At 72.3% G+C, this 56308-nt stretch carries 53 protein-coding genes and 2 rRNA genes (1 of these 55 cut by a window edge); 17 read left to right on the top strand and 38 right to left on the bottom strand.

What is annotated here, in order from left to right; all coding sequences use genetic code 11:
- Positions 1-453, top strand: partial view of an NAD-dependent DNA ligase LigA gene (gene ligA, locus DV20_RS28045; protein ID WP_043785510.1) — the 3' portion only. It extends 1653 nt beyond the left edge of the window; the window shows 453 of its 2106 coding nt (coding positions 1654-2106); the start codon falls outside the window, past its left edge; the stop codon is at positions 451-453.
- A gap of 80 nt (positions 454-533) precedes the next feature.
- On the opposite strand, the gene DV20_RS45635 is transcribed toward ligA, so the two are convergent.
- Positions 534-956: a neocarzinostatin apoprotein domain-containing protein gene (locus DV20_RS45635; protein ID WP_051736152.1), complete on the bottom strand. Its 423-nt coding sequence runs from the start codon at positions 954-956 to the stop codon at positions 534-536.
- 198 nt (positions 957-1154) lie between these two features.
- On the opposite strand from DV20_RS45635, the gene DV20_RS28035 reads away from it, so the two are divergent.
- On the top strand, positions 1155-2510 hold the full coding sequence (locus DV20_RS28035; RefSeq protein ID WP_043785507.1) for a cation:proton antiporter: 1356 nt from the start codon (positions 1155-1157) through the stop codon (positions 2508-2510).
- Between the two features lie 69 nt (positions 2511-2579).
- On the opposite strand, the gene DV20_RS28030 is transcribed toward DV20_RS28035, so the two are convergent.
- From DV20_RS28030 to DV20_RS28005, 6 genes are all read right to left on the bottom strand, one after another.
- Positions 2580-3119: a carboxymuconolactone decarboxylase family protein gene (locus DV20_RS28030; protein ID WP_043785506.1), complete on the bottom strand. Its 540-nt coding sequence runs from the start codon at positions 3117-3119 to the stop codon at positions 2580-2582.
- Complete coding sequence (locus DV20_RS45110; RefSeq protein WP_043785559.1) at positions 3091-3552, bottom strand: DUF6187 family protein; 462 nt, start codon at positions 3550-3552, stop codon at positions 3091-3093. Before DV20_RS45110 ends, DV20_RS28030 begins: the two co-directional genes overlap by 29 nt.
- Positions 3545-4885 carry an FAD/NAD(P)-binding protein gene (locus DV20_RS28020; protein WP_043785503.1) on the bottom strand — a complete coding sequence of 447 codons (1341 nt, stop codon included), beginning with the start codon at positions 4883-4885 and terminating at the stop codon, positions 3545-3547. The genes DV20_RS45110 and DV20_RS28020 overlap by 8 nt, the downstream gene beginning before the upstream one ends.
- A 31-nt stretch (positions 4886-4916) precedes the next feature.
- Complete coding sequence (locus DV20_RS28015) at positions 4917-5402, bottom strand: DUF6423 family protein (protein ID WP_043785556.1); 486 nt, start codon at positions 5400-5402, stop codon at positions 4917-4919.
- A gap of 254 nt (positions 5403-5656) precedes the next feature.
- On the bottom strand, positions 5657-5983 hold the full coding sequence (locus DV20_RS28010) for a DUF6235 family protein (RefSeq protein ID WP_043785501.1): 327 nt from the start codon (positions 5981-5983) through the stop codon (positions 5657-5659).
- A gap of 172 nt (positions 5984-6155) precedes the next feature.
- Positions 6156-6335 (bottom strand): hypothetical protein, encoded by a 180-nt coding sequence (locus DV20_RS28005; protein ID WP_043785499.1) that lies wholly within the window; start codon positions 6333-6335, stop codon positions 6156-6158.
- A gap of 187 nt (positions 6336-6522) precedes the next feature.
- Here DV20_RS28005 and DV20_RS45630 point away from each other — a divergent pair, with 187 nt between their 5' ends.
- Positions 6523-6690 carry a hypothetical protein gene (locus DV20_RS45630; protein WP_160169761.1) on the top strand — a complete coding sequence of 56 codons (168 nt, stop codon included), beginning with the start codon at positions 6523-6525 and terminating at the stop codon, positions 6688-6690.
- Between the two features lie 110 nt (positions 6691-6800).
- Here the strand turns inward: DV20_RS45630 and DV20_RS28000 are convergent, their stop codons facing one another.
- From DV20_RS28000 to DV20_RS27920, 17 genes are all read right to left on the bottom strand, one after another.
- Entirely contained in the window at positions 6801-7019 is a 219-nt protein-coding gene (locus tag DV20_RS28000) for an acyl-CoA carboxylase epsilon subunit (RefSeq protein WP_043785497.1), read from the bottom strand.
- 34 nt (positions 7020-7053) lie between these two features.
- Positions 7054-8595, bottom strand: a complete 1542-nt coding sequence (locus DV20_RS27995) for an acyl-CoA carboxylase subunit beta (RefSeq protein ID WP_407638357.1) — start codon at positions 8593-8595, stop codon at positions 7054-7056.
- 158 nt (positions 8596-8753) lie between these two features.
- Positions 8754-8990 carry a DUF6222 family protein gene (locus tag DV20_RS27990; RefSeq protein WP_043785491.1) on the bottom strand — a complete coding sequence of 79 codons (237 nt, stop codon included), beginning with the start codon at positions 8988-8990 and terminating at the stop codon, positions 8754-8756.
- Positions 8987-10084 (bottom strand): SDR family NAD(P)-dependent oxidoreductase, encoded by a 1098-nt coding sequence (locus DV20_RS27985; protein WP_051736151.1) that lies wholly within the window; start codon positions 10082-10084, stop codon positions 8987-8989. Before DV20_RS27985 ends, DV20_RS27990 begins: the two co-directional genes overlap by 4 nt.
- Before the next feature lie 23 nt (positions 10085-10107).
- Positions 10108-10680 (bottom strand): flavin reductase family protein, encoded by a 573-nt coding sequence (locus DV20_RS27980; RefSeq protein ID WP_043785489.1) that lies wholly within the window; start codon positions 10678-10680, stop codon positions 10108-10110.
- A gap of 1 nt (position 10681) precedes the next feature.
- Positions 10682-11131: an acyl-CoA thioesterase gene (locus tag DV20_RS27975; protein ID WP_043785486.1), complete on the bottom strand. Its 450-nt coding sequence runs from the start codon at positions 11129-11131 to the stop codon at positions 10682-10684.
- Between the two features lie 3 nt (positions 11132-11134).
- Entirely contained in the window at positions 11135-16960 is a 5826-nt protein-coding gene (locus tag DV20_RS27970; RefSeq protein ID WP_084093711.1) for a type I polyketide synthase, read from the bottom strand.
- A 254-nt stretch (positions 16961-17214) separates the two neighbouring features.
- Complete coding sequence (locus tag DV20_RS27965; protein ID WP_043785483.1) at positions 17215-18009, bottom strand: TIGR03084 family metal-binding protein; 795 nt, start codon at positions 18007-18009, stop codon at positions 17215-17217.
- Between the two features lie 201 nt (positions 18010-18210).
- Entirely contained in the window at positions 18211-19284 is a 1074-nt protein-coding gene (locus DV20_RS27960) for a carboxymuconolactone decarboxylase family protein (protein ID WP_084093710.1), read from the bottom strand.
- Between the two features lie 153 nt (positions 19285-19437).
- The gene (locus DV20_RS27955; protein WP_043785480.1) at positions 19438-21090 is read right to left on the bottom strand and encodes a GMC family oxidoreductase N-terminal domain-containing protein; all 1653 of its coding nucleotides are present in this window, start codon (positions 21088-21090) and stop codon (positions 19438-19440) included.
- Entirely contained in the window at positions 21087-21656 is a 570-nt protein-coding gene (locus tag DV20_RS27950; protein ID WP_043785477.1) for a DUF5987 family protein, read from the bottom strand. The genes DV20_RS27955 and DV20_RS27950 overlap by 4 nt, the downstream gene beginning before the upstream one ends.
- Positions 21657-21697: 41 nt before the next feature.
- A complete protein-coding gene (locus DV20_RS27945) occupies positions 21698-23080 on the bottom strand; it encodes a cytochrome P450 (RefSeq protein WP_043785475.1) in 1383 nt (460 codons plus the stop codon).
- Positions 23077-24081, bottom strand: coding sequence for an enediyne biosynthesis protein (locus DV20_RS27940; RefSeq protein ID WP_043785474.1), 1005 nt, complete (start codon positions 24079-24081; stop codon positions 23077-23079). Before DV20_RS27940 ends, DV20_RS27945 begins: the two co-directional genes overlap by 4 nt.
- A gap of 1 nt (position 24082) precedes the next feature.
- Entirely contained in the window at positions 24083-26056 is a 1974-nt protein-coding gene (locus DV20_RS27935; RefSeq protein ID WP_043785472.1) for a CRTAC1 family protein, read from the bottom strand.
- A complete protein-coding gene (locus DV20_RS27930) occupies positions 26053-27063 on the bottom strand; it encodes a DUF1702 family protein (protein WP_084093709.1) in 1011 nt (336 codons plus the stop codon). The genes DV20_RS27935 and DV20_RS27930 overlap by 4 nt, the downstream gene beginning before the upstream one ends.
- Positions 27064-27186: 123 nt before the next feature.
- A complete protein-coding gene (locus DV20_RS27925) occupies positions 27187-28182 on the bottom strand; it encodes a DUF1702 family protein (protein WP_043785469.1) in 996 nt (331 codons plus the stop codon).
- Between the two features lie 26 nt (positions 28183-28208).
- The gene (locus DV20_RS27920; protein ID WP_084093708.1) at positions 28209-29123 is read right to left on the bottom strand and encodes a helix-turn-helix domain-containing protein; all 915 of its coding nucleotides are present in this window, start codon (positions 29121-29123) and stop codon (positions 28209-28211) included.
- Positions 29124-29697: 574 nt separating this feature from the next.
- Here DV20_RS27920 and DV20_RS27915 point away from each other — a divergent pair.
- Both DV20_RS27915 and DV20_RS27910 read left to right on the top strand, forming a co-directional pair.
- Positions 29698-30462: an AfsR/SARP family transcriptional regulator gene (locus DV20_RS27915; RefSeq protein ID WP_235190986.1), complete on the top strand. Its 765-nt coding sequence runs from the start codon at positions 29698-29700 to the stop codon at positions 30460-30462.
- A gap of 31 nt (positions 30463-30493) precedes the next feature.
- On the top strand, positions 30494-31189 hold the full coding sequence (locus DV20_RS27910; protein WP_043785464.1) for a winged helix-turn-helix transcriptional regulator: 696 nt from the start codon (positions 30494-30496) through the stop codon (positions 31187-31189).
- Positions 31190-31300: 111 nt separating this feature from the next.
- On the opposite strand, the gene DV20_RS27905 is transcribed toward DV20_RS27910, so the two are convergent.
- Complete coding sequence (locus DV20_RS27905) at positions 31301-32542, bottom strand: RNA polymerase sigma factor (protein WP_043785462.1); 1242 nt, start codon at positions 32540-32542, stop codon at positions 31301-31303.
- A complete protein-coding gene (locus tag DV20_RS27900) occupies positions 32539-32925 on the bottom strand; it encodes a YciI family protein (RefSeq protein WP_043785459.1) in 387 nt (128 codons plus the stop codon). Before DV20_RS27900 ends, DV20_RS27905 begins: the two co-directional genes overlap by 4 nt.
- 134 nt (positions 32926-33059) lie before the next feature.
- Here DV20_RS27900 and DV20_RS27895 point away from each other — a divergent pair, with 134 nt between their 5' ends.
- On the top strand, positions 33060-33761 hold the full coding sequence (locus tag DV20_RS27895) for a maleylpyruvate isomerase family mycothiol-dependent enzyme (RefSeq protein ID WP_051736150.1): 702 nt from the start codon (positions 33060-33062) through the stop codon (positions 33759-33761).
- Positions 33762-33764: 3 nt separating this feature from the next.
- On the opposite strand, the gene DV20_RS27890 is transcribed toward DV20_RS27895, so the two are convergent.
- Positions 33765-34385 (bottom strand): L-threonylcarbamoyladenylate synthase, encoded by a 621-nt coding sequence (locus tag DV20_RS27890; protein WP_043785457.1) that lies wholly within the window; start codon positions 34383-34385, stop codon positions 33765-33767.
- 141 nt (positions 34386-34526) lie between these two features.
- Here DV20_RS27890 and DV20_RS27885 point away from each other — a divergent pair, with 141 nt between their 5' ends.
- Together DV20_RS27885 and DV20_RS27880 are read left to right on the top strand one after the other, a co-directional pair.
- Positions 34527-35027, top strand: coding sequence for a DUF899 family protein (locus tag DV20_RS27885; RefSeq protein WP_043785455.1), 501 nt, complete (start codon positions 34527-34529; stop codon positions 35025-35027).
- 167 nt (positions 35028-35194) lie between these two features.
- Entirely contained in the window at positions 35195-37540 is a 2346-nt protein-coding gene (locus DV20_RS27880; RefSeq protein ID WP_043785453.1) for a sensor histidine kinase, read from the top strand.
- A 165-nt stretch (positions 37541-37705) separates the two neighbouring features.
- On the opposite strand, the gene DV20_RS27875 is transcribed toward DV20_RS27880, so the two are convergent.
- Both DV20_RS27875 and DV20_RS27870 read right to left on the bottom strand, forming a co-directional pair.
- Positions 37706-38311: a response regulator transcription factor gene (locus tag DV20_RS27875; protein WP_043785449.1), complete on the bottom strand. Its 606-nt coding sequence runs from the start codon at positions 38309-38311 to the stop codon at positions 37706-37708.
- Positions 38312-38625: 314 nt separating this feature from the next.
- Positions 38626-38856: a hypothetical protein gene (locus DV20_RS27870; protein ID WP_235190985.1), complete on the bottom strand. Its 231-nt coding sequence runs from the start codon at positions 38854-38856 to the stop codon at positions 38626-38628.
- A gap of 414 nt (positions 38857-39270) precedes the next feature.
- Here DV20_RS27870 and DV20_RS27865 point away from each other — a divergent pair, with 414 nt between their 5' ends.
- The gene (locus tag DV20_RS27865; protein WP_043785448.1) at positions 39271-40020 is read left to right on the top strand and encodes a helix-turn-helix domain-containing protein; all 750 of its coding nucleotides are present in this window, start codon (positions 39271-39273) and stop codon (positions 40018-40020) included.
- Between the two features lie 246 nt (positions 40021-40266).
- Complete coding sequence (locus DV20_RS27860) at positions 40267-40872, top strand: response regulator transcription factor (RefSeq protein WP_043785534.1); 606 nt, start codon at positions 40267-40269, stop codon at positions 40870-40872.
- On the opposite strand, the gene DV20_RS27855 is transcribed toward DV20_RS27860, so the two are convergent.
- The 3 genes from DV20_RS27855 to DV20_RS27845 all read right to left on the bottom strand — a co-directional run bounded on the left by DV20_RS27855 (position 40814) and on the right by DV20_RS27845 (position 46027).
- Positions 40814-42046, bottom strand: a complete 1233-nt coding sequence (locus DV20_RS27855; RefSeq protein ID WP_160169760.1) for a sensor histidine kinase — start codon at positions 42044-42046, stop codon at positions 40814-40816. The genes DV20_RS27860 and DV20_RS27855 overlap by 59 nt on opposite strands.
- A 195-nt stretch (positions 42047-42241) precedes the next feature.
- Positions 42242-43681 (bottom strand): SagB/ThcOx family dehydrogenase, encoded by a 1440-nt coding sequence (locus DV20_RS27850; RefSeq protein WP_043785445.1) that lies wholly within the window; start codon positions 43679-43681, stop codon positions 42242-42244.
- 51 nt (positions 43682-43732) lie between these two features.
- On the bottom strand, positions 43733-46027 hold the full coding sequence (locus tag DV20_RS27845) for a TOMM precursor leader peptide-binding protein (RefSeq protein WP_051736148.1): 2295 nt from the start codon (positions 46025-46027) through the stop codon (positions 43733-43735).
- A gap of 252 nt (positions 46028-46279) precedes the next feature.
- On the opposite strand from DV20_RS27845, the gene DV20_RS27840 reads away from it, so the two are divergent.
- From DV20_RS27840 to DV20_RS27830, 3 genes are all read left to right on the top strand, one after another.
- Positions 46280-46969, top strand: coding sequence for a winged helix-turn-helix transcriptional regulator (locus DV20_RS27840; protein WP_043785442.1), 690 nt, complete (start codon positions 46280-46282; stop codon positions 46967-46969).
- A 176-nt stretch (positions 46970-47145) separates the two neighbouring features.
- The gene (locus DV20_RS27835) at positions 47146-47718 is read left to right on the top strand and encodes a hypothetical protein (protein WP_043785439.1); all 573 of its coding nucleotides are present in this window, start codon (positions 47146-47148) and stop codon (positions 47716-47718) included.
- Positions 47715-49043, top strand: a complete 1329-nt coding sequence (locus tag DV20_RS27830; RefSeq protein ID WP_043785437.1) for a copper resistance CopC/CopD family protein — start codon at positions 47715-47717, stop codon at positions 49041-49043. The genes DV20_RS27835 and DV20_RS27830 overlap by 4 nt, the downstream gene beginning before the upstream one ends.
- A gap of 16 nt (positions 49044-49059) precedes the next feature.
- Here DV20_RS27830 and DV20_RS27825 read toward each other — a convergent pair whose 3' ends face one another.
- The gene (locus tag DV20_RS27825) at positions 49060-49713 is read right to left on the bottom strand and encodes a maleylpyruvate isomerase family mycothiol-dependent enzyme (protein ID WP_043785436.1); all 654 of its coding nucleotides are present in this window, start codon (positions 49711-49713) and stop codon (positions 49060-49062) included.
- A gap of 129 nt (positions 49714-49842) precedes the next feature.
- On the opposite strand from DV20_RS27825, the gene DV20_RS45625 reads away from it, so the two are divergent.
- From DV20_RS45625 to DV20_RS27815, 3 genes are all read left to right on the top strand, one after another.
- Positions 49843-50010, top strand: coding sequence for a hypothetical protein (locus DV20_RS45625; protein ID WP_160169759.1), 168 nt, complete (start codon positions 49843-49845; stop codon positions 50008-50010).
- Positions 50011-50130: 120 nt separating this feature from the next.
- Positions 50131-51294: a coiled-coil domain-containing protein gene (locus DV20_RS27820; protein WP_043785434.1), complete on the top strand. Its 1164-nt coding sequence runs from the start codon at positions 50131-50133 to the stop codon at positions 51292-51294.
- A 23-nt stretch (positions 51295-51317) separates the two neighbouring features.
- Complete coding sequence (locus DV20_RS27815) at positions 51318-51992, top strand: CPBP family intramembrane glutamic endopeptidase (RefSeq protein WP_235190984.1); 675 nt, start codon at positions 51318-51320, stop codon at positions 51990-51992.
- Position 51993: 1 nt separating this feature from the next.
- Here DV20_RS27815 and DV20_RS27810 read toward each other — a convergent pair whose 3' ends face one another.
- The 3 genes from DV20_RS27810 to DV20_RS27800 are packed head-to-tail and all read right to left on the bottom strand — an operon-like array spanning position 51994 to position 54608.
- Complete coding sequence (locus DV20_RS27810; RefSeq protein ID WP_043785431.1) at positions 51994-52275, bottom strand: metal-sensitive transcriptional regulator; 282 nt, start codon at positions 52273-52275, stop codon at positions 51994-51996.
- 57 nt (positions 52276-52332) lie between these two features.
- The gene (locus DV20_RS27805) at positions 52333-54405 is read right to left on the bottom strand and encodes a heavy metal translocating P-type ATPase (protein WP_043785430.1); all 2073 of its coding nucleotides are present in this window, start codon (positions 54403-54405) and stop codon (positions 52333-52335) included.
- Positions 54402-54608 (bottom strand): heavy-metal-associated domain-containing protein, encoded by a 207-nt coding sequence (locus tag DV20_RS27800; RefSeq protein ID WP_043785428.1) that lies wholly within the window; start codon positions 54606-54608, stop codon positions 54402-54404. The genes DV20_RS27805 and DV20_RS27800 overlap by 4 nt, the downstream gene beginning before the upstream one ends.
- Positions 54609-54685: 77 nt before the next feature.
- Here DV20_RS27800 and cobF point away from each other — a divergent pair, with 77 nt between their 5' ends.
- Complete coding sequence (cobF, locus tag DV20_RS27795) at positions 54686-55447, top strand: precorrin-6A synthase (deacetylating) (protein WP_043785427.1); 762 nt, start codon at positions 54686-54688, stop codon at positions 55445-55447.
- Between the two features lie 334 nt (positions 55448-55781).
- On the opposite strand, the gene rrf is transcribed toward cobF, so the two are convergent.
- Both rrf and DV20_RS27785 read right to left on the bottom strand, forming a co-directional pair.
- Positions 55782-55898: ribosomal RNA gene (gene rrf / locus DV20_RS27790) — 5S ribosomal RNA — on the bottom strand.
- 56 nt (positions 55899-55954) lie between these two features.
- Positions 55955-56308 (bottom strand): 23S ribosomal RNA (locus DV20_RS27785); the annotation flags it as partial.

Below are 56308 nucleotides of genomic sequence, written 5' to 3'. Positions count from 1 at the left end.
CAGCTGCAGGAGGTCGAAGGCGTCGGCCTGGAGCGGGCGGTCACCATCGCCGGCGAACTGGCCGAACTCGCCCCGGTCATCGAGAAGCTCGTGGCCCGCGGCGTGACCATGACCGAGCCGGACTTCGCGGCCCCGGCCGCCGAGGCCGCGCCCGCCGGGCTCCCGCTCCGCAAGGCCGACGGCGCCCCGATGCGAGTGGTGGTGACCGGCGCGGTGCCCGGGCTGAAGAACCGCGACGAAGGCAACCTGGCCGTCGAGCGGCTCGGCGGCACTCCGTCGAGTTCGGTGTCGGCCAAGACGGACCTGGTGGTCGTCGGCGACGGCTCGGGCAGCAAGGCCGGCAAGGCCGAAGCGCTGGGCGTCCGGATCCTGCCCGCGGAGCGGTTCGCCGACCTCCTCGCCGCCCACGACTCCGGCGACGCCGGGCGGGCCGCGGAAATCCTCGCTTCCTGACCACCGGAAAGGCCGCCACCGGAATTCCCGGCGGCGGCCCTTCCGATGGCGGGCTTTTCGATGGCGGGCTTTCCGATAGCTCAGCGGAAATGGATGTCGACGCGGTCGAGAGCCGTGACGGAAGCGTCGTAGGCGCCGAGGGTGCATTGCACCGCCGCGCAGTCGACCGTCACGTCGACGCCGTCGCCGATGTTTCCGACGTAGGTCTTCTGGGCCACGATCGTCGTGTAGGCGACGCCGTTGGAGTCGCTGTGGACTTCGACGACCGTCGCCGGGTTGCCGGCGCAGCCGGTCGGCACCCAGCCGCATTCGCCGACCCAGAACGTGCCGTTCGGCGGCAGCCCGACGACCACCGCCGCCACGGTCGCGTTGGCGGACAAGGCGAACGTCGGCGCCGCGAAGAGGTGGACCGGCGACGCGGCGGAGGCGGCGGGCGCGGCCACGGCCGTCAGCCCCGCGGCCGCCGCCGCCACGGCCGCGATGCGGCGGATTCTGGTACGCATGGCAAAACTCCTGTCATTCGACAGCGATGAGGAAACAGGAAAAGTCGGACCCCTGCCCGGATTGTACGGCGGAGCCCGAGTCGGCCCGGTGTTTCCGGAAGAACGCAGTTGCGTTTCGTGAGTTCCGCACGAATCGAGACGCTCGCCGCGCACGGCCACCGAAAGAATCGACCGGAACACTCCCGTGGAGGTCGAGCCATGCATCTTGCCGCGCCGGTGGCGCCGATCGCGCCCCATCCCCTGTTGCTTTTCCTGCTGGGCCTGCTGGTCCTGCTGACCCTGGCCAAGCTGCTCGGCCGCCTCGGCGAGCGCTTCGGGCTGCCGTCGGTCGTCGGTGAGCTCGTCACCGGCCTGCTGCTCGGCCCGTCCCTGCTGGGCCACCTCGCGCCGGGCATCTCGAACTGGCTGCTGCCCGCGCAGCCCGCCGAGCAGATCCACCTGATCGACGCGGTCGGCCAGTTCGCCGTGCTGCTGCTGGTCGGCATCACCGGCACGCACCTGGACACGCGCATCCTGCGCCGCCAGGGCCGGGTCGCCGCCACCGTCAGCCTGTTCGGCCTCCTGCTGCCCTTGGCACTGGGCATCGCGCTCGGGTTCGTGCTGCCGGGCTCCCTGCTCGGCGGGAAGACCGACCGGTGGGTGTTCGCGCTGTTCATCGGCGTCGCCATGTGCGTCACGGCGATCCCCGTCATCGCCAAGACCCTCACCGACATGCGCCTGCTGCACCGCAACATCGGCCAGCTGACCCTGGCGGCCGGGATGGTCGACGACGCGGTCGGCTGGCTGCTGCTGTCGGTGGTCTCCGCGGCGGCCACGGTCGGGGTCACGGCCGGCGTGGTTTCGCTGTCGGTGGGTTACCTGGTCGGGTTCGTCGCGCTGGCCGGGACGGTCGGCCGCGTCCTGGTGCGGAAGCTGATGGACCGCGCCGCTCGCCGGGAGGAGGCGGGCCCGGCGGTCGCCATGGCGGTGATCATCCTGCTGGGGTTCGCGGCCGCCACGCAGAGCCTCGGGATGGAGCCGGTGTTCGGCGCGTTCGTGGCCGGCATCCTGATCTCGCAGTCGCGGGCCGCGCAGGCGAAGCTCGCCGGGCTGCGGACCGTGGTGCTTTCCGTGCTGGCGCCGCTGTTCCTGGCCACGGCCGGGCTCCGGATGGACCTGACCGCGCTGTGGCACCCGACGACGGCGCTGGCCGCGCTCGCCCTGCTGGCACTGGCCATCGTGGGCAAGTTCGTCGGCGCCTACGCCGGCGCGCGGGTCAGCAAGCTCAGCCGCTGGGAGGGGCTCGCCCTCGGCGCGGGGATGAACTCCCGTGGCGTGATCGAGGTGATCGTGGCGCTCACCGGTCTGCGGCTCGGCGTGCTCAACACCGCCACCTACACGATGGTGGTGCTGGTCGCGATCGTGACGTCGGTGATGGCCCCGCCGCTGCTGCGGGTGGCGATGCGCCGGGTGGCCCGCACCGACGACGAGCGGCTGCGGCAGCTCGACCACGAGGAGTGGCTGGGGCACTCGCTGTCCACAACGGACCTGGGCCGGGAGCGGAAGGCCGCCTGAAGAGTCCACTGAGGACAACGGAAGAGGCCTTCCCGCACCGCGTGCGGGAAGGCCTCTTCCGTCAGTGCTTCAGAGCATGCCGGCCAGCCCGGCGTAACCGCCTTCGGCCAGCCGTTCCCCGGACGTCGTCGTGTACGCCGCGTCGGCCTCGATGCCCAGGCCCTCGACCATCCGGTTCATGAAGTTGAACAGCGCGCAGACGAGCACCGCGTCGTGCAGGGCCCGCTCGTCCCAGCCCGCCGCGAACACGGCCTCGGCGTCGGCCTCGGTCATCCGGGACGGCGTGCGCGTCAGCTTGCCCACGTAGGCCAGGACCGGCTTCAGCTTGTCGTCGACCGGCGCGGTTCCCAGGTCCGCCACGGCCGCCGTCAGCACGCCTTCCGGCACCCCGAACGCCTCCGCCGTCACGGTGTGGATGCCGTGGCAGTAGTCGCAGCTGTTCACGCCCGAAACGTAGGCCGCGATCATTTCGCGTTCCCCCGGCGAGAACGGCGATTCCCCGCGCAGCAGCGTTTCGTGGAACGCCAGCAGGTGGCGCGCCGGACCGGGGTAGGCCCGGAAAACCTGGAGCAGCGTCGTTTCAGCCGGCAGGGACTTCAGATACGACATCGGGATCTTCCTTTCGGTCGGCGAGCCGGTCGATCTCGTGCCGGCGGATCCAGCAGGCCGTCAAGTACGCCCGCGCCGCCGGGCCGGCGTCCGGCACGGCGCCCGCGATCCGCGCGGCCGAGCTCGCCCACTCCTGCCGCAGCGCCCCCGCTTCCGGTTCCCCCGGCTCGGCGTCGACCAGCGGCCGCCACGTCCGCCACTGCGCCAGCCCGGCCGCGGTCAGCCCGGCCAGGTCGGCCGCGAAGACGCCGTGGCGGGCCTTGTCGACCACCTGGGTGACCAGGCCCGGGTCGTCGGCCAGCCGGGCGAAGCCGAGCCCCGCGAGCAGCCGTTCCGGCTCCAGGCCCAGCAGGATGACCCCGACCTCGGTCCCGGGCGGGGCGTCCACGTCGGGCAGGGTGAAGCGCGAGTCGTAGGGCTCCTGGTCAGACACCGGCCCCCACTTCGGCCATGGCCGGCGCCGCGACGGGAGCCTCGCCGCGCAGGCTGCGCGCGATCGCCTCGGCGACGCGGGCGGTCGCGACGCGGTGGCCGTCGATGTTGCGGGCCGCCGGGCCGAGCACCATGCCCGCGGCCGCGCCGACCACGGACACCCGGGGGGCGTACGCGTAGGCCAGCGTGCGCTCGTCGAGCTCCGGCCAGCCGTCGCGCTCGCCGACGGCCTCCTCGGGCAGCAGCCCGCGGCCGGTCTCCGGCGTGGTGCCCAGTGCGAGCACCGCGTGGTCGCCGGTGACCCGGCGTCCCCCGGCCAGCCGCAGCATGACCGTGCCACCGGCTCCCGCCGTCACCCCGGTGATCGCCTCGCCGCGGTGCACCACCAGGCGCCCCTCGGCCTCGGCCCGCTCCAGCAGCGGGCGGAACTCGAACATGATCGACGCCCGCCGGAACTCGGCGATCAACCGCAGCCGGTCCGCCCAGCCGACGTTGCCGATCCGGGCCCGGCCCTCGGGCCGGAAGAACTTCGAGTTGACGTCGGCGCACTGGTAGCGCTCGCCCGGCTCGCGGACCACCCAGTGCACCTCCCGGCCGGCCGCGAGGGCGTTCGAGAGCAGGTGCGCCGCGGTCAGTCCGGCCCCGACGACCACCTGCCGCTCGACGGCAGGGGGGACCCGTTCGTCCCAGTAGGTGACCCCCGGTGGCGCGGCACCGCCGCCCCACCACTCCTCGGGCGCCTCACGCCGCTCCTCGCCGGGGCAGAGCACGACGTGGCGGGCGGCGACCGCGCCCCGGTCCGTGCGGACCGTGACGCCGTCGTCCGCCGGGACCACCTCGCGGACCGTGGCCCGCCAGGTCTTCTCCGCCACCCGGTGGGTGTCCACCAGGTGGTCGCAGTAGGCCTCGAACACGTCGACCGGCACGACCGAGCGGTGCCCGGCCTGCGCCATCCGGACCTCCCGGCGCTCGACCGGCGTCAGCCGCCCCCAGTGCAGCCGCGCGAAGTCGAGCAGCTCGCAGTCGCGATAGCCCTCGACACCGGGGTGGTGCTCGTACGGCGAGCGCAGCACCCGCTGGCCGAGCAGGTCGATCCGGTCGAAGAACCGCCCGCACGGACGGCCCGCCCGGTCGAGCACGACCACGTCGGGCACCCCGTGGTGCCACAGCGCCGACGCCACGGCGAGCCCGGCCGGGCCCGCCCCTACGACGACGACGTCGGCCCACGCCGGCGGCACCGCCTCGCGGCCGGGTGCCGGCGCGGCGGGCAGCCGCGGCCAGTCCCGGCCCCGGGGCGACTCGAGCAGGTGCGGCCCCGGGACGAAGGTGCTCACGAGGTCTCCCGGTGTCCGATCCGCATCCGGCTCAGCCGATCACGGTGACCGGGACGATCAGCTCGACCATCGGCCGCCGGGGCATCCCGTTCGTGACGAGCTCTTCGAGCGTCTGCTGGGACTGCTCCATGCTGTCGGTGGCGATCGGGCTGTACCGCGAATAGGAGTAGGCCGGCTTGCGGGCGCTGGTCTCCATCTCGTAGACCTTGAGCACGGCCTCCCCGGGCCGGACCTCGCCGCCGTAGAAGGTCAGCCGCCGCTGGTCGGGCGTCATGAACGACTTCGAGAACTGCCTCGACATCACCAGCGACTCCGGGTCGTTGACGAACGTCGACTCGGAGTCCATGACGACCTGCATCGCGACCCACGTCTGGTCGGTCAGGTTGGTCTCGGACTTGATGATCTGCCAGCGGCCCGGTTCGGGCAGGTTGACGCTGACCGAGACGTCGTGGTCGGTGGTGTCGATGGCGCCCGAGATCATCAGCACCCTGCGGCGGACGTCGGCGACCCCGGCCATCTGGATGTCCCGCGCGCGGACCCGGCCGGATACATCCAGACCGGCGAATTCCGGTGACGACATTGCGCAGCCTCCTTGTTTTGCCCCCGAGAGCCCCCATGAACTGCGAACAAGCCGAGAATTTCACAGTGCCGGAGACAATGTCAAGATGACGAATGCACGTCTGCGGGGGCCATACCGCCCACGCCGCTGGACCTACCGACCGGCGGCGACGCGGCCGATCGGAGCAGTGCCCGCTGGGCGACGTGGCGGAGTCATGCTTCGTCGATATCCACTTCGACCTCGGCCGCGATCTCGGGGATCGCCGCGGAGGCGTCGTCGTCGAGGGTGCCGACGTAGAGGATCTCGAACGCGGACTCGGCGCGCTGGACCCTGATCTTCACCATCAGGTCGGCTTTCACCAGAATGATGAAATTCGAAATGTCCTCGGGATCGCCGAAAACGTCGTAAATGAGAAAAACGGAACCGTCGCCGATTGCGAACAATGCTTCGTAGAGCACGTTCCGTTCAGCCTGGGTTGCCGAGTCCGCCCATTCTTCGAGCACCTCGACACCCGCAACGAGCTGGAGGCGCATAGCCATCCGCTGGCCTCCCTACCGAGCGCGCGCCGACGAGCCGGGGCCGGTCCCGGACCGCTCGCGGGGCCTGCCGTGAGGCCCCGCCGGGCGCCGGGGACACCGGTGCGAAACAGCTTCCAGTGTGGCGGTGCCGGAGCCGCCCCGGCATCTCGGATCTTGCGGCTCCGGCAGCGGATCAGTTGTAGCCGAGCACGATCGTGTCGCGGAGGTACTCCCGCTGGGCCGGCGCGGGGATCTCCCCCAGTGCCTCGGCGACCAGCCTGCCGCCGGCGTCCGCCGGCGCGGTGCGGGGTCCGGGGACGGCCTGCCCGCCCACCGGCGGTTCACGATCGATCCGGGTCTGGGGCGCGGTCATCGCGGTACCTCCGTTTCACTCCTGGTGACCCACCATGGTGCGCCCCCGGCGTCGAGAGCGCCTCAGGTGCCGCTGGCACGCCGATCGAGCCGGGCCGGTCCGCAGGAGGCGAGACGCGGGGACGGCGCCGGACGAGGTGTGCTGGACAGGCACGACTTCCGCCCGCCGAGAACCCCCGAGGTGCGTGATGACCGAGCGTCCGGACAACGGCGAAATCTTCACCCGGGACGATGACCCCGGGCACCGTCCCCCCTCGGCCCGCGCGGTCGCGGCACGGCGGTGGTCCCCGGCGCCGCCGTGGGACAGCGACGAGTTCGACGCCTTCGACGTCTTCGAGGCCGGGGAGGCGGCCTGAGCCGCCGGCCGTCCGGCCGCTCAAGGGCGCCCCGACGTGGCCTTGGGTGCGTTCACCTCACCCAAGGCCACCTCGGGGCGCGGGAGGCCGGAGTGACGCTCAGGGGCCGGTCAGCGCGGGAGGCCGGACAGGCGCCACGCGCCCGGCCGCGCCACCAGGGGCGCGTCCCGGCGCCAGGCCGGGTCCGCCCAGGCCGGGCGCGCGGGGGCCGGGACGGGGACGGGTGCGGCCGCGACGAGCAGCGCGGCGACCAGGGCCGCCAGCTCGACGTCGTCCGGCTGGCCGCGGACCACCCGGAAGCCGGGCACGGCCGGTTCGGTTGCCGCCATCGGACACCTCGGGTACTGGGGTTCGGAGGGGTGCTCAGATCGGGTGGTTGCCGTGCTTGCGCTGCGGGCCGGGCTTGCGCTTGTCCTGCAGCATGGCCAGCCCGCGGGCGATCGCGGCCCGGGTGTCGGCCGGGTCGATCACGTCGTCGACCAGCCCGCGCTCGGCCGCGTACTGCGGGTTCAGGTACTCCGCGGTGTACTCGCGCACCAGCTTCCCGCGCAGCTCGGCCGGATCGGCCGACGCGGCCAGGTCGCGGCGGAACAGCACGTTCACCGCTCCCTCCGCGCCCATGACGGCGATCTCGTTGGTCGGCCAGGCCAGCGACAGGTCGCAGCCGATCGACCGGGAGTCCATCACGATGTACGCGCCGCCGTAGGCCTTGCGCAGGATGACCTGGATCCGCGGCACGGTCGCCTCGCAGTAGGCGTGCAGCAGCTGCGCGCCCTGCCGGATGATCCCGCCGCGCTCCTCGTCCACGCCGGGCAGGAAGCCCGGCACGTCGACCAGGGTGACCAGCGGGATGCCGAAGGCGTCGCAGAACCGGACGAACCGCGCCGCCTTCTGCGACGCCGGCCCGTCGAGGACGCCGGCCAGCACGCACGGCTGGTTGCCGACGAAGCCGACGACCCGGCCGTCGACGCGCGCCAGCGCGCAGAGCACGTTCGGCGCCCAGCCTTCGTGCAGTGCGAAGAACTCGCCGTCGTCGGCGATCTCCGCGAAGACGTCGCGCATGTCGTAGGGCCGGTTCGGCTCGGCGGGCACGAGCTCGGCCAGCCGCGGCCGCCAGTCGGCGGTCGCGCCGGTCTCGCGCGTGGCCGGGGCCGGCTCGAGGTAGTTGCGCGGCAGCAGCGACACGAGGTAGCGGACGTCGGCGAGGCAGCTCTCCTCGTCGTCGTGCACCACGGTGGCCACGCCGGAGTGCCGGCCGTGGGTGTCCGCGCCGCCGAGCTCGTCGGCGGTCACCCGCCGCCCGGTCACCGATTCGACCACGTCCGGCCCGGTGAGGAACATCCAGCCGGTGTCGCGCACCATGAACGTGAAGTCGGCCAATGCCGGCGAATACGCCGCGCCGCCGGCACACGGGCCGAGGATGACGCTGATCTGCGGGATGACCCCGGACGCCTCGACCTGGCGGCGGAAGATGCCGCCGTAGCCGTTGAGCGCCATCACGCCTTCCTGGATGCGCGCGCCGCCGCTGTCGTTGAGCGCGATCACCGGGGAACCGGTGGCCACGGCCAGGTCCAGCACCTTCTGGATCTTCGCCGCGTGCGCCTCGCCGAGCGACCCGCCGAAGACGGTGAAGTCCTGCGCGTAGACGAACACGCGGCGCCCGTCGATCGTGCCGGAGCCGGCGACGACGCCGTCGGTGTACGGGCGGTTGTCCTCGAGCCCGAGCCCGCGGGCCTGGTGGCGCCGGTAGGGCTCGATCTCGGTGAAGGAGTCTTCGTCCAGCAGCAGGGCCAGCCGCTCGCGCGCGGTGAACTTGCCGAGGGAGTGCTGCCGCCGCACCGCGTCCAGCCTGCCGTCGGCCACGTGCGCGGCCAGCTCGTCGCGCCGCTTGCGCAGCAACGGCATGCCCGGCTCGGGCTCGACGGCCGGGTGCAGGGAAATGACCTGGGCCTCGCCGGTGGGCAGCGACCGGCGGTGGTGCCCGTGCCCGCGGCGGTCGCCGTCGGACAGGGGCACCACGTCGGCCTCGTCGGTGCGCTGGGCGCCGGCGTCGGACGGACCGCTCACGCCGCGTCCCGCAGGCGGCCGAGGCGCTCCTGGTGGTCCTGCTCGATCTCGGCGACGATCGAGCTCCACACGATGCCGCGGCCGAGGCGCGGCATCGGGCGCGCGATCGGCGGCGGCTCCGGGGCGGGCGCCGGGGCCGCCTCGGCGGCGGGTGCGGCGGCGGGCGCGGCGAGCGGGTCCCGGACGAGCCGGAACGGGCGGGCGGTGCCTTCGGTCTCCTCGTGCGCGGTCATGCCACTGCCTTTCCGGTCGGGCCGGCGCCGGCGGAGCCGGCCCCGGCTGCGGGAACTGTCGAACGAGCTTCCGCCGGGCGAGCCGCCCGGCCGGCCCGCCGCGCGGTGAGCCTGCCGGTCGCGGCCAGCCAGGCCACGGTGTCCGCCACCGTCTCCGCGAGCGGCCGGGCGGGCACCCCGGCGTCCGGGGCACCCGGCTCGACCGGCACGGCGACCGCGCACACGTGGATCGCGCCGTACTGGACCGGGAGGGGCGCCGGCCACCACCGCTGGAGGAGATCGGCGGCCCGGCCGGCGCCGGTCAGGGCGCGGGCCGGCGGGAACACCGCCGGGAGCCGGCGGCCGGTGACCGCGCGCACGGTGGCGAGGTACTCGCGGGTGGTCACGAACCCGCCGGGGCCGAAGAAGTCCGGGCCGGGCGCGGCCGGGCCGTCGAAGAGCCGCGCGTGCAGCTCGGCGCTGTCCCGGACGTCGCCGAGCGGCAGGCCCCCGGCCGGCCAGATCGGCGTCAGGCCACGCAGCAGGTCCCGCAGCCGCGCGTTCTGGTCGCCCAGGTGCGGGTCGTGCGGGCCGAGCAGCGCCGGCGGCCGCGTGATCGTCACCGGCGCCCCCTCGGCGCGGTGCCGCCGGGCGATCGTCTCGGCGGCCGCCTTCGAGGCCAGGTAGGCCTCGCGCGACCGGCCGACCGGGGTGCCCGGCCCGATCGTGCCCGCCGCGGCGGGGTACAGCGCCCCGACCGTGGACACGTGCACGATCCGGCCGACGCGGGCGCGGCGGGCCGCCCCGAGCACGACATCGGTGCCGCGCTCGTTAACCCGCCGCAGTTCGGTGCGCCGCCGTGGGTCGAAGGTGTAGACGCCGGCGGCGTGCAGCAGACCGTCCACACCGGACACGAGGCGGGCGGCGCCCGCCGGGTCGGCGACGTCGCCGTGGACGACGTCGACCGCGGCCGGGTCGGCGCCGAGCGGGCCGAGCGCGGCCGGGACCCGCGCGGGGTCGCGGACGAGCAGCCGCACCCGGTGCCCGTGGCGCAGCAACGCCGCCACGGTGTGCGCCCCGAGGAAACCGGTGCCCCCGGTCACCGCCACCAGCATCGTGTCCCCTTCGTCGCAGGGTCTCAGGCCGCGCGGGCGCGGCCGTCGACCTCGTGGTAGCCGCCGCCGTAGAACACCAGGGCGTCGTCCCCGGTGCCGCGGCTCGACGTCAGCACCCGGCCCAGGAAGATCGAGTGGTCACCGCCCTCGTAGACGGCGGCGAGCTCGCACTCGAGCCAGGCCAGTGCCCCGCCCAGCAGCGGGGCCCCGGTCTTCGTCCCCGGTGTCCAGTTCACCGAGTCGAACTGGGCCATCCCGTTGGGGCGGCGCCAGTCGGCGAAGTACTTGGACACGTCCTGCTGGTCGGCCGCCAGGATGTTCACGGCGTACGAGCCGGCGCTGACGATGGCGGCGTGCATCCGGGCGGCCCGTGACACGCAGCACAGCACCATCGGCGGCTCCAGCGAGACGGACGAGAACGCGTTGGCCGTCATGCCGTGGCCCGCCTCGCCGCCCGCCGTGAGCACGGTGACGCCGGTGGCGAACTGCGCCATCACTTCGCGCAGGCCGGTCTGAGTGGACAGGTGCCGCCGGCCCGGTGGGGTCGGCAGCCGCTTCAGCACCGTCCGTTCGGTGGTTTCCCCGGCGTCGCCCACGTCACGCTCCCTTGCCGTTCACCGCGGAGGTGGCGTACGGCGCCAGCGCCTCGCGCAGCTGCTCGGGCACCCGCGACGGCACGGTGGCCGTGTTCGGGCCGCGCATGCAGGCGATCCGCTGCCGGCCGCGGGCGACCAGCCGCTCGCCGTCCGGGTGCAGGTGCACGTAGTCGAAGGCGAACTGGACCTGCGTCGAGGTGAGCTCTTCCAGCCGCAGCCGGATGGACAGCTCGTCGAACGCGGTGATCTCGGCGAAGAACTCGCACTCCACCTTGAGGGTGAAGAGCTTGAGGTCGTGCCGCACCTCTTCGAGGACCGCGGGCGCCTTCTCCTTCAGGAACATCTCCCGGCACCGGCCCTGCCAGCGCACGTAGTTCACGTAGTAGACGTTGCCCACCAGGTTGGTCTCTTCGAAGCCGACCGTGTGGCGGATCTCGTAGTAGTCGGACATGGCTCAGTTCTCCTCTGCCTGCAGCACCGCGAAGACCACCGGCTCGGTCCGGTCGTTGACGGTCGTGGCCCAGGTCGCGATCCGGGCCGACCCGCAGGCCAGCAGGGCCCAGCCGTCGGGCTCCACCCGGTGCACGGTCAGGGACTCGGTCATCGCGCCCGTCTTGCGGACGCATTCCAGCGCACTCCAGACCCGGGTGTTCGCCACCTCGACCGGCTCGCCCGCGTCGGCGGCCAGCAGCCGTCCGACCGAGAGCAGGTCTTCGCCGAGCAGCCCGGCCCAGTCCTCCTCGGTGCGTTCGAGCACCGTCTCGACGTCGCAGGTCACCTGTCCGGTGCCGGCCACGACCAGGGTCAGCCGGGAGCTGTGCGACGCGGTGATCTCGCCGCCGTCGATCTCCGGCTTGCCGTCCGGGCGGTAGCGGATCTCCACCGTCCGGTCGAAGGCCCGGCTCGCCGCCAGCGCGGTCTGGGCGCGGCGTTCGGCGATGCCGCCCACCTCCACGCCGGCCGGGTCGGGCTCCAGCACGACCGCCCGGCTGCCGCCGAGCATCCGCTCGCAGGCCCGCTCCAGGTAGGAGCCCAGCATGGAGGGCACCCACGGCCCGGCCCCGTCGGTCTTGCGGACCGCGCGCAGCATCAGGCCTTCCCAGCGTTCCACCAGCGTGCCGTCGGGGTTGCGGACGTCGAGGTCGTAGACGTAGCTGTCGCCGTCCTGCAGCCGCTCCTTCGCGTCCAGCAGCACGTATTCCGGGTGCTGGGCGCCGGGTTCGGCCAGGTAGAGCTTCTCGATGCCCTGCGGCAGCAGCGTGGCGTCGGGGACGCAGCACTGGATCGCGTGCATCATCGCGTCCCGCGTGCCCGGGTCGGCCAGCAGCCGCTCCTGCGGCAGGAACGGGGCGAACCACGTGTTGTCGGCCGTGGTGGCGATCTCCGCCACGGCGTGCCGCGCGCTCGCCCGGCGGTAGCCGACCACCCGCTGGAACCGCTTGCCCTGGAACAGGACCGAACCGTACAGCTCGGTGATCGGCTCCACGGGCACGGACGGCACGTCGACCTCCCGCCGCACCGCCGGGCCGATCTCCGCGGGCCTCGCGAAGCTCAGCCGCGCCTTGAAGTGGTCGGCGCTGAAGCCGGTCTCGTCGCTGCGCAGCACGACGTCGACGGTGTCGGCGTCGGCCGCGACGGCGGCCAGCCGGATCGTCGTCGACCCGCCCGGCGAGACGATGATCGGGCGCAGGAACTCCACGTCGGACAGCACCGGCACGCCGGTCCGGTCGAGCGTGGCCGCCGCGACCTGGGTCATCGCCTCCATCCCGAGCACCGCCGGGAACAGCAGCTGCCCGTCGAGCAGGTGGTCGGCCAGGTACGGGTCCGACCCGGCGGACAGGTCCGCCTCGGTGATCAGCTCGACGCCGGGGTAGTGCACGACCGCGCGGTCGACGAACCGGGTCAGCGGCAGTTCCTTGCGCTGGATGGGCAGCGTGGCCAGCCCGCCCGTGCGCCCGCAGACGACCAGCACCGGCGGCACCGCCGGGTCGGCCAGTGCCTGCTTGAGGATGGCGATGCCGTCCTCGGTCGGGATCGGCGTGATGCCGTCGCGCTTGAGGGCGCTGACGACACCCAGCTTCTCGCCCATGCCGGTGCCGGACCAGACCGACCATTCGAGCGCGACCGCCCGCGCCTGCGGGTATTCGCGGCCGAAGCGCAGGGTCAGCTCGGTCATCCAGTCGTTGGCCGTGGCGTAGTGCGCTTCACCGCGCAGGCCGGCCCGGCCGATGATGCTGCCGAAGGTGACCAGCAGCTTGAGCTTGCTCTTGTCGACCGCGGCCAGTACCGCGTTGAGGCCGTCGATCTTCGGGGCCAGCGTCTTGCGGAACACGTCCTCGGTGAGGCTGAACAGGGCGGCGGGCTCGTTGCGCCCGGCACCGTGCAGCACCGCCGTGACCGGGCCCAGCTCGGCCTGCATCCGCGAGATCGAGTCCGCGACCTGAGCGGCCGAGGTGACGTCGGCGCGCTCGTAGCGGTAGTCGATGCCCGCGGCCGCCATCCGGCCGAGGTTGTCGGCCAGCTCGCTGTCGTCGGCGGGGTCGCTGCGCCCGAGCAGGGCGAGCTTCGCCCCGGAGTCCTTGGCCAGTGCCAGCGCGCTCTCCGCGGTGATGCCCTTGCCGCCACCGGTGACGAGCAGGACGTCGCCCGGCTCCAGCGACTCGGGGACCGGGCCGGTGGGTGCGGGGGCGACCGCGGCCAGCCGCGGCACCGTGCGCCCGCCGTCGGCGCCGTAGCGGACCTCGCAGAAGTCCGTGGTCGCGGCGACTTCGGCGACGACGAGCCGGACCGCCTCGGTGATGGCGGCCGGGTCGGCCGGTGCCGGGTCGGCCAGGTCGACGATCGTGGTGCGGGCCGACGGGTCCTCGAGCCGGAGCGTCTTCGCCAGGCCGGAGGCGCCGAGGCCGTGCTGCACGACGACGAAGCGCGTGCCGTTGGGCGCGGCCATGACGCTGCGGCCGGCGTCGAGGAACAACCCGGCGTGCCCGGCGTCGCAGTCCGCGGGCAGGCAGAGCAGCACGCCGTCGCCGGCGCCCGCACGGGCCAGTGCCGCGCGCAGCGGCTCGGCCAGCGGGTGCCCCGGCGTCGAGAACACTTCCCAGCGCGAGTTGCCCACGCCCGGCGTCAGGTCCGCGTGCGGCCGCGGGGCCGGGACGTACTCGACCGCGAACGGACGGACCCACGGGCCGGCGCCCGGGACCTCGCCGCTGCCCGCGTCGGCGGGCTTCGCGGTCTGCGCGAGCTCGTCGATCATCTCGGCGAGATCGCCGAGGCAGACCGTCGCGAAGTTCGGCATGCCCTCGAGGGCGGGCCGACCGAGCGCCCGGGTGACGTCGTTGACCAGCTGCCCGACCGTGATGGAGGACAGGTGCAGGTCGTCGAGCGGGTGGGTGTCCGCGGTGACCGTCTCCAGCGGCAGCTCGACGCGCTCGGAGGCGAGCTTGCGCAGCAGGTCGAGCGTGGTGTTGGCGTTGCTGTCGGGCACCTCGGCGACCGAAGCCGACGCCGCCTTCTCCGCGGCCAGTTCCGCGGCCAGCTCGCTGTCGATCTCCGGCGCCGCCTCGCACGGGCTGGCGAGGAAGTTGAAGACGCCGTCCTCGGGCAGCGCGCGGAGCACGCGGCCCTCGAACAGGGGGGCGGGCGTCAGCGGCGCGCCGGCCGCGAAGGCCGCGCCGGCCACCCGCAGCACCGCGCTCAGCGTGGCGCTGTCGGTGTCCACCGCCAGCACCGGCGTGCCCGGGGCGATCTCCTCGAACAGGCCGGAGAGCACCCGGCCCGGCCCGACCTCGATCACCAGGTCGCTGCGCTCGGCCACCTTGGCGGCGGCCTCGCGGAAGCGGACCGGCAGCACGATCTGGTCGCGCAGCAGCGACGGCAGGTTCTCGGCGGCGTGCAGGACGTCACCGGTCACGCTCGAGACGACCGCGCGCTCGAGCCGGGCGAACGGGATCTCGTCGAGCCGCTCGGTCATCGCCGCCGCGGCCGGTTCGACCAGCGGCGAGTGGAACGCGTGCGACACCTTGAGCCGGGTCGCGGTGACGCCTTCGGCGTGGGCGCGGGCGATCACCCGGTCCACGGCGGCGGCCGGGCCGGAGATCACCGTCTGCTCGGGCGCGTTGTACCCCGCGATGACGACGTCGGAGCCCAGGCCGAGCTCTTCGGTCCGGCTCGGCGACGCGGCGATGCCCGCCATCGCGCCACCGCCTTCGCCCGCGGTGGTCTCGGCCATCACCTTGCCGCGGATCTTGGCCAGGCCCAGCACCGCGCGCTCGTCCAGGGCCCCGCCCCAGTGCAGGGCGGTCAGCTCGCCGAGGCTGTGCCCGGCCGCCGTGTGCGCCTCGATGCCGAGCAGGTGCAGCACCCGCAGGGCGGCCAGCGAACCGGCGACGATCCGCGGCTGGGCGACCTCGGTGGCGACGTGGTCGGCACCGGCGGGCAGGCCCGCGGCGCGGAAGATGTCGTCGGCGGCGGTGAACCGGCGCCGCACGGCACCGTCGGTCGCGCGCCCCGAGCCCTGGCCGGGGAACAGGAAGCCGATGCGCGGGCGGCCGACGCCGTGGCCGGCGAAGATGCCGTCGGTGGCGGCGAAGACCGTCCCGTCGTCGCCGAGCAGCTCGAGCAGCCGGGTCAGCTTGCGCTCGGCCTCGTCCGGGCCGGTCGCCACGACCGCGGCGCGGACGGGCCGCCCGGCCAGTTCGACGGCCAGCTGCCCGGCGAAGTCGGTGAGCTCGGCCATCGACAGCTTCGGCACGACCTCCAGCAGCCCGGTGATCCGGGCCCGCAGCCCGTCGACGTCGTCGGCGTCGAGGAGCAGCAGTTCGGCGTCCTGGCGGCCGGAGACCAGCGCCCGGGTCTTCTCGTCCAGCTCGGCCCGGCGCGGGGCGCCGGGCGCCTCGGTGACGGTGACGTGCGAGTTGATCCCGCCGAAGCCCATCGCGGAGACACCCGCGCGGACCGGGGCGTCGGACGGCCACAGCTGCGCTTCGAGCGGCACGTACATCCGGGCGGAGTCGCCGGTGAGCTTCTCGTGCGGGTCGAAGTGGCCGGTGGCCGGCGGGATGACCTGGTGGTACACGGCGAGGGTCGCCTTGATCAACCCGGCGACCCCCGCCGCGGCCTTGGTGTGGCCGATGTTGCCCTTGATGGTCGACAGCGCGGCCGGGGCGGCCAGCGGGTCGGCCGCGTGCCGCGCGGTCGAGAGCGCCTCGATCTCCGTGGCGTCGCCGAGCGCGGTGCCGGTGCCGTGGCCCTCGAAGTAGGACACGGTCTCGACGCCGTAGCCCGCCCGGTCGTAGGCGCGCTTGATGGCGAGCCGGTGCCCGGCCGCCTCCGGCCGGGTGATGCCGCCCTTGCCGTCCGAGGACACGCCCCAGCCGCCGATCGAGGCGTAGATGCGCTTGCCCTGCTCGATCGCGTCGCTTTCGCGCATCAGCACGAGCATGCCGGAGCCTTCGCCCGGCCAGAAGCCGTTCGAGTCGGCGTCGTAGACCTTCATCTCGCGCTTCGCGAGCGCCCCGGTCTTGGCGAAGCCGATCACCTCGAACGGGTCGATCGACAAGTCGACACCGCCCGCGATGGCGACGTCGAGGTCGCCCTGGGCGAGCGCGTTCGCGGCGTTCACCACCGACAGCAGCGAGGACGAGCAGGCGCCGTCCACCGTGTAACCGCCACCGGCGAAGTCGAAGTAGTTGCAGACGCGCCCGGCGATGGTGTTCGCCAGCCCGCCGGCCAGGGTGTCCTCGTTGATCTCCGGGAACGGCTCCTTGTACTGGACCTCGAGCTCCCGCAGGAAGGACGCCGTCTCGTCGTCGCCCCAGCCGCGCTCGGACAGCGCGGCGGCCACCGTGCGGCGGACGTAGGGCCAGCGCAGGCGCATGATGTTGGCGCGCGAGAACTCACCGGTGAGGCTGTTGCCGATGACGACACCGGTCGCCTCCTTCGGCAGCCCTTCGCCCTCGGGGAACCCGGCGTCGGCCAGCGCCTGGGCGGCCACGTCCAGTGCCAGCCAGTGCGTGGTGTCCGTGGCGCGGAACGTGCTGCCCGCGACCTTGTAGGCCACGCGGTCGAATTCGAAGTCGCGCAGGACCGCGGCCTTCTGCGCGTAGAACCGGTCCGGCGCGGCCGGATCCGGAGAGTAGTAGTCGGCCCGGTTCATCCGTTCGTCGGGCAGCCGGCGGAACGCGCGGCGGCCCGCCAGCACGTTCTCCCAGAGCTCTTCCAGCGAACGGGCGTCCGGATACCGCAGGCCGATCCCGACGATCGCTATCCGCTCAACGCTCATGCCACCGCACTCCCATATAGCTCTCGAGACCGTCCGTCGCCGGGGGCGACGGTTCCCGGTGCTGTCCGGCGCGGGTCTCGCCCCCGGCCGAGTCGTTCCTTCGGCGACGGCGCACGATCTCGCCGCCGCCGTCCGGCGCGTCCGTCAAGCATGGACTCCCGCGCCCCCAGCTTCTTCTTTCTGCCTGCCCCGGACGCCGGTTGCGCAAGGGGGGACAAATCCCCCGCGCGCACCCGCGTGTCCACAGGGGACAGTCAGGGCGTGAACTGCCCGGGACGGCGGCCCTCGCCCGCCGGGCCCCGGTAGGCCTGCGCCAGCTCCAGCCATTGCCGGGCCAGGCCGCCTTCGGTCCGCACGTCCAGGTCTTCCGGGTGCCGCCGCCGGGTGACCAGCAGGCAGAAGTCCTCGGCACTGCCGGTGACGCGCTCCGGCGAGTCCTCCGGCCCGAAGGTCAGCAACCGGCCCGACGGCGTCGTGATCTCGAACCGGAACTCCTGCTCGGGCGGGGTCAGTCCGCGGGCCTGGTACCCGAAGTCGCGGACCCGCACGGCGAAGCCGACGAGGTGGGCGAGGCGGTCGGTGCGGACCGGCCGGACGCCGAGCGCGTCGGCGATGTCCTGGCCGTGCGCGAAGGCCTCCATCATCCCGGCGCACGCGAGCACGTACGGCGGGAGCGGGTTGACCAGCCACGGCACCAGTTCCGTGCCGGGCACCGCGGCGAGCGCCTTGATGCCCTGGTCGCGCTCGGCGCGCCAGCGGTTCAGCAGGACCTCCGCCGGGCCGCCGAGGTACTCCTGGAGAGCACCGTTGACCGCGGCGTCGAGGTCACCGCCGATCGACTTCGTCATGGCGACGAAGGCCTCGGGCTGCGCCGCGGCGAGACCCGCGATGCGGAAGATGAACGCGAGGTGCCCGACCTGGTGGCGCACGGTCCAGCCGGGCGCCGGGGTCGGGGTGTCCCACTCCGTCTCGGAAAGACCGGCGACGAGCGCGTCCACGCCCTCGGCCTCGGTCGTCAGGTCGGCGATCACGGCCGTCGTGTCAGTCACCGGTTGTCCTCTCCATCATCGGTCCATCGTGGACACTCAGGGACGGGGCCGGCGGCCGCCGCGTACCGGGCGGGGGTGGGGTGGGCCCCGGTGCGGCGGCCGCCGGGAGCGGATCGGCCCGGCCGGGAAGGCAGCATCCGGGCGCGTCTGGGCTGTGTCCGTGCTGCGTTCGACCGGCCGGTCGATCCGCTCCTCCCCGAATCATCGCCCGCGCCCGCCGGAGCCGTCTTCTTCTCGTGGGCGCAGGGAAAGGCGGGCACCCAGCTCCTCGGCCGCGGCGTGAGCGGCCCACGAGACGAGCTCGATCAGGCCGCGGTCGTCGTCGCGGTCGCGGCGGGCGGCGGCGACCACGAGGTCGTCGACCTGGTAGGGCGCCTTCGCCACGAGCAGGGCCAGCCGGGCGGCCGGCCGTTCGGCGGCGGGCAGCTCGGCGAGCGGCCCGTCGGCCCACGACCGCCCCAGTCCCGGCGGACGGCCGTCCCAGTCCTTCAGCTCCCGCCGGACGAGATCGCGCACGCGCGGCGGGAGCACGCCGCCGCCCGCCGCCTCGAACGCCGCGCCGGCCCTGGCGAACGCGTCGGCGAGGGTGCTGCCCGGCGCGGCCCAGCCCGGGCCGTCGGCGCCGGTGGCGGGCAGCAGCTCCAGGGCCTGCCCGGCCGGTGGCGGCGCCCCCGGCCGGAGGAAGTGCCCGAGCACGGCCTTCGCCGTCCCCCGCGCGGACGCGGGCACCTGGTCCGGCAGCGGCGAGTCGCCGAGGAAGACGCTCACCACCCGGTTGAGGTAGTGGAAGGCGGTGGCCACGGCGGCGAACTCGGCCGCGGCCGGACCGGTCACCCCGGGCGGCAGCGGGCCCTCGCCCCGGGCCCAGGCCGCGAGTTCGCGGGTGCCGGGGTCGGTGATCGCGTCCGGCTGGTCCGCCGCCAGTGCCGCCGCGGCGGCCGGTTCGCCCAGCGAGCCGAGCGCCATCGCGTGCACCTCGACGCAGTACGGGCAGTCGTTCGCGGCCGAGACGGCGGCCGCGACGACCTCCCGGTCCGCCCGGCTCGAGACCCCGGCCGCGACCAGCGACTCGCGCAGCACCAGCCACGCGGCGGCCAGCACCGGCGGCGACGGCGAGTGCAGCGCCATCGGCGGGGCGAGCATCCCGAAGTCCCGCTCGACCTGCCGGTACACCGCCCGCACCAGCCCCCGCGCCCGCCGCGGCGCCGTGGCCTCGACATGTTTGACGTCCTTCAGGGTCCGCCGCAACGCGACCCGCACCAGCCCCGGCGCCATCCGTCCTCCCAATCTACGGGCATCACACGTGACCAGCGGGGACACACACGTGACTGGAGGGGCATCACCCTCGATGCCCCTCCAGTCACGTGTGATGCCCCTCCGGTCACGCGTGCTGCCCGGCTGATCACGCGAATTCGCTCGTCGGGTCCGTCAGTTGCCGGCGACGAGGTCCAGCTTGGAGACCGCGCGGCGGCCCGTGATGGAGCCGTCGGGGGCCGGGGCGCCGTACTTGACGTCGATGCCGCGGGCCTGCGCGGCCCGGACGATGCTCGGCACCGACCGCTCGGCGAGCGCGGCGATGGTCATCGCCGGGTTCACGGTGAGCGCGCCCGGCACGGCCGAGCTGTCGGTGACGAAGATGCCCGGGTGGTTGCGCAGCTCGTGGTTGGCGTACAGCGCCGACGTCGCCGGGTCGTCCCCGATCCGGCACGACGCCAGCGGGTGCACGGTGTAGGCGCCCACGACGTCGTTGGTCCACGGCGCCACCGTGCCGATGCCGTCCTTCTCGATGATGGCCTTGCAGTCGGCGTCCGCGAGCGCCCAGCCGCGGCGGGTGTTCGTGGTCGGGTCGTAGCGCAGCGAGCCGCGGCCGAGCATCTGCTGCGAGATCCGGTAGGCGTTGCCGGTCGGCGGCGGCGTGCCGAAGACGCCTTCGTTGTCGTCTTCGGTCATCAGGAAGATCGTGAGCCAGTTCGCCCACTTCTTGAGGATCTCCTTCTTCTCCGCGCCGAACCAGCGCGGCTCCTCGCCGCCGGGCACCTGGGCGAGGATGGTGCCCAGGCCCGGCGGGAAGTACAGCTGCTCCAGCGAGTACCGCTCGTACTCCGGCAGCGAGCCGTCGAGCTTGTCCCAGTTCGCCACGGTCGGGCCCTTGCCGATGTGGTTCGCCGAGTAGATCGGGCCGTCCTCGCGGGACAGCCCGAGCACCTCGCGGACGCGGTCCTCGTCGATGATCGCGGTGTTGAGCCGCTCGCCGTTGCCGGAGAAGTACCGGCCGACGCCGTGCGGCATGGTGCCCAGCGCGGCCTCCGAGCGCTGCAGGATGACCGGGGTCGCGCCGGCGCCGGCGGCGATGATGACGATCTTCGCCTCGATCACGCCGGTGCCGGTGTGCACCCGGTAGTCCTCTTCGTCCACGATGTCGAAGTGGACGCGGTAGCCGCCGTCCTCGGTGCGCTCGAGCCGCTGGACCTCGTGCAGCGGCCGGATCTCCGCGCCGTGCGACAGCGCCGCGGGCAGGTAGTTCGTCAGCATCGACCGCTTGGCGTCGAACTTGCAGCCCGCCATCATGAAGTTGCAGTTGACGCAGGTGTCGTTGTCGACCGCGACCGGCGCCGGGTTCGCCGTGCGCCCCGAGTGGTTGCAGGCCGCGGCCCACAGGCCACCGGCGTAGGAGACGTCGCTCCAGTCCTGTTTGGACACCGGGATCGACTCGTCGACGCGGTCGTACCACGGCTCCAGCGAGTCGCGGGAGATCGCCTTCGGCCACATCCGCCGCCCGATGCTGCCGTGCCGCTCGAAGACGAACTTGGGCGCGCGCGGCATCGCGGCGAAGTACACCACGCTGCCGCCGCCGACGCAGTTGCCGCCCAGCACGCTCATCCCGTCGCCGACGACGAAGTCGAACGCGCGGGTGTAGGACGAGCCGAGGAGGTAGTCGTGCTCGAAGTCGGCCGCGGCCAGCCACGGCCCGCGCTCCAGCACGGTGACCTTGGCCCCGCCCGCGGCGAGGTGGTAGGCGGGGATGGACCCGCCGAAGCCGCTGCCGACGATGACGACGTCGGTCTTGTCTGCGTTGCTCATGCGGGGCTCCCCGATGCCGTCGTGTCCGGGTGGAGTTCGGCCAGCTTGCGGCCGTAGCCGTACTTCGGGAACCGCCAGAACCCGTCCGCGTCCGGCGGGGTGTACCCCAGGGCCAGCAGCCCGGGGTGGCCGTCGCGGATGGCCTCGGCGGTGTGCAGGTGCGCGGCGCTGTCGAAGGCCATGTTGCAGAACAGCGCGAGGCTGACCCAGCCGTCCTTCTCCGGGTGCCCCGGCGCGGTCAGCCGGCGCACCAGCTCCCGGCGGTGCTCGTACGGGAGGGCGACGAACGGCGGGACGTCGAAGTCGAGCTCGAGGTCCACCTCGCCGGCGTAGGACTTCGCGTGGTCGTTGAGCGACTGCGCGAGGTAGGGCAGCCCGGCCGTGACGCCGGTGGCGTCGAAGTTCAGCAGGTCGAGCGCGCCCGCCGCCACCGACCCCGGGCCGGGCGCGGCCCCGGCGATCGCCCGGTCCTCCGGAGACCGCTTCTCCCCCGGCACGATCGTGTCCGCGTAGGCCTCGAGGGTCATGTTCTTGACGCGTTCTTCTTCGGTGGCTTCGGGTTGCACCGGCCTACCTCCTCATCGAATGTCCACAATGGAAACCAGGCTCAGGCGGCCCGGCGCGCCGCCGCCGTCCGCGGGTGCACGGTCATCGGCAGCCCGCCGCGGACCCGCAGCGACAGCATCGCCTCGGGTTCGACGGCGTAGCCCGGGAGCTTGCGCAGCTCCAGGTCCCTGGCGGCCATCGCCAGCACGAACACCGCCTCCATCACCCCGAGGCTGTTGCCGATGCAGAACCTCGGCCCGGCACCGAAGGGCAAGTAGGCGTACCGCGGCGGCCGCCCGTCCGGGTTGGCCGGGTCGAACCGGCCGGGGTCGAAGCGCTCGGGGTCGGCCCAGAACCCCGGGTGCCGGTGCAGCGTGTAGGGCACGACGACGACGTCGGACCCGGCCGGCACGTGGTACCCGCCGATCTCGTCGTCGGCCTGCGCGATCCGCGGCAGCAGCCACACCGGCGGGTACAGCCGCATGACCTCTTCGACCACCGCCACGGTGTAGGTGAGCCGCCGCAGGTCCTCGTGTTCCGGCAGCCGGTCGCCGAGCACCTCGACGGCTTCGGCGTGCAGCCGCTCGCCGACCTCCGGGTGCTCGTCGATCAGGTGGAACGCCCAGCCGAGCGTGCTCGCCGTGGTCTCGTGCCCGGCCAGCAGCAGGGTGATGAGCTCGTCGCGCATGTGTTCGCGCGACGCGCCGTCGTCCGACCCGGACGCGATCAGCCGCGACAGCACGTCCTCGCCGTTCTCGACCGGGTTCGCCAGCCGCTGGTCGACCAGCTCGTCGGCGATCCGGCGCAGGTCGTCGCGGGCGGTGCGGAAGTGCAGCTGCTTCTTCAGCGGCACCCACTGCGGGACCGCGCTCAGCGTGACCGCTTCGAACATGGCCTGGTCCTGCACGGCCTCGAACGAGTGGCCGAGCGTTTCGTAGCCGCCGAGCTCCGCGTCGAGCAGCGTCTTGCCGAGCACGCCGAGGGTCAGCCCGGTCATCTCGTGCAGGATTTCGACCGGCCCGTCGTGCGCGGCCAGCCGCCGGACCAGCGCGTCCACTTCGGCCGCGACGACGGCGGCCTGCCGCGAGATCCGCTTGGGCTGGAACACCGGCTGGATGGTCCGGCGCTGCTTGCGCCAGGTTTCCCCGTCACTGGTGAGCAGGCCGTCGCCGAGGGCCCGGCGGGCCTCCTGCAGGCCGATGCCCTTGTGGTAGTTCGCGGCGTTGTCCGCGAGGACGTGCTTCGCGAGGTCCGGGTGGTTCACCAGGTACATCGCCTTCGGGCCGATGGCGATGCGGACGACGTCGCCGTAGGCCTCGGCGTTGTCGCCCATGAGGGCGAGCCGGTCGGTGAAGAGCTGCTTCAGCAACCGGAGGGTCGCCCGGCGCGGCGGCCCGGGCGGCGCGGTGCGCGCCGCCCGGGCGTGGTGCTGGGGACCGGTCATGCCGCGATGGCTCCGGGCTTCTCGTCACCGGTCTCCACCGGCGGCGCGATCTCCAGCTTGGCCTTCTGCGCGGCCTGCTCGGCCTCGAACCTGATCCGCGCCTTGTTCGAGAAGTGCAGGCCCCACAGGAACATGCCGCGGATCAGGCACACGGTCGCGGTGGCCAGGAACAGCCCGTACGCGACGTGCACGGCGGTGAAGAAGCCGTACGCGAGTGCCACCCCGGCCCCGAACGCGAACTGCGAGGCCGGCTTCGACGGCGACGTGCCCGGGTCGGTCACCATGTAGTTGGTGTAGAGCACGAACGCGACGCCGGTGCCCATCGCCAGCGCGCCGGTGATGGACGTGTCGAAGATCCAGCCACGGACGACCGCCTGGATGGCGAAGAAGCTCAGCCAGCCCGCGATCAGCCACATCCGGTTGGTCAGCAGCGCGTTGAGCACCGTGCCCGACACGAGGATGATGCCGACGATCAGCCAGCCGCCCCAGGTCGGGATCTGCTCGGTGAAGTGGTACGGCGGGGCGATGCTGGCCCACGGGAACACGAGCAGGATGATCGTGATGCCGAAGTTCGACGGGTTCATGTAGTGCCGCATGCGGCCGTACACCGGCGCCTGCAGGATCCACTTGGTGCCGACCGCGACGGCGACCCCGAACATCATCACGAGGATCTGGTCGTTGACGTAGGTCAGCATGTTGAGGGCCAGGCCGGTGATGTGCGCCGGCAGGAGGAACTCCACCAGCCCCTTGAACCCGTTGCCGCGGAACCGGACGTCACGGTGGGTGACGCGGGCGTTGATGATCTCGAGGACGATCTCCGTGGTGTACGCGGTCGCCAGCGCGACGAACGGGTACAGCCACGGCTGCTCGAACCCGAGCACGGTGTAGCCGACGATGTTGAAGATCGTGATCGAGATGGCGAAGCGCCGCAGCGCGGTGATGACCTTGTTGGTCCGCTTCGGTGGCGCACTGTCCACCTTGGTCAGAGTCGGGGTGGTCATGTCACATCGCTTCCTTCGCCGTGGAGCCGAGCTGGTAGGAGTGGCAACCGGGTTCGAGCTTCAGGTTCTGCGTCCGCAGCTGCCCGGTCCGGTCCCGCCACTGCAGGTGCACGTCGAGCGGGCCGCGGACGTCGTGCCCGAGGCCGATCTGGACGTCGAAGCTGCGCCGCCCGGCCTCGCCGCTGCTGCCGTCGACCCGGCCGAGGTACTTCTTGCCGTCCGAGGTCGTCACCGTGACCTGGGCGCCGATCGCGGGCGGGCCGGCCGCGGGCAGCGGGCCGGGCGCCACCGCGGCGTCGGTGGTCAGCTTCAGCTGCAGGTACTTGCCGGGGTTCGGGCTGTCGTTGTGGTAGAAGATCGGCTGCTCCCACTGCCTCGCCACCGCGAACTCGGGCAGGCCGTCACCGTCGGTGTCGCCGACGGCGATGCCGCGGGTGGGCACCGGAACCGCCAGGCCGAGCTGCGGCGCCAGGTCGGCGTACCGGCCGTCGGCGCTCTTCACGAAGAAGTGCAGCGTCTGGTCGCCACCGATATCGTCACCGGCGCGGGCGTTCGGCCACCACAGCGGGTTGGACAGCAGGCCGTCGTGGGCCGTGGCGATCTCCTGCAGGTTCGGCCAGCGGTTGACCTGGCCCTTGACGAACCCGGTGGCCTGGGCGATCTGGTTCTCGCCGCCGTTGTTGAAGTCCTGGATCTTGACGTCCCAGCCCCAGCCGGACCACGCCGTGCCGTGCTCGGCGCTGTCGTCGTGGAACGGCGCGACGCCGTCCTTCAGCTGCTGAGTCAGGTCCGCGTTGTCCTTGGCCTTGTTCATGAACTGGAAGTTCGACTCTTCGATGCCCCACGACGTCGTGATGTTGCTGACGAACAGGTCGTAGAGGCCGTCGTGGTTCAGGTCGCCGAAATCGACGCCCATGCCCTTGAAGGAGTCGTGGCCGAGCACCTTCGACTTCGGGTCGTCGATCCCGCGGACGCCGTTGACCTCGGCGAGCTCGATCTTCCCCGGCGTGGACTTGTTGTACAGCAGGTGGTCGTGGCCGAAGTCGTTGGCGATGTAGAGCTCGGGCAGGTTGTCGCCGTCGATGTCGGTGGCGCTGGAGGCCAGCGTCCAGCCGAAGCGGGCGCTCTCCGGGATGCCCTGCGAGGCGTCGGTGTACTGCGTGCCCGGGTTCGCCCCCGCCGTGGCACCGGTCCAGCGGTAGATGTACTTGGCGCCGGAGTTCACCGCGTGCGACATCGACTGGTTCAGCGTGATGCCGCCGTCGGCGTTCGGGTCCAGGACCCGGCTGTCCGGGAAGTAGTTCCCGACGAAGATGTCGACGTGCCCGTCGCCGTCGAAGTCCCCGATGGTGACGGAGTCGGTGTTCCACAGCGGGCCGTTGTACTTGCCGTCCGCGCCGCGGTGGTTGCCCGCGACCAGTTCGACCGGCTGGAACGCCGAGGCGTCGAACTTGGTGGCGGTGGCCTTCTGCAGGAACAGCACCGGGGTGCGGCCCCAGTAGTAGGCGAGGACGTCGGTCCGGCCGTCCTCGTTGTAGTCACCGGGGACGCAGCCCATCGGCGCCATGTAGTCCCACGTCGGCAGGGCCGGCGCCGGGTCGAGCGCGAAGGGGGCGTAGCGCGGGCCCGAGTCGGGCGCCGGGGTGATGACGACCTGGTCGCTGCGCGGGTCGACCAGGCACAGGTCGTTGGCCTTGCCGCTGCCGCTGATGTCGTTGATGGCGATCGCGGCGCCGACCGAGGAGATCCAGGCGGCGATCTTCTCGTACTCCTTGTTCACCGTCCGGATCGACTGCGACTTCGAAGCCGCGGGCAGCGCGATCGTCATGGGGGTGAAGCGGAACTTGTCCGCCATTTGGTCCTGTTCGGCGGCGGAGACGCTGGGCAGCCGCGCGACCAGGAACAGGCCGAGGATCAGCGCCAGCGCCACGATGCCCGCCAGCTGCTTGCGCAGCCAGCCGAAGGTCGCGGTCATTTGTTCTTCCCTCCGTGGGTCAGCACTTCTTCGGCGATCCGCTGCCGCCAGGTTTCGAAGGCCGGGACGTCGTCACCGTCGACGACGACGGCCGGGCGGACCTCCTGGGTGATGGCCGCCACGCGCTCGGCCGGGAGCCCGCAGATCGCCTGGGCCGCCATCTCGGTCTGCGGGATCAGCAGGCCCGAGCGCACCCGGCACTCGGCGGCGAAGGCGCTCCCCTGCGCCAGCGGACCGTGGTGGATCCCGGCCCGGTCGACCAGTTCCGCCAGTTCGTCGGCCTCGACACCGCACGCGTAGGTCGAGGCGAGCCCCACCCCGGCGTACAGGTCCCCGTGGCGGGATTCGTCGAACTCCTCGATCGTCTTGGCCAGCAGGGAGACGTCGGTGCCGCAGATGAACCACAGGGCCCGGCCGATGCCCTGGTCGATGGCCCGCAGCGCGTAGCCCTCGTATCGCTGGTCCGGCCACGGGAAGCCCGGCTCCTGGTACTGCTGCCGGACGTACTTCTCGGTCTTGAAGTACGCCTGGTGGAAGCCGTACCCGTCGAGGACGAGCCAGCGCAGCAGCGGGTCGAAGGCGGTTGCCTTCGGCCACGCGAACCGCGGGAGGCGGGCCATCGCCCAGCCGACGCCGACGTAGATGATGTAGTCGTGCTTCTCCCCTGGACCGGCCAGGAACTCGGCGATGTTCGAGCTCTTGCCGAAGGGGAGCCCGTCGAGGACCCCGTACCCCATTCCCGCGCCTTCGTAGGCGAATCCGCGGAACTGCGGCGGGATTTCTTCGAGCCATTCCTCGGCCTGCTCGACCGAGCGCGCCTCGACCGCGTGCGCGTACCCGAGGAGGAACTTCTCGCCGACCGTCTCGAGCAGTTCTTGAGCGGCTGGACTCTTCCTGTGGAAACCCCGCTTGACCAGCGAGGTCTCCGAAACGTCCGGTGTCAGGATCCGGCGCCTGAACGCACGCCAACCGTTGCCCAACGCACTCTCCCCCTTTTCGGGTTCCATGGTGTGCTTTCGGGGGTCCGGGTGGCGAAGGCCCCCGGCCTGGGGCGAAGCCCCGGTTGTCACTGCTTCCACGCTCACATAAGCCGTGATCACGGGTCTACTCCACAGTTGCGAGCGGCGGGCTCAGCCCGCGACGCGCAGCCTTCCCGCACCGAACTCGGCCCGGATCCGCGCCCGCCACAGCTCGTACGGCGGGACCGGGCCGACGTCGTCGAACGGCACCTCCGTGCGGTCCGCGAGCGCCTCGGCCGCTTCGACGGTGAGGTCCGCGAGCACGCCCGCGGCGAGCCGGCTGTGCTCCGGCACGTACGTCGAATAGGTGCGCGCCTTGATCGCGAACACCACGCCCAGCGCCAGTTCCGCGTAGTGCGCCCCGGAGAGGCGGCGCAGGGCCGCCAGCCCCGCCTGGTCGGCGCCGCCGGCGAACGTCGCCGCCAGCCCGACCCCGCTCCACAGGTCCGGGCGGCGGGCCTCGGCGAACGCGTCCACCGCCGCGGCGACGGCCTCGGGCACCCCGCCGTGGATGAACCACAGCGCCCGGCCCACGCCCTGGTCGAAAGCACGCGGGAAGTAGTCCGCGCGCCCCGCCCACGGGTACGGTGCCGGCTCGGCCTGTTCGTCGATCCAGCGGCGGGTGTCGAAGTAGGCCCGGTCGAAGCCGTAGCCGTCCACCGCCAGCCAGCTCATCACCGGGTGGTGGTGGACGCCGGTCAGCTCCGGCAGGATGTTCTTCCACAGTGGACGCGGCAGCCGGGCCATCGCGAACCCGATCCCGATGTAGGTGAGGAAGATGTGCGGCTCCCCCGGTCCCTCCAGCAGGGCCTTCGTGCGGTCGCGGCCGCCGCCCGGCATCGCGTCCAGGATCGTGTACCCCATGGTCGCGCCCTCGTACGCGAACCCGCGCTGCTCCGGCTCGACGAGCGCGAGCCGCCGTTCCAGCTCCCACAGGGAAGCGCCTTCGATCGCCCATTCGAACCCGCACACCACGGCCTGCGGCACCGCCTCCAGCCGGGCCGTCGCCGTGGTGGGCGTGACGGGGAAACCGCGCTCCGCGAAACCGACGGAGGCCAGCGACGGGGCGAGCACCCGCTTGCGCAGCACACCGAAGAAAGTCGACATCGGAAGTCCTCGTTTCGTTCGGTGGGTCAGGCCACGGCACGCAGGTGCGCCCGCTGCGCCGCGAGCATCCGCTGGCCGGCAGGCGACTGCCGCGACGCCAGCGTGATCGCGATCGGCGGGTCGATCAGGGACGGCGGGCGCAGCCGCATCGCCACGGTCGCCGGCTCGAACTCGGCCACCGTCGCCGCCGCGCTGGCGACGGTGAACGCCGGCCCGGACGGCGCCTGCCGCACCGCACCGTGGTCGGCGACCGCGATCACCGTCCAGTTGCCCTCCGGCACGCCGTCGATCCTCAGCTCGGCGGACCGGGTCTCGGCGAGCCCGCCGAAGGCCACCGGGCCGCTCTGCGGCACCGAGTCGGCGAACACCCCGACGAGCACGGTGGCCGGCGCGGCGTCCTCCGGCATCCCCAGGCGCACGGTCAGCCGTCCGCTGCCCGACTGCAGGGACGCGCACGAACTGCCGGCCGCCCGCAGCGAGCGCAGCGAAGGCAACCGCTGGAAGTACGCCGAGTGAGCCACGAGCAGCTCACCGACCTCGGGTTCGCGGTACTCGGTCGGGGTCATCCCGACCGCGCGGACGAACCGGCTGGTGAACGTGCCCACACTGCTGTAGCCGACGCTGCAGACGATGTCCGACACCGTCAGCGACGTGGTCAGCAGCAACCGCTTCGCCTCGAACAGCCGCACCGCGGTGAGGAACCGGCCGGGCGTCACCCCGGTCGCCTTGGCGAAGATGCGCGAGAAGTGGAACGGGCTCACGTACACCTCGGACGCGAGAGCCGACAGCGTGATCGGCTCGAAGTAGCGATCAAGGATCATCTCGATCGCGCGCAGAACGGCGGGCTGGACGACCTGGTCGAGGTCCTGCCTGTACCGCTCCACACCGGCCGCCGGCTCACCGCCGTCGGCACCCCCTGACGCAACCGATCGCAAGATCATCAGTCCAACCTCGAATTTCCTACGGCGTCAAATTCCATCGCCGTCAGGTAAGACGCCGGACCTCGCGGGTCGGTGGACCTCCGATTGAGACTCGCAGGAGGACAGCGCAGCATCGGAACAGGGCCCGTGCGGGCCGCATGCGCCGGACGTGCCGAACGCACCCCCGGCGCGTGCGCCGCGCACGGGCCCGGTCTGACAGACGCTCGGATACGGCGGGTGATAGCGGTCGCGGATCCTCGTCGCCCGGCCGCGGGCATGATCGGGACCTGGGGTTTGCCCGGCCGGGCCGGCCCGCGGGGGTTCGCGGTGGGGATGGGAACCGTGCGAAACCCACGGGTCCGCCGCACGAAACCCATCTCGGCTCTGGTGGACGGCTCACTGGCTGGTGCCCGGCCGCTCTGTCACATTCGACAGTGGACAGCCCGGGGTCGACAGCCACGACTCGGCGAGGCTGCACTGGGGAGCTCGAGACATCGGAGCAGGAACACTGGAGGCGCCCGGCATGTACTCCGAAAAGAAACTATCGGACGGACTGGTCGGCGTAGCTCAACGGCCCGTCGAACCACCCGAAAGTGTGGTTGAGTTCACCGTCCTCGGTCCGCTGAGCGTCCTGCGCGACGGCGTCGACTACGCGCCGACCACACCGAAGATCCTGCAGCTGCTCGCCCTGCTCGTGATGCGGCCCGGCAAGATGGTGCACGTCGACTCGATCACGCAGGAGCTGTGGGCCAGCGATCCACCCCGGACCGTGCGGACCACCCTGCACACCTACATCTACCACCTGCGGCGGTGCATCGAGCAGAACAGCCTCGCCGAGAGCGCCGAGGCGATGCTCGCCACCCGGGCACCGGGGTACATCTTCCGGATCGACCCGGCCCAGGTCGACGTCTTCCACTTCGCCCGGCTCCAGCAGGAGGGCCAGGAACTGCTGCGCCAGCACGAGCACGCGGCCGCGGCGCTGCGCTTCCGCTCGGCGCTGGACCTCTGGAGCGGGCCGCCGCTCGCCAACGTCCACTGTGGACCGATGCTCGTACCGTACACGGTGGAGCTGCTGGAGCAGCGGCGCAACACCCTGCACATGCTCATCGAGGCCGAGATCGCCAGCGGGCGCCACCGCGAGCTGATCGGGGAGCTGCGGTCGCTGACCGCGGCGAACCCGCTCGACGAGGCGTTGCACGGGCAGCTGATGCGGGCACTGGGCCGCAGCGGACGCCGGTCCGACGCGATGGCCGTCTACCGCAGCATGCGCAAGCGGCTGAGCGAGGAACTCGGCGTCGAGCCGTGTGACGAGCTGCAGCTGCTCCACCGCGACCTCATCTCCGAGGGCGACCACCACTGACGCTTCCACCGCACGACAGAAGTGAGGATCAATGACCGCACGCACCCGCACCTACGGCCAGTACTGCGGACTCGCCCGCGCCATGGAACTCGTCGGGGAACGGTGGGCGCTGCTCATCGTGCGCGACCTGGTGCTCGGCCCGAAGCGCTACACCGAGCTGCAGGCCGGTCTGCCGAAGATCCCGCCGAGCATCCTTTCGGCCCGGCTGAACGAGCTGGAGGAGACGGGCGTGATCCGCCGCCGGATCCGCCCGGACCTCGACGCCGGCCTGGTGTACGAGCTGACCGAGTACGGCAGCGAGCTCGACCACATCCTGCTCGACCTCGGCCTGTGGGGCGCCCGCTCCCTGAGCCACCCCGGCCCGGACGACGTCTTCACCCTGGACGCGGCGATCCTTTCGCTGTACACGACGTTCCAGAGCGAAGCCGCGGCCGGCGTCCAGGTGACGTTCGAGATCCAGTACCACGACACGATGATCCTGCACGCGATGGTCGACGACGGGGCGCTCAAGGTTTCCGAGGGCCGCTACCCCGACGCCGACCTGATCATCCGCTCCAGCCAGGGCGCGGCCCTCCTGGACGTGATCGGCGGCCAGGTCACCCCGCCGGAAGCGGTGCGCACGGGCAAGATCTCGATCGACGGCGACGTGCGCGACCTCGAGCTGTTCACCCGCCTGTTCCGCCTGACGGCGGCCCCGGAGATCCAGGACGGCGTCTCCCTCCACTGAGGACGGTTCGCGCCGGTGCCGTGGAAGACTCGTTCAGGACCGCCGAGGCCTGAACGAGTCCTTCACGACGGTCGAGGCCGCCGCTGCGCCGGGGAGGCGAGCGGCTCGCACTCACTCCAACCGGCTCGCGCGCTCCTCCAGGTACCGCCGCTCCGGCACACTCGCCGTGCCCCGCGCCGCCCGCCGGTAGTGGTCCCGGGCCGCCGCCGGGTCTCCCGCCTGCTCCAGCAGGTGCGCGCGCACCGCGTCGAAGCGGTGGCTGTGCTTCATCCGGCTGTCGCCGGCGATCGTGTCCAGCAGCTCCAGGCCACGGGCCGGGCCGTCGACCATCGCCACCGCGATCGCCCGGTTCAGCGTCACCACCGGGCTGGGCGCCAGTTCCTGCAGCACCTCGTACAGCTGCGCGATCTGCACCCAGTCGGTCGTCTCCGTGCTCGGCGCCTCGTCGTGCAGGGCCGCGATCGCCGCCTGGACCTGGTAGACCCCGACCGGGCCGCGGCCGAGCGCGGCGCCGATCAGCGCCGTCCCCTCGGCGATCATCGCCCGGTCCCAGAGCTCGCGGTCCTGGTCGGCCAGCGGCACCAGGGTGCCCCCCGGCCCGGTGCGGGCGGGGCGGCGGGCGTCGGTGAGCAGCATGAGCGCGAGCAGGCCGGCGACTTCGCCGTCGTCCGGCCGCAGCGCGCGCACCGCGCGGGTCAGCCGGATCGCCTCGTGCGCGAGTTCGGGCACCTGCAGGTCCGTGCCGGACGTCGCGGTGTACCCCTCGTTGAAGATCAGGTACAGCACCTGCAGCACGACCCGCAGCCGCTCGGCGTACTCCGCCGCCGCGGGCTCGCCGAACGTCGAGCCCGCCGCCGCGATGCTCTCCTTGGCGCGGGTGATGCGCCGGGTCATCGTCGCTTCCGGGACGAGGAAGGCCTTGGCGATCTGCGCGGTCGTGAGACCACCCACCGCGCGCAGCGTCAGCGCCACCTGCGACGGCTCGGAAACGGCGGGGTGGCAGCAGAGGAACAGCAGGGTCAGCGTGTCGTCCCGATCGGACGGCCGCTCCTCACCGGGGCCGGCCACCACGGCCGCGTCCACCGGTTCGCGCACCGCGGTGGACTCTTCCCGGCGCCGTCGCGCGCTTTCGCTGCGCCAGTGGTCGGTGAGCCGCCGCGCGGCGACGGTGACGAGCCAGCTCTGCGGGTGCTCCGGCACCCCTTCGGACGGCCACTGCGCCGACGCGGCGATCAGCGCCTCCTGCACGGCGTCTTCGCAGGCGTCGAACTGGCCGTAGCGGCGCACGAGGACGCCGAGCACCCGCGGGACGAGCGGCCGGAGCAGCTCGCCGACCGCGGCCGGTCCGCTCACCCGGCGAACTCGGACTCGGTCTCCGCGTCGGCGAAGAACACCACCGGGCGAACCTCGATGCCGAGCCCCTCGATCTTCGCGTCCGGGATCATCGCGGCCACTTCACAGGCCCGCTCCCGGCTCGCGCACTCGACGAGGTAGAACCCGGCCAGGAACTCCTTGGACTCGACGAACGGGCCGTCGGTGACGGCCGGCACGCCACCGGCCAGCCGGACCACCGCGCTCTCGGCCGGGCCGCCGAGCGCCTGGGTGCTGATCATTTCGCCGGACTCGCGGATCCGGCGGATGAACTCGCCGTGCCCGGTCATCACCTCGTCCTTGTCCTGGTCAGACAGCCCGTCCCAGACGTCCGGGTTCATGTACATCGCCAGCAGGTACTTCATTTCCTTCTCCCCGCGCTCGCAGACCGCCTGCCGGCGAACATAGCCGATCCGGCACCGCAATCCACGAGTGGTCGGCGACCGTGCCGCAGGAGCAGCATCTACGCCTCAGCACCGAACGTCCGGAGGACGCCCCCATGCAAGACGTGCACGCCGATCTCGCCTCCGAGGCGGACATCCTCGCGGAGCTGATCCGCGCCAACGAGGGAACGGTGATGCTGCCCGTCGGCCGGTCGATCACCGCCCACCTGGCCGAACTGACGGTCATCGCGCGCCGGATCGTGCTGAGCGTCGAGGGCGATGAAAGCGCTGTCGCGCCCCGTATCACGAACTCGGGCATGCTCGGCGACGCCGTGGTCGCCTGGCGTTCGGAACACCGCAAGGCCACGGACCTGCTGGCCACCGCGACCGCGGACATCCCGTGGCCGGGCGGGGCGATGAAGCCCTCGGTGCTCGCGGCGGCCCTGCTGACGGCGGTGTTCGCCCGCGGCCAGGACATCGCGGACGCCCTGGGTACGCGGCTCGAGCGCAACGACAGCGTCGGGCACGTCGCCTACTACGGCGTCCGCACCCGTGACGCCGCCTACGCCGGGCACGGCGAGCCTCCCGCCGGGCCGTTCCGGTTCGAGTTCACCGCGCCGTCGGGCGCCCGCTGGGACTTCGGGCCGCCGGACGCGGCCGACCGGATCGCCGGCCCGGCCGAGGACTTCTGCCTGATGTTCACCGGCCGCCGTCCGCTCACCGGACTGGCGGTCACCGCCACCGGCGGCGAAGCCGTCCGCTGGCTGGGCCTGGCGCAGGTGCGCCGTGATCCATTCTGGACGTCCGAAGTGGACTGAGGATCAGGCGAAGCGGTCCGGGTCGCCGGCGCCGCGGCGGACGATTTCGGCCTCGCCCGAGGAGAAGTCGACCACCGTGGTCGGCTCGGTGCCGCAGTCGCCGGAGTCGACGACCGCGTCGACGGCGTGGTCGAGCTCCTCCTTGATCTCCCAGCCCTGGGTGAGGGGCTCGGCCACGCCCGGCAGCAGGAGGGTGCTCGACACGAGCGGCTCGCCGAGCTCCGCCAGCAGCGCCTGGGTGACGACGTGGTCGGGGATGCGCACGCCCACGGTCCTCTTCTTCTCGTGCATCAGCCGCCGCGGCACCTCCTTGGTGGCCGGCAGGATGAACGTGTAGCTGCCCGGGGTGGCCGCCTTGATCGCGCGGAACACCGCGTTGTCCACGATGACGAACTGGCCGAGCTGAGCGAAGTCCTGGCAGACCAGCGTGAAGTGGTGGCGCCGGTCGAGCTTGCGGATCGCGCGGATCCGGTCGAGGCCGTCCTGGTTGTCCAGCCGGCAGCCCAGCGCGTAGCACGAGTCCGTCGGGTACGCGATCAGCCCGTCCTGCCGCACGAGCTCGGCGACCTGGGCGACGGCACGCCGCTGGGGATTGTCGGGGTGCACGTCGAAGTACCTCGCCATGCCGCGAGCCTAGGCCCCCGGGCCGCCGGCCCGCCGCGCGCGTCTCCCACCTTGCTCCGATCACCCCCGAACCGGTGACCGGAGCCGGGCCGGGCCGCACAATCCGCGGAGGGAACCCGTGCGCTGCCTCCGGAGGCGATCATGACCGAACTCATGCTGCCCGACCTCGGCGGACCGATGCTGTCCCGCCCCCGCGCCGTGCCGGCCGCGGAGTACCGGTTCGTCGGGCGGACCGGCCCGGCGACCCTGGCGGCGTTGTTCGGCAGGCACCGGCGGCTCGCCGTGCACCACCCGGCGGTGGACCGCAGCCGGCCCGGCGCCACCGTGCACACGCCCGAGCTCTCCGCCGCGTTGCACACTGCGGGCACCCGCGTCGTGCTGGTTTCTCACGCACCGTACGCGAAGTTCGCGCAGTACGGCCGTCACTTCGGCTGGAACCTGCCGGGATATTCCGCCGTGGACACCGGCTTCGCCGAAGACTTCCCCGCGACGCGGTACCTCGAAGGCGCCGGCGACGACGCCCCCGGGTTGAGTTTCTTCGCCCTGGACAGGCGGATCGTCCTCCACCTCGGCACGATCGCCGTGCCGTACCTGGATTTCCTGGAGCTCGCCGGGGTCGCCGGCGAGCACCGTCGCGACTGAACCAGTATTGGACCATAACGGCCCGATCCGGCGGGAAACGCTGCGGTACGGCCACTCTTCGGCGTACCGGCGAGCCATCGGCATGGGATAGGATTGGCCAGAGGATGCAGACAGAGCTCAACCCGGCCCGACCTGTGCGCCGCCGACCCACCGGAGGACCGCTGCACATGCCTCCGGCTGCCGCACTCGATCCGACCGTCCCGCGCTCGTCGACCGCCGAGCCGAGGGGCACCACCGTCGTCGACCGGCGGCCCCGGCTCGCCACCGTCCTCGCGGGCGGGATCATCGTCGTGGTCGCCGCCGGCTTCTCCGTGATCGGCCTGGCCAACCTGCTGCCCACTTCGGTGGACCCGGTGCACGCGGTGTACGGGATACTCGGCGTCGCCGGGCTGCTGGCGATCCAGCTGCTGTGGTTCAGCCGCCCGTCCACCGAACTGGCTTCGACGACCAGCCGGGTCCTGCTCGCGGTCATGATCGTGCTGGCCTACCTGCCGATCCCCACCTTCGGCCTGCTGTGGGCCGACATGCCGGACTTCGTCGGCGGCGTCGTCCTCCTGATGCTGCCACGCCGGTACGCCCTGCCCGCGTTCGCCGCCGTCTGCGCGAGCATCGCCTGGACCTACGCGGTCTTCGACGGCGAGCCGCTGACCACGATCTACGGCACCTTCTCCTCGATCTTCTACTGCCTCGTGTTCTACCAGCTCACCCGGCTCGCCCGGATGGTGAACGAGCTGCACCAGGCCCGCACCGAGCTGGCGCAGCGGGCGGTCGCCGAGCAGCGCCTGGCGTTCGCCCGCGACCTGCACGACCTGCTCGGCCTCAGCCTGTCCGCGATCGCCCTCAAGGGTGAACTCGTACAGCACCTGATGCGCAAGTCGGCGGACGCGGCCATGGCCGAGCTGGCCGAGATCACCGCGACCGCCCAGCGCACCCTCTCCGACGTCCGGGCCGTCTCCCACGGCTACCGCGAGCTGTCGCTGGAAAAGGAGTCCCGGACCGCGGAGTCCCTGCTGGCCGCGTCGGAGATCGCCGTCCAGGTCCACCTCGACCAGGGCGACCTGCCGGTCCAGGCGCGGACGATGCTGGCGAAGGTGCTCCGCGAGGGCGTGACGAACGTGCTCCGCTACAGCGACGTCGAGCACTGCGAGATCGACGTCCGCCAGCACGACGACAAGGTCACGCTGGAAATCGTCAACGACGGCGTGGCCGCCGACGAGGTGTTGCTCGAGCCGGACAGCCGGCTGACCAGGCTGCCCGACGAGGTGGCCGCGCTCGGGGGCACCGCGACCGCCGAGGCGGGCGCGGACGGGCGCTTCCGGCTGCGCGTCGAGCTCCCCGTGCCCACCCGGCTGGACGGGCCCACGCCCGCCGGCGGGCGGGCGGACCGGCCCGAGTCGACGCTGATCCGGTGGCTGATGCCGGCGACGATGTGCCTGATGGGCCTCGGCGCGACCCTGCACGTGCTCCAGCTGACCACCGAGGCCTGGCAGGTGGGGCTGGTGATCGGCTCGGTCATCGCCCTCCTGGCGCTGCAGCTGTCGTACTTCAACCGCCCGGCCACGCCGCTGCGCTCGGCCCAGACCTACGGGATGCTGCTCGTCCAGGCCTGCCTGACCTACCTGCCGCTGCTGCCGCTGAAGCACAACTGGGTCAGCGTCCCCGGCCTGCTGATCGGCACCGCCCTGCTGATCCTGCCGCCGGTGGCGGGCTGGATCTTCTTCGCGCTGAACGCGGCCGCGTACGCGTGGATCCAGCACCTGGCCGGCGCGAGCGACATCTCGCTGGTCTTCTACACGACCGCCACCGTGATGACCGGGCTCCTCGTGTTCGGGCTGCTCTGGCTGGTCCGGCTGGTGACCGAACTGGACCACACCCGGCAGCGGCTGGCCGAGATGGCCATCGCCGAGGAACGCCTGCGCTTCGCGCGCGACCTGCACGACCTGCTCGGGATGAGCCTCTCGGCGATCGCCCTGAAGAGCGAGCTGACCTCCCGGATGCTCCCGATCGACCGCGACCGCGCGGCCGGGGAGCTGACCGAGATCCTCGGCCTGACCCGCCAGGCGCTGTCGGACGTGCGCTCGGTGGCCAGCGGCTACCGCGACCTGTCGCTGGACAGCGAGTCCCGCACGGTGCGGTCGGTGCTGGCCGCCGCCGACGTCCGGGTGCGGATGGAGACCCTGTCCGAGGACCTGCCCGCGGCCGTGCGCACCGTGCTGGCCGTGGTGCTGCGGGAGGGCGTCACGAACGTCCTGCGGCACAGCAACGTCGAAAGCTGCGAAATCGCGCTGCGCCGGGTCGACGGCGGCGTCAGCCTGGAAATCGTCAACGACGGGGTGGCGGGGCCCGAGCGGGCGGTGAAGGCGGTCGTGGCCCCGGGCAACGGCTCCGGCCGGCTGTCACCGGGCAGCGGGATCGGCAACCTCTCGCACCGCGTGGCCGACCTCGGCGGGGAGCTGACGGCGGGCGTCGAGTCCGACGGCCGCTTCCGGTTGCGCGCGGTCGTCCCGGCCTGAAGCCGCCGGCACCCACGTTCAGCGGGCTGAACGGCCTCAAGGCGGCCGGGCGGGGTAAAACCCCGTCCGCGCCCCCGACGGGCCTCAGCGCCGGCCAGAGCAGGGAAAGAAAGCGGCGCCTGGGGCTCCCCGGCCGCGTCGGGAGCCCCAGGCGCCGTCCGTCCGTCAGAGCCAGCCCGAGTCCTGCGCGATGCGGATGGCGTCCACCCGGTTGCGGGCGTTGAGCTTGGCGACGATCGTCGTCAGGTAGTTCCGCACCGTGCCCGCCGAGAGGTAGAGCCGGGCGGCGATCTCGACGGTCCCGTACCCCTGGGCCGTCATCCGGAGCACGTCCAGCTCACGGACGGTCAGCGGGCAGTCCACGCTGTCCCAGGCGGCCAGCGCGAGGTCGCCGTCGACCATGCGGCGCCCGGCGACGACGCCGCGGACGGCGTTGGCCAGCCGGTCCGGCGGGGCGTCCTTGAGCAGGAAGCCGCCCACCTTGGCGTCCAGCGCGCGGCGGAGCGTGCCCGGCCGCCCCAGGCTGGTCAGGATCAGGGTGCGGCACCCCGGCAGCTGTTCGTGGAGCTCAGTGGCGGCGGTCAGCCCGTCCTTCCCCGGCAGGTCGATGTCGATCACCGCGACGTCGGCCGCCGCCTGGCGGGCCATCGGCAGGATCTCCAGCCCCGAGGCCACTTCGGCGACGACATCGATGTCCGGCTCGAGGCGCAGCAACGCCACCAGGGCTCCCCGCACGATGTGCATGTCTTCGGCCACGAGCACTCTGATCACGAGGCGCCTCCGCACTCACATTCCCCAGAGGCACAGTTAAACATTCCCACGGGCGCCTCGGTTACCCCATCCGGGCATTCCGCGCCGGATTGCACGCACAATGACAACGGACCACAGGCCACCGGTGGACCGGAATGTCTTAAAGCGACCGAACCACTACCTCATGTAGCAAGATTTTCACTTGCAAAGCAGCGGGTGGAAAATTTTCCACTGCACAATTCGGCCGGTCACGGGGGGTGTCCCGGCACGGCGAAGCCGGCCGTCGCGTCGCGACGGCCGGCTCATCCCGAGGGCACCAGCAGCGAAAACAGCGTTCACGCCGCCTCGAGCACGTCCATCCGGCAGAAACTCGCCCGGACCGGGGCGACCTGGTTCGACGAGCTGTCACCCCACATTTCGAAACGATCGATGACAAGACCGGTCTCGACGGCCGAAGTGTTTTCGACCTCGATGCCCAGGTCGCCGAAAAGAGTGCGGACGTTGGCGGAAAAAGTTGCGGACATTATGTGCTCCCCAGTGGCGAAGGTGAAAGTCTCACTGGCCATAAATGTTCCGCGAACGAGCGCCCCGAAGCCAGTGCCCGCATCATCGGGCCAGCGTGCTTTATGGCTGCTCCGTGCAGTGCCCGCCATTACGCCGAATGGGGCATCCAAAGGCGTCAACGACCGCCGCAAGGACCGATTTGGTCACCTTGCGCGTTCGACCCGGCGCTCAACGTGCCTGCGCACGTGCCGATGTCATGGATCCAGGTACCCGCTGACCGGCCACTTCACACCCCGGCGGCGGGCATGTGCAAAACGCATGTCCTGGCCCTGTGAAATCCATTCGGAACGGTGCACTGAGCACTTAAGAAGTAGACGGCCGACGACCTACAGTTCTGCCATACCGAATTGCCGACGCCGATCACGTTCGCAGGGGAACGAAGATCGGCCGGCCCGGCGACTGGAGGGACGGCCACCATGGACGAGATCGTGCGGCAGGCCGTGGCACGCGCCATCATGACCATGCGGGACAACCTGGGCGATCGGCTCACCATCGACGACCTGGCCCGGGCCGCGATGTTCAGCAAGTTCCACTTCACCCGGGTCTTCCTCCGGGCGACCGGGCTCTCGCCGGGGCGGTTCCTCTCGGCGCTGCGCCTGGCCGAAGCGAAACGGCTGCTCGTGACCACGGGAATCTCGGTGGCGGACATCAGCCACCAGGTCGGCTACAACAGCGTGGGCACGTTCAGCGCCCGGTTCAGCGGCAGCGTCGGCTTCTCCCCCACGGGGTACCGGCAGCTGCGCGGGATGTCCCCGCGGATCGCCGAACGCACCGGCCAGCCGGAGTCCGAAGTGGCCGTTCGCGGCCACGTCTGGCGGCCGCCGGGCGGGGACACCGGCCCGGTGTTCGTCGGGCTCTTCCCGGCCAAGATCGCCGAGGGCACGCCCGCCCGGTACGCGATCGTGCCCGGAGCGGGCCAGTACACGCTCACCGACGTGCCGCTGGGTTCCTGGTACGTCATCGCCCACGCCTACGGGGCCATCCCGCAGGACGACCGCGGCCCGCGGCCGCTGACCGGCCTGGCCGGGCCCGTGACGGTGCACCGAGGGGTCGCCGCGAGCCTGGTCGACGTCCGGCTGCGGCCGCGGCACGGCTTCGACCCGCCCGTCCTGCTGGCGCTGCCGGACCTGCGGCAGGCGCAGGTCCGCCGTCCGGTCGCGGTCTGAGCACCCGGCGGGCGTCCCGGGGAGGGACGCCCGCCGGGCCCGCCGCCGAGGAAAGGGGATTCCGTGCGCGGGCACCACCAAGCAGTCACCGCGACGGCAGTTCTGCCGTCGCGGGCCGGAATTGACCGAACCGATTCGCCGGTCCGGGTGATCCCGCTGCGTCCGGCGAATGCCGGGACGGCATCGCCCAGTGGCGTACAATTCCGCGAAGGGGGAATGCGCGACCGGGGGAAGCGAGGGACCGACGTGATCAAGGTTCTGCTGGCCGAGGACATGGACATGGTCCGCGGCGCCCTCGTCGCCCTGCTCAACCTCGAGTCCGACATCGAGGTCGTCGCCGAAGTGGACTCCGGGGACGAGATCCTGCCCGCCGCCAAGGCCGCCCGGCCCGACGTCGCGGTCATCGACATCGACCTGCCGGGCAAGGACGGGCTCACCGCCGCCACCGAGCTCCACGAGCACGTGCCGGAGTGCCACACGCTCATCCTCACCAGCCTGGGCCGCCCGGGGACGGTCCGGCGCGCGCTCGACGCCAAGGTGAACGGGTTCCTGCTGAAGGACGCGCCCTCGGACAAGCTCGCCAACGCGGTGCGCTCGGTCGCGATCGGACGGCGCGTCATCGACAGCGAACTCGCGCTGTCCGCGTGGGAAGCCGACGACTGCCCGCTCACGCCGCGGGAGCTGGAGATCCTCGCCCTCGCCGCGCGCGGGCGCAACGTCGCCGACATCGCCTCGGACCTGTTCCTGTCCCCCGGGACGGTCCGCAACTACCTGGCCGCGTCCGTCACCAAGCTCAACGCTCGCAACCGGGTGCACGCGATCCGGATCGCCACCGACGCCGAATGGCTCTGAACGACGCCGGGAACCGGTTCCCCGGCTGAGGCGACAGCCCGAACCGGTCCAGGGGGACGGTGACGCGCAGCAGGTGCGTCCCCCCGGGCCGGATCCCGGCGGTCAGCTCCCCGCCGAGCAGGCTCAGCCGGTGCGCCAGGTTCGGCAGCCCGGCGCCGTGCTCCTCCCCGCGGTCCTCGCCGTCCCCCGGCAGCACGCCGTCGTTGAGCATCCGGAGCCACGCCTGGCCCTCGTCCACCCCGATCGCGAACTCGCACCACGACGCCTCGCTGTGCCGCACCACGTTGGTGGCGCTTTCGCGCAGCACCGTGGCGAACGTGGTGGCCACCGCCTCGGGGAGCTGCGCGGGCAGCTCCGGGTCGAAGCGCACGGTCACCCCGGCCGAAGCCAGCACCGCGGCCGCGGCCCGGCACTCGTCGGCCAGCGAGACCTCCCGGTTGCCGGCCGCCACCGAGCGGACGTCGGCGAGGGCCTTGCGGGCCATGGTGGCCAGCTCGATGAGCTCCTGCTCGGCCTGCGCCGGCTGGGTGTCGACCAGCCGGCGGGCCAGCTCGACCTTGAGCGTGATGGCGGACAGGCTCAGCCCGAGCAGGTCGTGGGTGTCCCGGGAGAACCGCATCCGTTCGTCGGCCACCACCCGGACGGTCAGCTCCCGCCGGTCGCCTTCGCGTTCGGCAGCCAGCCGGACGAACCAGGCCAGGCCGAACACGGCCACCGCGCCCACGGCGGTGAGCACCGTGGCGTGCACACCGTCCGCGATGGCCTCTCCGGACGCGCCGGAGAGCAGGCCGGCGCCACCGGCGAAGAACACGAGCACCGGGACGGACACGGCGGGCTTCGCGACGAGCAGCACGCTGCCCACGAAGAAGCTGCTGAGCACGCTCCAGGACACGCCCAGCTGCACCACCGGCAGCACCCCCAGCACCGCCTGCACGGCCAGTGCCGGGCCCCGGAACCGGATCCGGCCGTAGCCGAAGCCCACCAGGTGCGCGGCGATCAGCGCGAAGACGTACCCGCACGCGAACACCGCGACGGGCCACGACCGCACGGTCCGCAACGGACCCAGCAGGCCGAGCACCCCGATCCCCAGACAGACCCCGGCGTGCACGGCGTAGACGAGCCGGGCCGGAAAAGCCCTGCCGGGCAGCCGATCCCCAGTGTCCGAACGGGACACCGGCAGCACTACTCCATTTGCCACGTCCCGATACCCCGATCGGAGACTTGCGCCGTGTAACCTCGCGGTCGCGATCATGCGACGCCTCCCCAGAAACCACTCCACAGCGCTCAGAACAGCAATCTAACAGCCGTTCCGGGAATTCCCGATCGCCGCGATGGGGGATTTCCGCTGGGTTGGCTGCCGGATCCCGCGCTACGCGGGGAAGTCCAGCACGCACTCACCGACACTGACCTCGGCCGGCCACTCCAGCTTCAGCGCCCGGTCCACCCGATCCCCGGCGTCCACCGGCACCGCGTGCGCGGCCAGTCCCATCGCCTTCGCGGCCAGGTACAGGACCTGCTGCAGTGCCCCCAAGTGGAGCAGCGTCGTCGCGTAGGCGGCGCTGCCGAGCACCCAGGAGATCCGGGACATCCGGGCCGTCACGGTCAGCAGCGCGGCGGGGCGGCGGTGGCCGCCCGCGGCGATCATCGCCATGTCGAGCAGGGTGTCCAGCACCGCCTCGTCGTCGTTGATCAGCGTGAGCGTGTGCCAGAGCGGGTCGTAGTGGTAGATCCCGCGGGCCAGGTCGGCGCCGCGGTTGATACCGACGTAGATCTCCAGCTCGTACAGGCAGGCCACGCTGAAGTAGGGCCGCTGTGACGCCTCGTGCGACGGGCCGCTGGGCAGGTGGGCCGTGCCCACCGAGCGGACCCGGGCGGCGCGGAACAGGAACTCGCCGACCTGCGCGGCCGTCAGCTCCCGGGTACCGAAGTCCGGGCAGCCGTGGTCGCTTTCCAGCAGCGCGGTCAGCGGCGGGTCGGTGGCGGCGAGGGTGCGGGGGTCCGGCCGGGGCAGCGGGAACGTCGGCCCCGCGGTGACCGGCTTGACCACCGGCGGTTCGGCGCCGGACCGGGCCGTGTCGGTTTCCGGCGGCGAACCCCGCTGCCACGTCCGGCTGCGCGCGTGGAACATCAGGTCGTCGTGCGACCAGATCGCCGTCTCCGGATCGCCGTGGTCGGTGAACCGGCCGTCGGCGTCGGCGATCAGCACGACCCCCGCGGCGACGAGGAACTCCACCACGTCGGCGACCACCACCGGGGCCAGCCCGGTGGTGGCGGCCAGCTGCTCCACCGTCGTCGGCGCGGCCAGCGAGGACGCGATCAGCACGGCGGGCGGGCGGAACAGCGCGACCTTGTAGCGCGCGCCCGGCGACTCGGCCAGCAGCGCGCCCTCGTCGGCGCGCAGGGCGGTGAACCGCGACAGCCGCACCTGCCGCCCCGGCGGCAGCGGACCGTCGGGGAACACCGGGAACTGCGTCACGGGGATCGCCGAGAGCACCGGTCCGCGGCCGTCGTTGAGCGCCAGCGAACGCACCACCGAACCGGACAGCCGGGTGAGCACCTTCCGCAGGGAGCCCCGCCACTCGTCGCTGCGCGCCCGGCCCGAGACGGCGAGGTTCGCCATCGACACCGGCCCGAGGGCGAGCCGGCCCAGCGACTCGCGCACGCCCTCGGCCGTGTCCGCGAACTCGTACTCGCCCCACCACGTGATCGCGACGAGGGACCCGTCGTCACCGGCCTCGAGCAACGTGTCTTCGGTCAGCGACCACAGCCGGACCGTTTCGACCTGCCCTTCCGGGCTCTCGGAAGCCACCGCTAACTCCTATACCCACGACGGAAACGTCGTTTCTCCGCACGCAGTTTCCTAGAGGAACATGGGGAACGGGTTGAGACCTTCGTGAGGCGTCGGCTCGGCCAGCCTGCCGAGCCGCACCGGAACGTCGAACAACCGGCCGGGCGCGAACCGGGACCAGAACGGGCGCAGGCCGGGGGCCAGCACCTTGGCCACCGGAAGCCCGACGTCGGGCCGGGTCTGGTCGAGCACCAGCAGCTCGCTGCCCGCCTCCGCCAGTGTCCTGGCCAGCGCCATGACGTCGTCGCGGACGTCCGGGCGGTGGACGAAGGCGAAGTCGGCCGCGGTCCGCACCGGCGTCCCGGCGGCGGGCCGCAGGTACGGCTGGTTGGCCACGGTCGCGTACTTGAGCCAGCGGGCCGCATCCGGGTCGTCGACCTCGTGCCCTCCCGTGAGCACGTCCGGCAGCATCTGGTTCAGCTCGGACACTGCGCGCCGCACGGCGATCCGCGGGTCGAGGTGGGCGCCGAAGCCGAAGACGATGTGCTCGTGCGGGCCGTCGGTGCGCCGCGAGGCCGCGACGAACACCGGGACGCCGAGGTCCGACGTCACGTCGAGCACCCACAGTTCGCGGCCCAGCCCGGCGTAGTTCCCGGTCATCTCCTCCAGCCAGCCGTCGCCGAAGGTCGCGAGGTCCACCCCGGGCACCGGCGTGCGGTTGTACCACCACAGGGCGACGGCGTCCCGTTCGACGAGCTCGAGCGTGCCCTGGAGGACGGCGTCCTCGAGGCTGCTGCCGGCCGCGGTGCCGTTGGAGTCCGCGTGCAGGCCCCGGACGCCGCTCGTGGCGGGCACCCCGTAGTAGAGGAACCCGGTGGGCAGCAGCCGGCGCCGCCCGGCCACGGTCCAGACGGGTGTCCAGTCGATCGGGGCCACCGGGTCGAACCGCTCGGGGACGTGCTGGAACAGCCCGTGCGCGCGGTTCCACGCGCTCCGGTCGCGGTACTGGCGCTCGGCGAAGAGCATGCAGTCGTTCGGGTGCACCGCCTCGGCGCCGAGCTCCTCGAACGAGGCCCGGATCCGCAGCTCGTCACCCTGGTAGTTGCCGGAGAAGCGTTCCACGGCCTCGCAGAGGGCGCCGACCTCGGCGTCGATCGGGCTGACCCCCTTGCCGCCGTTCTCGCTGCGCAGCCCGGCCTGCATCCCGGCCATCCCGGTGACGCCGCGGGCGACGTTCAGCCCGGACCGGTAGGAGTTGAGGAACGGCGGCGCCGCCGGGTCCGGCCGGACCTCCTTGACGATCCCGGTGATCGGGCTGATCAGGTGGCGGTACCGCTCGAGCGTCTGCGCCGGCGTCGCGGTGCGGTGCCCGCCGCCGGTCGAGGTGGTCTTGCGGGCCGGCGCGAGCACGACCGGCCGCGCCGCCTGCGCGGCCATCAGCCCGGTGTCCCCGCAGCCGGGGCACTGCGGCCGCCGGCGCAGTTCGTGCTGCTTGCCCTGCATGTCCAGCGTGTCGAGGACCCACACGCTCTGCTGGCCGTCGTGCCGGTAGCCGGCCAGCCACTTGCTGGCCTCGAGCGCGATCAGGTGCGCGGCCGCGGCGGTCAGCGACGGCAGCGCGGCGGCGGGACGGCGCGCCGGGCCTTCGTGGCCCAGCAGCCGCTGGGCGCAGGCCTCCGCGTGCCGGTGCCCCCACAGCCGGTTGGTCAGGCAGTGCCAGCACGCGGATTCGCCGGGCCGCAGCACCGGCCCGATCCACACCTGCGCGGCGGACGGCCGGGCCAGCAGCCACGGGCGACCGGTCCGCCGGTGCTCGGCGTCGATCTCGCCCAGCCGCGGGTCGAGGTAGTCGCTGCAGAGCACGATGCTCAGGTCCGCCGCGGCCGGTGCCGTGCCGGCCGGCGCGACCTCGAGCCCGGCGCCGGCCAGCGCCCGCTCGACGACCCCGGTGTCGATGTCCTCGCCGACGGCGACCAGCCGGACGCCGGGGCGGGTGGCTCGTGAGGTGACCGAAGCCGTGTCGACGCCGCACGCGTCCCAGTAGGCCAGCTCGCGCTCGTCGACCGCGGGTTCGGGCGCCGGGCGGACCGCCACCAGGCCCGCGTCCACCAGCTGCGCGAGGGTCGCGGCGACCTCTTCGGGGGTCATCCCGGCCGGCCGGGCGCGCAGCACCTCGGCGAGCTCGCGGGTGCCGTCGAGCAGCGGCGCGAGCGACTCGATTCGCGCGCCGCGCATCGAGATGACACCCTGTTCGGAGAACAGGTAGGCGCCCTTCCCGGCGTGGACCTCGGCGCGCAGGTGCCGTTTGAAGGCGAGCACGGGGGCGCCGGCGGCCTGCAGCGCGGGTGGCACCGTCGATCCACTCATCTGGACTCCTGTTTCCCGTGCGCGCGATCCGAGAAGGTGGATTCTTCTCGGGTGCCGGGACCTGCGGCCAGTGCGCCGTGCACCGAACCGCATATGCGAAACGCATGTCCGTTCGCGTGAAACGCATGTCCGAGGGGTGTGCTCCGCACTGGTCCGTGCCGCCCGCCGTTCGTCAACCTGGTTCTCGAGGGCTTTGCGCCCGCGGGCTCCGCCCCGGCCCGTTCGACCGAGACCCACAAGTGAGGATCGAGTATGACGACCACTCGCACCTACGGACAGTTCTGCGGCTTGGCGCGCGCTCTCGAAATCGTCGGGGAGCGGTGGTCCATGCTCGTCATCCGCGATCTCGTGCTCGGCCCGAAACGCTACACCGACCTGCAGCGCGGCCTGCCGCGGATCCCGGCCAGCATCCTGTCCTCCCGGCTCAACGAGCTCGAGCAGGCCGGGGTGATCCGCCGCCGGGTGCTGCCCCAGCTGGACGCGAGCCTGGTCTACGAGCTCACCGAGTACGGCAGCGAACTCGACCACATCCTGCTCGACCTCGGGCTGTGGGGCGCCCGGTCGCTGGGGCACCCGAAGGACGACGAGGTCTTCACCAACGACGCCGCGATCCTCTCCCTCTACACCACGTTCCAGCAGGAGGCCGCGGTCGGCGTGCACGTCACCTACGTGCTGCGCCACAGCGACTCGCTGATCATCCACGCGATGATCGACGACGGGACGCTGAAGGTCGGCTCGGGCGACCACCCGGCGGCCGACCTGGTCATCGAGCCGCAGGGCCCGGAGCTGATCGACCTGGTGAACGGCCAGCTCACCGCGTCCGAGGCGATGGCGACGGGCCGGGTGCGGATCGAGGGGGACTTCGCCCACCTCGAGCTGTTCACGAAGCTGTTCCGCATCCCGCCGAAGCCGGAGCTGCCGGACGGCCTCGCCTTCCACTGACCTCCTCCGACGCGGGCCACGGGGCCGGCAGCCGTCCTCGCGGGCGGCTGCCGGCCCCGTTCGCCGGGTGCCGGACAGCCGCACAAGATCGGCAATCCGGAGTAAGGGATCGAACGCATCCGGCGGCTAAGGTCAACGAACCCGCCGTTTTCCGCACTCCGAGCAGAGGGGCACACATGTCGACGTCCGAAGTCACTCGGCCGTCCGGCTTTCTGGGGAACCTGAACAGCAGGAACCACCACCGGGCGCTCACCGTGTTCATGATCATCGTGGTCGCGCACTGGACCGAGCACATCGTGCAGGCCGTCCAGATCTACGGTCTCGGCTGGCCCACTTCCCGGGCGCGCGGCGTCCTCGGCCTGCCCTTCCCCTGGCTGATCTCGCAGGAGTGGCTGCACTACGGCTACGCCCTGGTGATGCTGGTGTTCCTGTGGGTGCTGCGGCACGGCTTCGCCGGCCGCTCCCGGCAGTGGTGGAACCTCGCGCTGGCCCTCCAGTTCTGGCACCACATCGAGCACCTGCTGCTGTTCGTCCAGGCGCAGAGCGGCTGGCGCCTGGCCGGCGCCAAGGTGCCCACCAGCATCGTCCAGCTGCTGATCCCGCGCGTGGAGCTGCACCTGTTCTACAACACGATCGTCACCATCCCGATGATCGTCGCGGTCGTCCTGCACCGGCGCGCCTCGGCCGCCGAGCGCGAGCTGACCCAGTGCCTCTGCGGTCAGCCGAAGCAGCCCGCGCTCGCCTCGTGAAGCGGGCGCTGGCCCTGCTGGCCTTCCTGATCGGCTGGCTGGTGCTCGGCGCGACTCCGGCTTCCGCGCACGTCGAGATCGTCTCGTCGGCCCCCGGGGACGGCGCCCGCCTGAGCGCGGCGCCGTCCCTGGTGTCGGTCACCCTGTCGGAGAACGTCGGGATCCAGCCGGGGTCGATCAAGGTCGTCGACCTGGCGGGCACGCAGGTGGACACCGGCCCGGTGTTCCAGCCCGGCGAGGCCGCGGAGCAGGTCGCGGTCCGGCTGAAGCCGGACCTGCCCGACGGCAGCTACCTCGTCGAGTACGCCTTCGTCTCCGCGGACTCCCACCCGGTGCGCGGCACCTTCGCCTTCGTGGTCGGTACCGGACCGCTGGTCACCTCGGCCGGCGCGGTGTCCGCGGCCACCGGCACCGACGGGGCCGTGAACGCGGCGTCGACGGCGGTGCGCTGGCTCGCCTACCTCGGCGTCGTGCTGCTCGGCGGGCTGGCGTTCGTGCTGCTGTGCCGCCCCGCCGCCCGCACCGACCGCCGCGCCCGCCTGCTGCTGAACCTGGGCGCGGGCCTGGTCGCGGCGACGACCGTCGCCGCGTTCGTGCTGCAAGGGCCGTACGCCGCCGGGCGGGGCCTGCCGGCCGTGTTCGACCCGGGCTTGCTCGCCGACACCCTGCGCGTGGCCTACGGCAAGCTGCTGCTGCTTCGGCTGGCTGCCGTGGTGGCGCTGGTCGTGCTGCTGCCGCGCCTGCTGCGGGCCGGGCAGCCGGACCGGTCGCGGTCCCGGTCCGAGAACGCGGCCATGATCACCGGGTTCCTCGTGCTGTTGAGCTTTTCGGCCACCGGGCACCCGGTGACCGACCCGGTCATGTTCGTGTCGGTCACCGCCGACCTGGCGCACTTCGGCGCGATCGCCGTCTGGGCCGGTGGCCTGGTCCAGCTGGCGCTGGGGTTGTACCGGCCTTCGCCCGGCGAAGACCTGACTCCGGTCGCCAGCCGGTTTTCCCGGCTCGCGACGTGGTCGGTGACGGTGATCGCGATCAGCGGCGCGGTGCTGGCGTTGCGGATCATGCCGTCGGTCTCGACGCTGTGGACCACCGGGTTCGGCGGGCTGCTACTGCTGAAGATCGCCGGGTTCGTGGTGCTGCTGGCGGTGGCGAGCCGGTCGCGCCGGGCGGTGCACCGGGGACGGCCGGCGGGGGCCGTGGGCGGGACCGCGACGGTGGCCGTCGACCTGCGGAAACTGCGGGTCGCGGTCGTGGTGGAGGTGCTGTTGAGCGTGGTGGTGCTGGCGCTGGCCGCGCTGCTCACGGTGACGCCGCCCGGAGGCTGAGAAGGGCGCGGCGGCACTACACCCCGGGTGCCGCGGGCGGGCTGAACGGGCCCCACGTGAACGCCGGTAGCCACTGGCTCGGGGGCTCGCTCCAGTCCAGCTCCGCCAGCTGGCCGGGCGATCGCCGTCCGGCCAGTGCGCGGTACAGCTCGAGAGCGGGGGCCGTCAGTGCTGCCGCCGGCCGGCCCTCGCCCGCCGTCCACTCCGAGCCGCCTGTCGTGCGGAGCCGCAGTGCGGGCAGGCCGCGGGCGGTGATCGAGCCGGAGAAGCCGCGGACCAGCACTTCGAAGCTCGGGGCCCAGGCCAGGTGCTCCGCCGGCGGGGGAACGCCGAGTGCGGCGCGCAGGTCCAGCTCGTGGGTGAAGGCGTCCATCACCATCACCTCGCCGGTGCGGCCGCCCGCCTCTGCGAGGCGGCGGTCGAGGTCCTCGCCGAGGTCGTCCCAGTGGTCGAGCAGGGCGGGAACGCCCGCCGGGGCCGGGGGCGGGGTGCCGCCGTGGCGGGTGAGCACCCGCGCGGCGATCGTGGTGAGGTGGGCGAGGAGGTCCTCGACCGTCCACTCCGGACACGCCGGGACCGGACGGCGGTGGCCGGCGGGCCTGCCCTCCAGCAGGGCGCGAACGCCGCGCCGTACTTCCGGGTAGCCCACGAAGTCCGGCGCCGGCCCCATCGCTGTCACACGTCCCACCTCACCCTGGCACGATCGGTGCTCCCGGCCAGTATGTCCTGGTGACGGGCCTGGCGGTTCTTCCCGCTTGCCGACCCGCGACGCCCGGGAGGCCGTGATCTCGCCCACCCTGTGGTCCCCGTCGGCCGCGACGCGTTTTCCGAAGAGGCGCAACGCATTGCGCTCGTGAACCTGCGCATGGACGGGCGCGGTGATCGCTACGACCTCGCCGGCGAACCGGCCGAACTGCCCGGCGCGCGGAGCACGCCCACCGGCCGCGGGCAACCGTTCGACGAATGATCGCCCGCCCGGGCAGCGCTCGGCGGCGGGTTTGCGGCACACTGGGGTGGACGTGAAATTCCCCGGTACCGCAACGAAATCACGCGGCCGGGGAGAAACCATCCAATTCGGAGGTGAGGCATGGCCCCCGGCGGCGGCGAGGACGTGGCGCACACGCAGCCCGGATTCGACCTGGCGTGGCGCGGTTTTCACCGCGCTCAGGTCGCCGAATACGTCGAGTGGGCCGAGGCCGAGATCCGCAGACTCACCACCGAGCGCGACGCGGCGCGGCAGCGCGGGGCCGCGCTCGCCGAGGAGAACCGTGAGCTCCGCGTGAAGATCGACCGGATCAGCCTGACCCCGATCCCGGCGGACGCGCTGCAGGAGCGCTCGCGCCGGATGATCGAGCTGACCCGCGAAGAAGCCGCGGAAATCACCGCACAGGCAAGGCAAACGGCCGAGCGGATCCGCCGCGAGGCCGAGGCGGAGGCCGTCCGCCTCACGGAGAAGGAACGCCGCCTGGTCGCCGAAGCCGAGGCCGAAGCCGAGCGGCGGCGGGCCGAGCACGAGCAGTTCGTCCAGGCGGCCGAGCAGCGCCGCCGCGAGCTGGACGAAGCGGCGGCCCACCGCCGAGCCGAGCTGGAAGAGGACCACAAGCGAGCCATGACGGTCCGGCGCGCCGACGCGATGCGCGAGCTGGCCGAGCAGGAAGCGGCCGCCCGCGCCAAGGCCGACCAGCTGGTCGCCACCGGCGAAGCCGAGCTGGCGTCGGCCCGCGAGAAGGCCGCGCAGGTGGTCGCGGACGCCACCCGCCACAGCGAGACGCTGGTCGCAGCCGGGGAAGCCGAGCTGGCGACCGCCCGCGAGAAGGCCGCCCAGCAGGAAGCAGCCGCCCAGGCCAAGGCCGACCAACTGGTCGCGACCGGCGAAGCCGAGCTCGCTTCCGCCCGCGAGAAAGCCGCCCAGCACGAAGCAGCCGCCCGCGCCAAGGCCGACCAGCTCGTCGCGACCGGCGAAGCCGAGCTCGCTTCCGCCCGCGAGAAGGCCGCGCAGATCGTCGCGGACGCCACCCGCCACGGCGAAACGCTGGTCGAGGCCGCCCAACGCGAGGTCACCGCGCTGTCCGAAGTCCGCGACAAGCTCCACGCGAGCCTCGCCGGCTGCCGCGCCCTGCTGGCCGACGCGGCCGTGACGCTCGACGAGCGCCCGGGCCCGTTCGACCCGGAGGCGACGTTGCCGATGTCGAAGAGAGTGCCGGTCCAGCGGCGCTCCCCCGCGGACGACCTCACTGACGCGGTCGGTTGACGCAGCCCTCTCCGGCTCGGCGGGTGCCGGCCGTGGTCGTGGCGCTGCTGACGCTCGCCGCGTCGACGATCCTGGCCAACCGCGTGCTGCCCGGCTGGGCGTACCCCCTGTGCGGCCTGGTCGCGGCGATCGTCCTGGTCCTGCTCGGCCGCGCGGCCGGGTGCCCCTGGCGTGACCTGGGCTTACGCGGCTTCCGCCGTCCGGCGCTCGTCGGCTTGGCCGGGGCCGGGCTGGTCGCGCTCGTGTTCGGGATCGCGCTGGCGGTGCCCGCGCTGCGCACGGTCTACCAGGACGGCCGCGTCGGCGACCCGGATGTGGGCCAGCTGCTCTGGCTGACGTGCGGCCGCATCCTGTTCGGGACGGTCCTGATCGAGGAAGTGGCGTTCCGCGGCGTGCTCCCGGCCCTGTTCGGGGCCACCGACGACCGGTGGCGCTGGGGCCCGATCGTGGCGGCCGCGGCGCTGTTCGGCCTGTGGCACTTTCTCCCCGCGCTGGCGATCGGCCGCAACGCGGCGGTTCACGCCGCGTTCGGCTCGACGCCGGCCGTGGTGCTGCAGCTGCTGGCCATGACGGCGGCCGGGGTGGCGGGTGTCTTCATGCACTGGTGGCGGCACACGGGCCGGGGCGTCCTCGCGTCGGCGATCGTGCACTTCACGACGAACGCCGGCGGCCTGACCCTGGCGGTGCTGGTGCGCTGAGTTACGAACGGACCAGCCTCGCGATGGCGTCCGACGCCTCCCGCACCTTCAGATCCGCTTCCTCGCCGCCCGCCGCCGCGGCCTGGACCACGCACGTCGCCAGGTGCTCGTCCAGCAGCTCCAGCGAGAACGACTGGAGTGCCTTCGTCGCGGCCGAGACCTGGGTCAGGATGTCGATGCAGTACTTGTCCTGCTCGACCATCCGCTGCAACCCGCGGATCTGCCCCTCGATCCGGCGCAGGCGCTTCAGATAGGCGTCCCGCTCGCTGCCGTAACCCGTCATCGCCCACCTGTCCCCGTCCTCGGCTCCCGTGCCACCCGACTATACCCTCCCGGGGTGTCAGCGGAACCGGCGCAACCGGAGGCTGTTGCTCACCACGAACGCCGACGAGCATGCCATCGCCGCGCCCGCGATCATCGGGTCGAGCAGGCCGAGCGCGGCCAGCGGCAGCGCCGCCACGTTGTACGCGAACGCCCAGAACAGGTTGCCCTTGATCGTCGCCAGCGTGCGGCGGGCCAGGCGGATCGCGTCGGCCGCCGCACGCAGGTCGCCGCGCACCAGCGTCAGGTCGCTCGCTTCGATCGCCGCGTCGGTGCCGGTGCCCATCGCCAGGCCCAGGTCGGCCTGGGCGAGGGCCGCCGCGTCGTTGACGCCGTCGCCCACCATCGCCACCACGCGCCCCTCGGCCTGCAACCGCTTGACGACGGCGACCTTCTCCTCCGGCAGCACCTCGGCGACGACCTCGTCGATCCTGGCCTCGGCCGCGATGGCCCGCGCGGCGCCGGCATTGTCGCCGGTCAGCAGCACCGGCGTCAGGCCGAGTGCGCGCAGCTCGGCAACAGCCCGCGCGGACGTCGGCTTGATCGTGTCCGCGACGACCAGCCGGCCGCGGACTTCGCCGTCCCAGGTCACGCCGACCGTCGTCCCGGCGCCGCCCTCGGCGCGTCCGACGCTGACGGTGCGTCCTTCGACCTCGCCGGTCACGCCGATCCCCGGTGTGCTGCGGAAGTCCGTGACCGCCGGAAGCGTGCCGAACCGCTGTTTCGCCGCATCCGCGATGGCGCGGCCGATCGGGTGTTCGGACGCGGCCTCGACGGCGCCCGCCAGCCGGAGCGCTTCGCCGTCGCCCTCGACCAGGGTCATCCGGCCGGTGGTGACGGTGCCGGTCTTGTCCAGGACGACGGTGTCCACGCGCCGCGTGTTCTCGAGCACCTCGGGGCCCTTGATGAGGATGCCGAGCTGGGCGCCACGGCCGGTGCCGACCAGCAACGCCGTCGGCGTCGCCAGGCCGAGCGCGCACGGGCACGCGATGATCAGCACGGCGACCGCGGCGGTGAACGCGTCGTCCGGGCGGCCGCCGGTCGCGAGCCAGACCACCAGCGTGGCCAGCGCCGTGAGCACCACCGCCGGGACGAACACCGCGGAGACCCGGTCGGCGAGCCGCTGGACGTCGGCCTTGCCGTTCTGCGCCGCCTCGACGAGCCGGGCCATCTGCGCCAGCCGGGTATCCGCGCCGACGCGGGTCGCGCGCACGAGCAGCCGCCCGCCGGCGTTGACGGTCGCGCCGGTGACCGCGTCACCCGGCCCGACCTCGACCGGCACGGACTCCCCGGTGAGCATGCTCGTGTCGACGGCGGAGCCGCCTTCGGTGACCACGCCGTCGGTGGCGATCTTCTCGCCGGGCCGGACGACGAAGACGTCGTCGACCTGGAGGTTCTGCGCGGGGATCAGGTGCTCGTCGCCGTCGCGGAGCACGGTGACGTCCTTCGCGCCGAGGTCCATGAGCGCGCGGAGGGCGGCGCCGGCGCGGCGCTTCGAGCGCGTCTCGAAGTAGCGGCCGGCCAGGATGAACGTGGTGATCGCGGCGGCCACCTCGAAGTACAGGTGGTGGTGACCGGCGCCGAAGAGCAGGGCGTACAGCGACCAGGCGACCGAGGCGACGACGCCGAGCGAGATCAGCGTGTCCATCGTGGCGGTGGCGTGCCGCAGGTTGAGCGCGGCGGCGCGGTGGAAGGGCCACGCGCCCCAGGTCACGACCGGGGCGGCGAGGGCGAGCGCGGCCCACGGCCAGCCCGGGAACTGCCAGGCGGGGACCATCGCGAGCCCGATCAGCGGGATCGTGAGCCCGGCGGAGACGAGCAACCGCGTGCGCCACGCGGACGTCTCGTCGAGCCTCTCCGGTTCGGGCAGCCGCGCGGAGTAGCCGGCGGCTTCGACGACGGCTTTGAGGTCGTCGACCGACAGCCGCGGCGGGTAGCTGACCTGCGCTTTTTCGGTGGCGTAGTTGACCGTCGCGGTGACGCCGTCGACCTTGTTGAGCTTGCGTTCGACGCGGGCGGCGCAGGACGCGCACGTCATCCCGCCGATGGCGAGCTCGACGCGGGCCGCGGCGGCCACCTCGGCCGGGCTCACGCGACCAGGCGGTAGCCGGCCTCGGTGACCGCGGCGGCGACCGCATCGGTGGTCAGCGGCGTGTCACTGGTCACGGTCACGCGGCCGCTCTCGACGTCGACGTCCACCTGCCGGACGCCCTCGAGCTCGGAGACCTCCTCGCGGACCGAGGTGGCGCAGTGTCCGCAGGTCATGCCCTCGACGGTGTAGGTCGTTTCGGCCATTTCCCGCTCCTTTCGTCTGCCTTCTTTATACCCATCGGGGGTAGGGGTTCACCATCGGGGGCCGTCAGACTCGCGGCATGCGGAAGCTCTACGCTATCGGGATCGGCGCCGGCGACCCGGAGCACCTGACGGTGCAGGCGATCGATCGCCTCAACCGCGTCGACGTTTTCTTCGTGCTCGACAAGGGGGCCGAGAAGGCCGACCTGGTGCGGCTGCGGCAGGAGATCCTCGACCGGTTCGTGACGCGGGAGTACCGCGTGGTGCTGGTGCCGGATCCCCCGCGCGACCGCACCCCGGCGGACTACCGCGCGGCCGTGGCCGACTGGCACGCGGCGCGGGCGTCGGTCTACGAGTCCGTGATCCGCTCGTCGCTGTCCCCGGACGAGGTGGGCGCGTTCCTGGTGTGGGGCGACCCGTCGCTGTACGACAGCACGATCGCGTTGATCGAGGCGGTGCTGGCGCGGGGGAACGTGGCCTTCGAGTACGAGGTGGTGCCGGGGATCAGCAGCATCTCGGCACTGGTGGCCCGCCACCGGACGACGATGAACCAGATCGGCCGGGCGGTCCAGCTCACCACGGGCCGCCGTCTCGCCGCCGGCTGGCCGGAGGGGGTCGACGACGTGTTCGTCCTCCTGGACGCCCACACGACGTTCGACCGCTTCACCTCCGAGGGCCTGCACATCTTCTGGGGCGCGTACGTGGGGACGCCCGACGAGATCCTGATCTCGGGCCCGCTGACTCCCGCCTTGGCTTCCCACATCAGCCAGACCCGCGCCGAGGCCCGGCAGCGCCACGGCTGGATCATGGACACATACCTGCTCCGCCGCCCAGCCGAGTAACCCGTGTCGCCCCTCCAATCACACGAGATGCCCCTTTAATCACGCGTGATGCCCCTCCAATCACGGGTGATGCCTCCTCAGTCACGCGAGATGCCTCCCCAGTCACGCGTGATGCCGCTCCGGTCACGCGAGTCGCGGCTTTGGTCAATTGGGTTGAGGCTGGCTGCGGGTGCTGGGAGGCATCACGTGTGACCCGGCGGGTATCGCGCGTGTCTGGAGGGGCATCACTCGTGATTGAGGGGGCATCACGGCGCCGGCCGGGGCGGGAAAAGGAGAAAGGGCCTGGGCCGGGAGACTGTTGGTCTCTACCGGGCCCAGGCCCTTTCTCAAGTAAGTTCGGCGGTGTCCTACTCTCCCACAACCCTTCGGTTGCAGTACCATCGGCGCTGTCAGGCTTAGCTTCCGGGTTCGGAATGGGACCGGGCGTTTCCCTGACGCTATAACCACCGAAACACTGTGAAACACGCGTGGTGTTTCAGAACCGTAGAGTGGATGCGTAACATCTTTGTAGGCAAGTCCTCGGCCTATTAGTACCAGTCAACTCGACAACACATTACTGTGCTTCCATTTCTGGCCTATCAACCCAATGGTCTGTTGGGGGCCTTAACCCACAAAGGGGTGGGATACCTCATCTTGGAACAGGCTTCCCGCTTAGATGCCTTCAGCGGTTATCCCTTCCGAACGTGGCCAACCAGCCATGCCCTTGGCAGAACAACTGGCACACCAGAGGTTCGTCCGTCCCGGTCCTCTCGTACTAGGGACAGCCTTCCTCAAGTATCCTACGCGCGCGGCGGATAGGGACCGAACTGTCTCACGACGTTCTAAACCCAGCTCGCGTGCCGCTTTAATGGGCGAACAGCC

The organism is Amycolatopsis rifamycinica (assembly GCF_000695625.1).
GTDB lineage: Bacteria > Actinomycetota > Actinomycetes > Mycobacteriales > Pseudonocardiaceae > Amycolatopsis > Amycolatopsis rifamycinica.
The sequence above is the reverse complement of the archived record's forward strand: the minus strand, read 5'-3'. Positions and strand labels throughout refer to the sequence as shown.

Excerpts from the sequence above, each read along its gene's own strand:
- DV20_RS27900 (WP_043785459.1), bottom strand. The coding sequence starts at position 32,925 with ATGAAGTACCTGCTGGCGATGTACATGAACCCGGACGTCTGGGACGGG.
- DV20_RS45630 (WP_160169761.1), top strand. The coding sequence starts at position 6,523 with ATGACCGAGCGTCCGGACAACGGCGAAATCTTCACCCGGGACGATGAC.
- DV20_RS28030 (WP_043785506.1), bottom strand. The coding sequence starts at position 3,119 with ATGTCGTATCTGAAGTCCCTGCCGGCTGAAACGACGCTGCTCCAGGTT.
- DV20_RS27835 (WP_043785439.1), top strand. The coding sequence starts at position 47,146 with ATGTCGACGTCCGAAGTCACTCGGCCGTCCGGCTTTCTGGGGAACCTG.
- DV20_RS27975 (WP_043785486.1), bottom strand. The coding sequence starts at position 11,131 with ATGTCCGACTACTACGAGATCCGCCACACGGTCGGCTTCGAAGAGACC.
- DV20_RS27890 (WP_043785457.1), bottom strand. The coding sequence starts at position 34,385 with ATGGCGAGGTACTTCGACGTGCACCCCGACAATCCCCAGCGGCGTGCC.
- DV20_RS27955 (WP_043785480.1), bottom strand. The coding sequence starts at position 21,090 with ATGAGCAACGCAGACAAGACCGACGTCGTCATCGTCGGCAGCGGCTTC.
- DV20_RS27820 (WP_043785434.1), top strand. The coding sequence starts at position 50,131 with ATGGCCCCCGGCGGCGGCGAGGACGTGGCGCACACGCAGCCCGGATTC.
- DV20_RS27990 (WP_043785491.1), bottom strand. The coding sequence starts at position 8,990 with ATGACCGCGCACGAGGAGACCGAAGGCACCGCCCGCCCGTTCCGGCTC.
- DV20_RS28035 (WP_043785507.1), top strand. The coding sequence starts at position 1,155 with ATGCATCTTGCCGCGCCGGTGGCGCCGATCGCGCCCCATCCCCTGTTG.
- DV20_RS27960 (WP_084093710.1), bottom strand. The coding sequence starts at position 19,284 with ATGGCGCCGGGGCTGGTGCGGGTCGCGTTGCGGCGGACCCTGAAGGAC.
- DV20_RS27935 (WP_043785472.1), bottom strand. The coding sequence starts at position 26,056 with ATGACCGCGACCTTCGGCTGGCTGCGCAAGCAGCTGGCGGGCATCGTG.
- DV20_RS27925 (WP_043785469.1), bottom strand. The coding sequence starts at position 28,182 with ATGTCGACTTTCTTCGGTGTGCTGCGCAAGCGGGTGCTCGCCCCGTCG.
- DV20_RS27920 (WP_084093708.1), bottom strand. The coding sequence starts at position 29,123 with ATGATCTTGCGATCGGTTGCGTCAGGGGGTGCCGACGGCGGTGAGCCG.
- DV20_RS28010 (WP_043785501.1), bottom strand. The coding sequence starts at position 5,983 with ATGGCTATGCGCCTCCAGCTCGTTGCGGGTGTCGAGGTGCTCGAAGAA.
- DV20_RS27840 (WP_043785442.1), top strand. The coding sequence starts at position 46,280 with ATGACGACCACTCGCACCTACGGACAGTTCTGCGGCTTGGCGCGCGCT.
- DV20_RS27940 (WP_043785474.1), bottom strand. The coding sequence starts at position 24,081 with ATGACCACCCCGACTCTGACCAAGGTGGACAGTGCGCCACCGAAGCGG.
- DV20_RS28000 (WP_043785497.1), bottom strand. The coding sequence starts at position 7,019 with ATGGCGGCAACCGAACCGGCCGTGCCCGGCTTCCGGGTGGTCCGCGGC.
- DV20_RS27985 (WP_051736151.1), bottom strand. The coding sequence starts at position 10,084 with ATGCTGGTGGCGGTGACCGGGGGCACCGGTTTCCTCGGGGCGCACACC.
- DV20_RS27910 (WP_043785464.1), top strand. The coding sequence starts at position 30,494 with ATGACCGCACGCACCCGCACCTACGGCCAGTACTGCGGACTCGCCCGC.
- DV20_RS28005 (WP_043785499.1), bottom strand. The coding sequence starts at position 6,335 with ATGACCGCGCCCCAGACCCGGATCGATCGTGAACCGCCGGTGGGCGGG.
- DV20_RS27865 (WP_043785448.1), top strand. The coding sequence starts at position 39,271 with ATGGACGAGATCGTGCGGCAGGCCGTGGCACGCGCCATCATGACCATG.
- DV20_RS27995 (WP_407638357.1), bottom strand. The coding sequence starts at position 8,595 with ATGCCGTTGCTGCGCAAGCGGCGCGACGAGCTGGCCGCGCACGTGGCC.
- DV20_RS27845 (WP_051736148.1), bottom strand. The coding sequence starts at position 46,027 with ATGAGTGGATCGACGGTGCCACCCGCGCTGCAGGCCGCCGGCGCCCCC.
- DV20_RS27870 (WP_235190985.1), bottom strand. The coding sequence starts at position 38,856 with ATGGCCAGTGAGACTTTCACCTTCGCCACTGGGGAGCACATAATGTCC.
- DV20_RS27895 (WP_051736150.1), top strand. The coding sequence starts at position 33,060 with ATGCAAGACGTGCACGCCGATCTCGCCTCCGAGGCGGACATCCTCGCG.
- DV20_RS27970 (WP_084093711.1), bottom strand. The coding sequence starts at position 16,960 with ATGAGCGTTGAGCGGATAGCGATCGTCGGGATCGGCCTGCGGTATCCG.
- DV20_RS27800 (WP_043785428.1), bottom strand. The coding sequence starts at position 54,608 with ATGGCCGAAACGACCTACACCGTCGAGGGCATGACCTGCGGACACTGC.
- DV20_RS27810 (WP_043785431.1), bottom strand. The coding sequence starts at position 52,275 with ATGACGGGTTACGGCAGCGAGCGGGACGCCTATCTGAAGCGCCTGCGC.
- cobF (WP_043785427.1), top strand. The coding sequence starts at position 54,686 with ATGCGGAAGCTCTACGCTATCGGGATCGGCGCCGGCGACCCGGAGCAC.
- DV20_RS27825 (WP_043785436.1), bottom strand. The coding sequence starts at position 49,713 with ATGGGGCCGGCGCCGGACTTCGTGGGCTACCCGGAAGTACGGCGCGGC.
- DV20_RS27945 (WP_043785475.1), bottom strand. The coding sequence starts at position 23,080 with ATGACCGGTCCCCAGCACCACGCCCGGGCGGCGCGCACCGCGCCGCCC.
- DV20_RS27880 (WP_043785453.1), top strand. The coding sequence starts at position 35,195 with ATGCCTCCGGCTGCCGCACTCGATCCGACCGTCCCGCGCTCGTCGACC.
- DV20_RS27885 (WP_043785455.1), top strand. The coding sequence starts at position 34,527 with ATGACCGAACTCATGCTGCCCGACCTCGGCGGACCGATGCTGTCCCGC.
- DV20_RS28015 (WP_043785556.1), bottom strand. The coding sequence starts at position 5,402 with ATGGCCGGGGTCGCCGACGTCCGCCGCAGGGTGCTGATGATCTCGGGC.
- DV20_RS27930 (WP_084093709.1), bottom strand. The coding sequence starts at position 27,063 with ATGGAACCCGAAAAGGGGGAGAGTGCGTTGGGCAACGGTTGGCGTGCG.
- DV20_RS45635 (WP_051736152.1), bottom strand. The coding sequence starts at position 956 with ATGCGTACCAGAATCCGCCGCATCGCGGCCGTGGCGGCGGCGGCCGCG.